General features: G+C 63.0%; 53 protein-coding genes. 28 read left to right on the top strand and 25 right to left on the bottom strand.

From position 1 onward, the window contains the following. The first annotated feature begins 113 nt into the window (after positions 1–113). Positions 114–2,375 carry a YadA family autotransporter adhesin gene (locus VSR68_RS37740; protein ID WP_342944624.1) on the top strand — a complete coding sequence of 754 codons (2,262 nt, stop codon included), beginning with the start codon at positions 114–116 and terminating at the stop codon, positions 2,373–2,375. 150 nt (positions 2,376–2,525) lie between these two features. Here the strand turns inward: VSR68_RS37740 and VSR68_RS37735 are convergent, their stop codons facing one another. Beyond that, positions 2,526–3,833, bottom strand: coding sequence for a DUF3443 domain-containing protein (locus VSR68_RS37735; RefSeq protein ID WP_342944623.1), 1,308 nt, complete (start codon positions 3,831–3,833; stop codon positions 2,526–2,528). Positions 3,834–3,844: 11 nt separating this feature from the next. Then, entirely contained in the window at positions 3,845–4,324 is a 480-nt protein-coding gene (locus VSR68_RS37730; RefSeq protein ID WP_342944622.1) for a DUF2844 domain-containing protein, read from the bottom strand. Positions 4,325–4,800: 476 nt separating this feature from the next. Between VSR68_RS37730 and bamC the strand changes: the two genes are divergently transcribed. Next, the gene (gene bamC, locus VSR68_RS37725; RefSeq protein ID WP_342944621.1) at positions 4,801–6,030 is read left to right on the top strand and encodes an outer membrane protein assembly factor BamC; all 1,230 of its coding nucleotides are present in this window, start codon (positions 4,801–4,803) and stop codon (positions 6,028–6,030) included. Between the two features lie 562 nt (positions 6,031–6,592). Here the strand turns inward: bamC and VSR68_RS37720 are convergent. The 5 genes from VSR68_RS37720 to thiC all read right to left on the bottom strand — a co-directional run bounded on the left by VSR68_RS37720 (position 6,593) and on the right by thiC (position 13,174). Continuing rightward, positions 6,593–7,567 carry a DMT family transporter gene (locus VSR68_RS37720; RefSeq protein ID WP_428983675.1) on the bottom strand — a complete coding sequence of 325 codons (975 nt, stop codon included), beginning with the start codon at positions 7,565–7,567 and terminating at the stop codon, positions 6,593–6,595. 198 nt (positions 7,568–7,765) lie between these two features. Further along, positions 7,766–9,364: an L-lactate permease gene (locus tag VSR68_RS37715; protein ID WP_342944619.1), complete on the bottom strand. Its 1,599-nt coding sequence runs from the start codon at positions 9,362–9,364 to the stop codon at positions 7,766–7,768. Positions 9,365–9,695: 331 nt separating this feature from the next. Continuing rightward, positions 9,696–10,331, bottom strand: coding sequence for a hypothetical protein (locus tag VSR68_RS37710; protein ID WP_342944618.1), 636 nt, complete (start codon positions 10,329–10,331; stop codon positions 9,696–9,698). Positions 10,332–10,691: 360 nt separating this feature from the next. After that, positions 10,692–10,904, bottom strand: coding sequence for a glycine zipper 2TM domain-containing protein (locus VSR68_RS37705; RefSeq protein WP_087735561.1), 213 nt, complete (start codon positions 10,902–10,904; stop codon positions 10,692–10,694). 338 nt (positions 10,905–11,242) lie between these two features. After that, a complete protein-coding gene (gene thiC / locus VSR68_RS37700) occupies positions 11,243–13,174 on the bottom strand; it encodes a phosphomethylpyrimidine synthase ThiC (protein ID WP_342944617.1) in 1,932 nt (643 codons plus the stop codon). Positions 13,175–13,707: 533 nt separating this feature from the next. Here thiC and VSR68_RS37695 point away from each other — a divergent pair. Next, positions 13,708–14,169: a hypothetical protein gene (locus tag VSR68_RS37695; RefSeq protein ID WP_342944616.1), complete on the top strand. Its 462-nt coding sequence runs from the start codon at positions 13,708–13,710 to the stop codon at positions 14,167–14,169. On the opposite strand, the gene VSR68_RS37690 is transcribed toward VSR68_RS37695, so the two are convergent. Further along, positions 14,160–14,435 (bottom strand): hypothetical protein, encoded by a 276-nt coding sequence (locus tag VSR68_RS37690; protein WP_342944615.1) that lies wholly within the window; start codon positions 14,433–14,435, stop codon positions 14,160–14,162. The genes VSR68_RS37695 and VSR68_RS37690 overlap by 10 nt on opposite strands. A gap of 168 nt (positions 14,436–14,603) precedes the next feature. On the opposite strand from VSR68_RS37690, the gene VSR68_RS37685 reads away from it, so the two are divergent. Continuing rightward, the gene (locus tag VSR68_RS37685) at positions 14,604–15,551 is read left to right on the top strand and encodes an EamA family transporter (protein WP_342944614.1); all 948 of its coding nucleotides are present in this window, start codon (positions 14,604–14,606) and stop codon (positions 15,549–15,551) included. Positions 15,552–16,073: 522 nt separating this feature from the next. Next, entirely contained in the window at positions 16,074–16,862 is a 789-nt protein-coding gene (locus VSR68_RS37680; RefSeq protein WP_342944613.1) for a DUF4397 domain-containing protein, read from the top strand. A 127-nt stretch (positions 16,863–16,989) separates the two neighbouring features. Here VSR68_RS37680 and VSR68_RS37675 read toward each other — a convergent pair whose 3' ends face one another. Both VSR68_RS37675 and VSR68_RS37670 read right to left on the bottom strand, forming a co-directional pair. Further along, complete coding sequence (locus tag VSR68_RS37675) at positions 16,990–17,130, bottom strand: entericidin A/B family lipoprotein (RefSeq protein ID WP_087735566.1); 141 nt, start codon at positions 17,128–17,130, stop codon at positions 16,990–16,992. Positions 17,131–17,416: 286 nt separating this feature from the next. Next, positions 17,417–18,916, bottom strand: a complete 1,500-nt coding sequence (locus tag VSR68_RS37670; RefSeq protein ID WP_342944612.1) for a sensor histidine kinase — start codon at positions 18,914–18,916, stop codon at positions 17,417–17,419. A 185-nt stretch (positions 18,917–19,101) separates the two neighbouring features. On the opposite strand from VSR68_RS37670, the gene VSR68_RS37665 reads away from it, so the two are divergent. The 5 genes from VSR68_RS37665 to VSR68_RS37645 all read left to right on the top strand — a co-directional run bounded on the left by VSR68_RS37665 (position 19,102) and on the right by VSR68_RS37645 (position 21,417). After that, the gene (locus VSR68_RS37665) at positions 19,102–19,278 is read left to right on the top strand and encodes a DUF1328 domain-containing protein (RefSeq protein WP_152765980.1); all 177 of its coding nucleotides are present in this window, start codon (positions 19,102–19,104) and stop codon (positions 19,276–19,278) included. A gap of 95 nt (positions 19,279–19,373) precedes the next feature. Continuing rightward, entirely contained in the window at positions 19,374–19,535 is a 162-nt protein-coding gene (locus VSR68_RS37660) for a DUF1328 domain-containing protein (protein ID WP_090872098.1), read from the top strand. Positions 19,536–19,634: 99 nt separating this feature from the next. After that, positions 19,635–20,180 (top strand): ferritin-like domain-containing protein, encoded by a 546-nt coding sequence (locus VSR68_RS37655; protein WP_342944611.1) that lies wholly within the window; start codon positions 19,635–19,637, stop codon positions 20,178–20,180. Positions 20,181–20,318: 138 nt separating this feature from the next. Then, positions 20,319–20,951 carry a response regulator transcription factor gene (locus VSR68_RS37650; RefSeq protein ID WP_342944610.1) on the top strand — a complete coding sequence of 211 codons (633 nt, stop codon included), beginning with the start codon at positions 20,319–20,321 and terminating at the stop codon, positions 20,949–20,951. A gap of 34 nt (positions 20,952–20,985) precedes the next feature. Then, complete coding sequence (locus VSR68_RS37645; protein ID WP_342944609.1) at positions 20,986–21,417, top strand: response regulator; 432 nt, start codon at positions 20,986–20,988, stop codon at positions 21,415–21,417. Between the two features lie 68 nt (positions 21,418–21,485). Here the strand turns inward: VSR68_RS37645 and VSR68_RS37640 are convergent, their stop codons facing one another. The 7 genes from VSR68_RS37640 to VSR68_RS37610 form a co-directional block, all read right to left on the bottom strand. Continuing rightward, entirely contained in the window at positions 21,486–22,700 is a 1,215-nt protein-coding gene (locus VSR68_RS37640; RefSeq protein WP_342944608.1) for an MFS transporter, read from the bottom strand. A 126-nt stretch (positions 22,701–22,826) separates the two neighbouring features. After that, entirely contained in the window at positions 22,827–23,654 is an 828-nt protein-coding gene (locus VSR68_RS37635; RefSeq protein ID WP_342944607.1) for a phosphodiesterase, read from the bottom strand. A gap of 430 nt (positions 23,655–24,084) precedes the next feature. After that, entirely contained in the window at positions 24,085–25,146 is a 1,062-nt protein-coding gene (locus VSR68_RS37630; protein WP_342944606.1) for an ABC transporter ATP-binding protein, read from the bottom strand. Continuing rightward, positions 25,143–26,069, bottom strand: coding sequence for an ABC transporter permease (locus VSR68_RS37625; RefSeq protein ID WP_342944605.1), 927 nt, complete (start codon positions 26,067–26,069; stop codon positions 25,143–25,145). The genes VSR68_RS37630 and VSR68_RS37625 overlap by 4 nt, the downstream gene beginning before the upstream one ends. A gap of 30 nt (positions 26,070–26,099) precedes the next feature. After that, complete coding sequence (locus VSR68_RS37620; protein ID WP_342944604.1) at positions 26,100–26,924, bottom strand: ABC transporter permease; 825 nt, start codon at positions 26,922–26,924, stop codon at positions 26,100–26,102. Continuing rightward, positions 26,921–27,934 (bottom strand): ABC transporter substrate-binding protein, encoded by a 1,014-nt coding sequence (locus tag VSR68_RS37615; protein ID WP_428983677.1) that lies wholly within the window; start codon positions 27,932–27,934, stop codon positions 26,921–26,923. Before VSR68_RS37615 ends, VSR68_RS37620 begins: the two co-directional genes overlap by 4 nt. Before the next feature lie 106 nt (positions 27,935–28,040). Beyond that, positions 28,041–29,114: a LacI family DNA-binding transcriptional regulator gene (locus VSR68_RS37610; protein ID WP_342944603.1), complete on the bottom strand. Its 1,074-nt coding sequence runs from the start codon at positions 29,112–29,114 to the stop codon at positions 28,041–28,043. A gap of 763 nt (positions 29,115–29,877) precedes the next feature. Between VSR68_RS37610 and VSR68_RS37605 the strand changes: the two genes are divergently transcribed. From VSR68_RS37605 to VSR68_RS37565, 9 genes are all read left to right on the top strand, one after another. Beyond that, the gene (locus tag VSR68_RS37605; protein WP_342944602.1) at positions 29,878–31,059 is read left to right on the top strand and encodes an integrase family protein; all 1,182 of its coding nucleotides are present in this window, start codon (positions 29,878–29,880) and stop codon (positions 31,057–31,059) included. Between the two features lie 120 nt (positions 31,060–31,179). Further along, positions 31,180–31,458 (top strand): type II toxin-antitoxin system RelE/ParE family toxin, encoded by a 279-nt coding sequence (locus VSR68_RS37600; RefSeq protein WP_342944601.1) that lies wholly within the window; start codon positions 31,180–31,182, stop codon positions 31,456–31,458. 10 nt (positions 31,459–31,468) lie between these two features. Beyond that, positions 31,469–31,771 (top strand): HigA family addiction module antitoxin, encoded by a 303-nt coding sequence (locus VSR68_RS37595; protein ID WP_342944600.1) that lies wholly within the window; start codon positions 31,469–31,471, stop codon positions 31,769–31,771. Positions 31,772–31,958: 187 nt separating this feature from the next. Further along, positions 31,959–33,182 carry a hypothetical protein gene (locus VSR68_RS37590; RefSeq protein ID WP_342944599.1) on the top strand — a complete coding sequence of 408 codons (1,224 nt, stop codon included), beginning with the start codon at positions 31,959–31,961 and terminating at the stop codon, positions 33,180–33,182. 225 nt (positions 33,183–33,407) lie between these two features. After that, positions 33,408–33,638, top strand: coding sequence for an HP1 family phage holin (locus VSR68_RS37585; protein WP_342944598.1), 231 nt, complete (start codon positions 33,408–33,410; stop codon positions 33,636–33,638). After that, a complete protein-coding gene (locus VSR68_RS37580; RefSeq protein ID WP_342944597.1) occupies positions 33,635–34,090 on the top strand; it encodes a glycoside hydrolase family protein in 456 nt (151 codons plus the stop codon). The genes VSR68_RS37585 and VSR68_RS37580 overlap by 4 nt, the downstream gene beginning before the upstream one ends. Before the next feature lie 48 nt (positions 34,091–34,138). Further along, entirely contained in the window at positions 34,139–34,357 is a 219-nt protein-coding gene (locus VSR68_RS37575; RefSeq protein ID WP_342944596.1) for a hypothetical protein, read from the top strand. 42 nt (positions 34,358–34,399) lie between these two features. Next, positions 34,400–34,855: a hypothetical protein gene (locus tag VSR68_RS37570; protein ID WP_342944595.1), complete on the top strand. Its 456-nt coding sequence runs from the start codon at positions 34,400–34,402 to the stop codon at positions 34,853–34,855. Next, positions 34,852–35,232: a DUF1353 domain-containing protein gene (locus tag VSR68_RS37565; protein WP_342944594.1), complete on the top strand. Its 381-nt coding sequence runs from the start codon at positions 34,852–34,854 to the stop codon at positions 35,230–35,232. Before VSR68_RS37570 ends, VSR68_RS37565 begins: the two co-directional genes overlap by 4 nt. A 159-nt stretch (positions 35,233–35,391) precedes the next feature. Here VSR68_RS37565 and VSR68_RS37560 read toward each other — a convergent pair whose 3' ends face one another. The 4 genes from VSR68_RS37560 to VSR68_RS37545 all read right to left on the bottom strand — a co-directional run bounded on the left by VSR68_RS37560 (position 35,392) and on the right by VSR68_RS37545 (position 41,314). After that, the gene (locus VSR68_RS37560; RefSeq protein ID WP_342944593.1) at positions 35,392–36,450 is read right to left on the bottom strand and encodes an acyltransferase; all 1,059 of its coding nucleotides are present in this window, start codon (positions 36,448–36,450) and stop codon (positions 35,392–35,394) included. Positions 36,451–36,766: 316 nt separating this feature from the next. Beyond that, the gene (locus tag VSR68_RS37555) at positions 36,767–36,913 is read right to left on the bottom strand and encodes a hypothetical protein (protein WP_342944592.1); all 147 of its coding nucleotides are present in this window, start codon (positions 36,911–36,913) and stop codon (positions 36,767–36,769) included. 765 nt (positions 36,914–37,678) lie between these two features. After that, entirely contained in the window at positions 37,679–38,668 is a 990-nt protein-coding gene (locus VSR68_RS37550) for a hypothetical protein (RefSeq protein WP_342944591.1), read from the bottom strand. 192 nt (positions 38,669–38,860) lie between these two features. After that, complete coding sequence (locus VSR68_RS37545; protein WP_342944590.1) at positions 38,861–41,314, bottom strand: type VI secretion system tip protein VgrG; 2,454 nt, start codon at positions 41,312–41,314, stop codon at positions 38,861–38,863. A gap of 553 nt (positions 41,315–41,867) precedes the next feature. Here VSR68_RS37545 and VSR68_RS37540 point away from each other — a divergent pair. From VSR68_RS37540 to VSR68_RS37515, 6 genes are all read left to right on the top strand, one after another. Next, positions 41,868–42,488 (top strand): glutathione S-transferase, encoded by a 621-nt coding sequence (locus tag VSR68_RS37540; RefSeq protein ID WP_342944589.1) that lies wholly within the window; start codon positions 41,868–41,870, stop codon positions 42,486–42,488. Positions 42,489–42,670: 182 nt separating this feature from the next. After that, positions 42,671–42,862 carry a hypothetical protein gene (locus tag VSR68_RS37535; protein WP_087735593.1) on the top strand — a complete coding sequence of 64 codons (192 nt, stop codon included), beginning with the start codon at positions 42,671–42,673 and terminating at the stop codon, positions 42,860–42,862. A 122-nt stretch (positions 42,863–42,984) separates the two neighbouring features. Continuing rightward, complete coding sequence (locus VSR68_RS37530) at positions 42,985–44,388, top strand: FAD-containing oxidoreductase (RefSeq protein WP_342944588.1); 1,404 nt, start codon at positions 42,985–42,987, stop codon at positions 44,386–44,388. Positions 44,389–44,396: 8 nt separating this feature from the next. After that, positions 44,397–44,738, top strand: a complete 342-nt coding sequence (locus VSR68_RS37525) for a cupin domain-containing protein (RefSeq protein WP_342944587.1) — start codon at positions 44,397–44,399, stop codon at positions 44,736–44,738. Positions 44,739–44,951: 213 nt separating this feature from the next. Continuing rightward, entirely contained in the window at positions 44,952–45,743 is a 792-nt protein-coding gene (locus VSR68_RS37520) for a hypothetical protein (protein WP_342944586.1), read from the top strand. Between the two features lie 21 nt (positions 45,744–45,764). Continuing rightward, the gene (locus VSR68_RS37515) at positions 45,765–46,247 is read left to right on the top strand and encodes a metallophosphoesterase family protein (protein WP_342944585.1); all 483 of its coding nucleotides are present in this window, start codon (positions 45,765–45,767) and stop codon (positions 46,245–46,247) included. A 66-nt stretch (positions 46,248–46,313) separates the two neighbouring features. Here the strand turns inward: VSR68_RS37515 and proP are convergent, their stop codons facing one another. From proP to argA, 3 genes are all read right to left on the bottom strand, one after another. Then, positions 46,314–47,783: a glycine betaine/L-proline transporter ProP gene (gene proP, locus VSR68_RS37510; protein ID WP_342944584.1), complete on the bottom strand. Its 1,470-nt coding sequence runs from the start codon at positions 47,781–47,783 to the stop codon at positions 46,314–46,316. A 709-nt stretch (positions 47,784–48,492) separates the two neighbouring features. After that, positions 48,493–48,768, bottom strand: a complete 276-nt coding sequence (locus tag VSR68_RS37505; protein ID WP_090864944.1) for an oxidative damage protection protein — start codon at positions 48,766–48,768, stop codon at positions 48,493–48,495. A 63-nt stretch (positions 48,769–48,831) separates the two neighbouring features. Next, positions 48,832–50,211: an amino-acid N-acetyltransferase gene (gene argA, locus VSR68_RS37500; protein ID WP_342944583.1), complete on the bottom strand. Its 1,380-nt coding sequence runs from the start codon at positions 50,209–50,211 to the stop codon at positions 48,832–48,834. A 23-nt stretch (positions 50,212–50,234) separates the two neighbouring features. Here argA and hrpA point away from each other — a divergent pair, with 23 nt between their 5' ends. Beyond that, positions 50,235–54,599 (top strand): ATP-dependent RNA helicase HrpA, encoded by a 4,365-nt coding sequence (gene hrpA, locus VSR68_RS37495; RefSeq protein WP_342944582.1) that lies wholly within the window; start codon positions 50,235–50,237, stop codon positions 54,597–54,599. A 152-nt stretch (positions 54,600–54,751) separates the two neighbouring features. On the opposite strand, the gene VSR68_RS37490 is transcribed toward hrpA, so the two are convergent. After that, positions 54,752–56,149: a YadA family autotransporter adhesin gene (locus VSR68_RS37490; RefSeq protein ID WP_342944581.1), complete on the bottom strand. Its 1,398-nt coding sequence runs from the start codon at positions 56,147–56,149 to the stop codon at positions 54,752–54,754. A 9-nt stretch (positions 56,150–56,158) separates the two neighbouring features. Between VSR68_RS37490 and VSR68_RS37485 the strand changes: the two genes are divergently transcribed. Further along, on the top strand, positions 56,159–56,413 hold the full coding sequence (locus tag VSR68_RS37485; RefSeq protein ID WP_342944580.1) for a hypothetical protein: 255 nt from the start codon (positions 56,159–56,161) through the stop codon (positions 56,411–56,413). A gap of 566 nt (positions 56,414–56,979) precedes the next feature. Next, a complete protein-coding gene (locus VSR68_RS37480; RefSeq protein WP_342944579.1) occupies positions 56,980–57,324 on the top strand; it encodes a hypothetical protein in 345 nt (114 codons plus the stop codon). The last annotated feature ends 110 nt before the right edge of the window (positions 57,325–57,434 follow it).

Raw genomic sequence — 57,434 nt, 5'->3', positions numbered from 1 at the left:
GTTCGTCGAATACCTTGTCCATATTGATTCGGTATCCGAAGTAATGAAGGCATGAGCAAATCGTTTGATGCTGCATTTTGGGGAGAGGTGGATTATCCGTATCAAGGTTCTAGATGAGCAATGTACAAAGCGTAGTGCGCGATCACCGCGTGCCGGTTTCTTCTTTGTCGATTGGTGCGCGAGGCGGCATTGGCACGATTAGCCGCCATATCGCTCTTTATGATGCAATTGCGCGCCTGGGCTGCTTCGATCGCTGCGGGCGCGCTGGCATGGTCGTCGCGGTGTTGGGGGCGATCGCATGGTCGCCGGCGGCGCGCGCGGCGCCCGTCACCGATTACATCGCCGTCAGCGGCAACGTGATGACGGGCGCGCCGACCACTGTATCGAACGACCTGAATGCAATGGCGATCGGCCCGTCGGCGAGCGCGTCGGGAGACTATGCGCTTGCCGTGGGGGCTGGCGCAGGCGCGGCGCGCGCCGGGTCTACGGCCATCGGTGCGCGCGTAGCGGCGTTGGGTGTGGATACGACGGTGATCGGCTATAGCGCGTCGACGGGTTTCGACGCTGACCGGGCCGTTTCGATCGGCTACATGTCGGCGGCGGATGGCGCGGATTCACTCGCGTTGGGTTCGATGTCAATGGCGCTTGGTCAGCGTTCGACGGCGATCGGCGTTAACGCGCAGGTGGGTGACACAGCCGCCGATGGGATGGCCCTCGGCTCGAACAGTTCGGTCGTCGCAAGCGGTGCCGTGGCGTTAGGCGCGAATTCGAAAGCCGATCGCGCGAATGTCGTCTCCGTCGGCAACGCGACGCTCCAGCGGCAGATCGTCAACGTCGCGGCGGGCACGGCCGATACCGACGCCGTCAACGTCAGCCAACTGCGGGCTGCTGTATCGGCAGGCGTGCCGGACGCGGTCACGTATGACTCGGCGGCCCATGACGCCGTCACGTTGGGCGGCGCAGCAGCGAGCGCGCCCGTCCGGCTCGGCAACGTGGCGAACGGTATCGTCGATGCAAGCAGCCACGACGCGATCAACGGCAGCCAGTTGCATGGCTTGAGCGCGAGCGTGGCGTCGGCGTTGGGCGGCGATGCCGCGGTCGCAACGGACGGAACGATCGTCGCGGCGTCGTATCGCGTCGGTAGCAGCGTGTTTCGCAATGTCGGCGATGCGCTCGGCAATCTCGATGGCCGCGTTGCCAGCAATACGAGTGCAATCAACGATCTCAACGTCGCGCTCGGCAACGTGATGAACAACGGTGTCGAGCCGCGCTATTTCCATGCGAATTCGACGCTTGCGGATTCACTGGCGACGGGCGTCAATTCGATTGCGATCGGCGGTGGCGCGCAGGCCGCGTTCGAGAACTCGGTGGCGCTCGGCGCAAATGCGGTCGCGGATCGGGCCAATTCGGTATCGGTCGGCATGACGGGCGGCGAACGGCAGATCACGCATGTTGCGGCGGGCACGGCCGACACGGATGCGGTCAACGTCGCGCAGTTGAAGCAAGCAGGGCTCGTCGACGCAAACGGCCGCGCAACGAGCGCCGTCGTGTACGACCATGCGGGCGACCAGGTGGACTATGCGAGCGTGACCCTGGGCCAAGGCGTGGCTGGCGGCACGGTCCTTCACAATCTGGCCAACGGCGTTCTGGCCAGCGACGCGGTCAATCTCGGTCAGTTGAACGATGTGGTGAATCAGATCGTCAACGAGCAAACGCAAGGCGCAACGAATCCCTTCGTGAGCGTGAACGGCGACACCAAGACGGAAGCAGCGGCTGCGACGGGCACGCATGCGACGGCCGTGGGAGCGAGCGCTGTCGCAAACGGCGATCAGGCCACCGCGCTCGGCGCCAACGCACAGGCGAGCGGCACGACGGCGACTGCTGTCGGCGCGCAAGCTGTCGCGAACGGCGCGAATGCTTCGGCATTCGGCGCAGGCAGCCAGGCCGTCGCGAATGGGGCGGTTGCCTTGGGCGCCGGTTCCATCGCGGATCGCGCGAACGCCGTGTCCGTGGGCCAGGCAGGCGGCGAACGGCAGATCGTCAATGTCGCGCCGGGCACGCACGGCACTGACGCGGTCAACCTGAACCAGTTGAACGCGGCGATCGATCAGACCCACCAGTCGCTTCACGACCTCGATACGAGCACCCGAAAGGGGATCGCCGCCGCGTCGGCGTTGCAGATCGTCACGCCGTACCTGCCGGGGCGTACGACGCTCAATGCCGGCATCGCGGGCTATCGGGGGCAGGCGGCACTCGGTTTTGGCGTATCGCGCTGGAATGAGAAGGGGACGATCAACTTCAACGCGGGCGTCGCGTCGTCGGGCAGCAACAGCACGATTGTGCGTGCCGGCATTGGCATCGTGCTCGGTAACTGATCCGACTTGTACGGCGGGCGCAGGCGCTGTGGCACCGTCGCGGTTCCGCTGTAGTTCCGCTGTACTCCCGCGGTGGTCGCATTCCGGCAGCGCTTGCGTCGGCCCATAGAGGCGAGCGGCCCGAAGTCGTGCCCACGACATGTCGCCGGCTCAAAACGCGTAGTACGGTCCGTTGCCCGCCGACGTCAGCCTCGACTCGATCGCGGTGTAGATGCGTCGTCCGAAGAAGAATGGTAGTCCCCAATCGAATGCGTTCGATGGGCCGCCCAGGTTGTTGAACGCGTAGTTGTTGGTGGCAAACAGCGTTTGCGCGTTGGCGATGGAAAAATCCGGCGACGCCGTTGCGCCATTGACGCCCGTCAGTGTCGCCGACAGCGATTGCGTCGACGCGGGGCACCACCAGACGCCGCAGCGCGTAAGCGTCGTGCTGGGGAAAAACAGGCCGTTCGAACCGCTATCGATAAAGCTTTGCGAGTACGGTTGTCCGTTCAGAGAGGTGGTCACATAGCCCGTCGTTGTATTGGCCCTCAACACGGTTGCGCCGCCGAGCGTGTTGTTGGCCTGTGTGCCGATGCCAAAGATCATCGATCCGTAGATAGTCGCCGCGCCGCCCGGACCGACCGTCGGCAGGTCGATCACGACGCCGTTATTGTCGAGCGCGAACCGGCTGATCGGGTTGGTTACTTGCTCGTCAAGCGGCTGTGTGCTCGACGCGCACGCGCCGGTCGTATCGCATGCGTAGTACCAGCGCGGCAGAGCCGACGCGATGCAGCCGCCGCCGCAATCGGCGGAGAACAGGCCGATGCCGAGGATGCCGTTCACGCGCAGCGCCGTGGGCGTCATCATTGGCAGGCCGGAGGCTGCGCAGTCGGACGGGACGGTCGGCACGGACGGATCGGCGATCACCTGGATCGACAGGCTCGGCGCGAGCTGGCCTGCCATCCGGACATCGGCCGTTCGTATGGCGCCCCATGTGTAGCCGGTGCCGAACACGCCGCATTCTCCACTGACGCCATTCACCGTACCGGAAGGTGTGGCGGCCGGTACGGCGGGCAATGCGAGACTCGCGGGCAATTTCGAAGCGAGTACGCGCAGCCCTTGCGAACCCGTATCGACCTGCACGTTGTCGATCGTCACGCAGTTCGACGTGCCCGGTGCGCATATCGTCACGCTCGTCGTGAGCATGTTGCGGGTCTGCGTGGATGTCGACGTGACGACGATCGGCTGGACATTGGGTATCGTCGATTGAGGAACGGTTGCGATGGGCGCGCTGGCCGGGACAGGGGCACTCGCCGTCGGCGTGCCGCTGGCGGCGCTGCCCGGCGAAGCGGGCGTCGTCGGCGACGAGTTGCCAGCCGTGTCCGAACTGCCAGAGTCCCCGCCACCGCCGCCGCAACCGGGCAATGCGATGAGTACTCCCACGAGAAGACCAAGCGCGAGAAACCGGTTATTCGTCATCGCGCATGCCTTCAGTGCAGATCGGCGAGCGAAATGCCAGATGGAACAGCAGCCGGCAGCCAGGCGCGACCGACGTAGCTGCGCATCTGACCACCCGACTCGACGATGACTGCCGGTTGCTCGACGCGCGAAGCGTGAAGGTGACTCATCTCGCCGAGTTGCGCGGCCGCTTTCGTGCGGTAGGGGTCCGCGTACCGACCGAGCATCCGCGTGAGATCGGGCATCGTCGGGCCTTGCCATGTGTAGGCGAACACATAGCCGTCGTTGGTCGCATATTCGTTGATGGTCGTGCCGCCGGCATCGACGCTCGAACGTATCTGGACCGCACTGCCTGGCAATACGCGTTGCGTCGAGCCGTCGTCGGCTCGAGGTGCGGACATCGTGCCGCCGAGTTCCGCATGGGCGGGGTCGGCGAGCAATGCGGTAACGCCTGCCGCCAGAACGGCGAATGCGGCGAAGATCGTTGCCCGATGGTTGTCGATACGCGTCATGGTTGTGCTCCCCGAAGGCCCGCGCCCTTTATTGAGATCGTTATTTCAAGATATCACCGGGTTTTTGAGACGCGATTCACGCGCACAAAAGGGTCGCATGCGCATTTCGTCCGGAAGGACACGATCGATACACGTTTAGCCCAAGGAAATCAAAGGCATAGCGCGCCGTCTTAGGCCGTCCCGATTGCGCGGAAAATTGTGGCGGAATGTTAAATTTCGGCGTGAAATGGGCTCTGATGCGCCGGGTTTCCAGGTGATTATGAGATGATGCGGGCGGCTTTTGCGTCGCGGGCCGCAGTGTCCAGGCTCCGCGCGTTTGGGACTTCGGCGGCATGCCGGCGGGGCCCCGCGGAAACGTCGTCGAAAGCGCATCCACGCGAGGCAAACCCCGCTTTTTGCACTTCGCGACGCCGGACCGGTAAAATGATGGGTTAGTCCACGGACTTGCCGTGGCGTAGCGGAAGGATTTTCAGAACATGACAGATCTTCGTCTCACCAAGCGGTTCGCAGCATTGCTGATGGCAGGCGGTCTGGTCGCCGGCTGCGGCACGTCGTCGCCAACCAAAATCGACTACAAGAGCGACTCGAAGTCGAAGGAAGTGTCACTCGCTGTTCCGCCGAACATGATGGAAGAAACGGCAGACCAGCGTTCGCTGCCGCCGCAAAGCGGTCAGACGTCGCTGTCCACGTTGCAGCAGGTGCAAACCGAAGCGCCGTCGACGACGGCTGTCGCGCCTGTCGTCAGTGGCATGCATATCCAGCGCGACGGCACCGAAAGCTGGCTCGTGCTCGACAACAAGACGCCGGATCAGGCGTGGCCGCAAATCCGCCGCTTCTGGCAGGAGCAGGGCTTCCTGCTCGTCGTCGATCAGCGCGACAAGGGCGTGATGGAAACGGACTGGAACGAGACACATCCGTCCATCAACGATGGTCTCATCCGCAGCACGCTGTCGAAGGCGATGGGCAATTCGTACGTCACGGCCGAGCGCAACAAGTACCGCACGCGTCTCGAAGCGGCGCCGAACGGCGGCACGTACGTGTTCGTCAGCCAGAAGGGCCTGCGTGAGGCGCTGAGCGGCGCGAACAACGATACGAGCAAGTGGGAGCCGAAGCCGAACGATCCGGCGCTCGAAACCGAATACCTGAAACGTCTGATGGCGTCGCTCGCCCAGACCGATTCGGGCGCGCGCGTGGCCGGTTCTTCGGCTGCGCCGGCTACGCCGCCGGCTGGCACGCAACTGGCGCCGAACGCCGCGACGAACGGCGCGAAGTCGGCGGCTGCCGCGACGGCTGCGCAAAACGTCTCGCTGTCCGCGCAGACGCCGGTGCGGGATGCGTCGTCGGGCGATACGTCGGCGCAGGCTTCGTCGACGGAACTGACGCTCGGCGAGCCGTACGACCGCGCATGGCTGCGCGTCGGCCTGGCGCTCGATCGCAGCAACTTCACCGTCGACGACCGCGACCGCACGCGTGGCCTGTACTTTGTCCGCTACGTCGATCCGAAGGATTTGTCGTCGGAGGAACAGGGCTTCTGGAGCCAGGTGTTCCACGGCCGCAAGGAGAAGGTCGCCAAGCAATACCGCGTGAACGTGCGCGAGGTGACGCCGAATCAGACGCGCATCGCAGTCGTCGACGACAAGGGCAACATCGACGCGTCGTCGCAAGCGAAGCAGATCATGTCGCTGATGGTCGATCAGTTGCACTGAGCACGAAACACGGTCGCGCTCTTCGCGCGGCCTCGCATCAAGCCCGCATGACGCTCGCCGTCATGCGGGCTTTTTTGTTATCTCGGGTTCGTATCCGGGCGACTGCCTCTGGCGGAAGCAGCAAGGCAGCCAGGCAGCAACCTCATGCCGCGTGAGTACCCGCAAGCCCTGACGTAACGTGACGTTACCCCGTAACGTCTCGCATCTGCGCACGCGCGATACGTTGTCTTTCATCGTTCCCGTCGCCAGATCAACGGCTTGCGCGGCGCAAGACGCCATGTAAGCGCTTGGCACACTAGCTGCTTTTAACAGCCGCGTCCGCATGAAACCGCGGCGCGAAGCCTCGTGCTCTCTGCGTTCGCGGGATGCGCATGCGCGAGCCGCAGAAGCAACGCTCGCGCAAACGCTTGATGAGTGGTTTCGCTGGATAACGACGGGCGCGAGAAAGCGCCCGTCCCGGTGGCCCCGTCGCCTATCCTCGTAGGGCGACGGTTTCGCCCGCGCTCCACGGTCGGAGCGCGGGCTATTTTTCCTGCTGTCGCGTCAAGTCGCGACGAAGAGATCAGCAGCGTTCGCTGACGCTGCGTCCGCCAAAGCCGGGAATGCGTTTGACTACGCCCGTAGCGAGCGCGGTGCCGACAAGGATCACCGCGCAGCCTTCGAGCATGCCGACGGAGACGCGTTCGCCGAGGAACAGCGCACCCCACAGAATGCCGAAGATCGGGATGACGAACGTGACGGTGATCGCGCGGGCGGGGCCGGCGACGGCGATCAAATGGAAGAACAGCATGTACGCGATGCCCGTGCACGCGACGCCCAGCGCGATCACCGAGCCCCACGCCTTGAGCGACGGCGTTGCCGCTGGCCACGAGGCGAGGGCGAGCGGCAGCAGCACGATAGTCGCGCCGATCATCGTGCCCGTCGCGACGGTGAGCGCATCGACGCCTGTCAGGTGCTTTTTCGTGTAGCTGGCCGCGATGCCATAGAGCAGCGTCGCGCCGAGCGCGGCAGCGGCGGCGAGTGCCGTCGTCGTTGGCGATGCGTTCGAGCCGCTTGGCGCGGCGATCTGATCCCACACGAGCGTCAGCACGCCCGCGAAGCCGATCACAAGGCCGACGCTGCGCAGCGCGCTCAGCCGGTCCTTGAGCCACACGAAGGCGACGAGCGCGCCCCACAGCGGCGTCGTCGCGTTGATCACGGAAGTGACGCCCGCCGACAGCGTGATTTCCGCAAAGGCGAACAGGCAGAACGGCGCAGCCGAATTCAGAATGCCGACGACCAGCAGCGGCAGCGCGCGCGTGCGCATCGTCATGGCGGATTCTCGCAGCGGACGCCGCGCGGCCAGCACGATCAGCAGGAACAGCGCGCCGATGCCGACACGCAGCGCCATCAGCGGCGCAACGCCGAAGTCGGTCACGCCGACGCGGATGAACAGAAACGACGCGCCCCATAGCGCGGCGAGAATCAAAAGCTGGAAGACGTTGACTGGCTTCATCGTGAGAGTGTCGCGCGCAGTTGAGTCGCGATGCGTACGCATGCTAACACCGGGCAAGCGCCTGTCGTTTCACGATGGAATGAAATAGCAAGAATCGGCAACCGGGGGGGCGGGAAGGGGACTATGAGGCGAACGAAAAGTGGCAAGAAAAAAGCAGCAAAGGAAAAGCAGCAAGAAAAAAACGGGCGCCTCATACCCAGCGCCCGCTCCCGTTTCTAGTGGCCGAAGCCTCAAGCTCGCTCAATGCGGAATCATCCCTTGCAGCACGTTCTGCTGCAGCCACACCAGAATGCCGAGCACGATCGTGAGCAGGATCGAGTGCTTGAAGGTCTTCGCAAACACGTAGCCCTCCTTGCCTTTGAGATCGGTCGTCGCGACGCCCGTCGAGATGTTCTGCGGCGAGATCATCTTGCCCATTACGCCGCCCGACGAGTTGGTCGCGGCCATCAACACCGGGTTCAGATTCAGCTGATGCGCGGCCACGACCTGCAGGTTGCCGAACAGCGCGTTACCCGACGTATCGCTGCCCGACAGGAACACGGCCACCCAGCCGAGGAACGCCGACACCAGCGGAAAGAACGGCCCCACCGACGCGACGCCCAGACCCAGCGTGTAGTTCATCCCCGAGTAGTTCATCAGGTACGCGAGGCCGACGATTGTCGCAACCGTCAAAATGGCGATGCGCGTCTGCACCCACGTATCGACGATCGCGCGTCCGAAGTCCGCCACCGACAGCCGCACGACCAGGGCCGTGATGATCGCGGCGACGAGAATCGCGGTGCCTGTCGCGAGCGGCTGGAAGTCCCAGATCGCACCATAGGGCGTGTTGTACAGCGTGATATAGACGGCCTTGTCGAGGCCCGGCCACGGCACCTTCACGTCGCCGATCATGAAGATTTTCGCGATCGTCCAGATGATCACGACAGCCGACACGATCAGCCACGGATACCAGCCTTCCGCGCCCGAGACCTTCCCGCGCGTTTCGTTCACGCGATCGACGTTGATCGCGAAGGCCGGGTCCGCGGCGGGACGCCAGACACGCAGGAACGCGATCGTCAGGATCAGCGAAACGAGCGACGACAGCACGTCCGTCAGGCTGTAGTTGATGTAGTTGGACGTGACGAACTGCGTCAGCGCGAAGCTGCCGCCCGATACCAGCAGCACCGGCCACACGCGCAGCATGTTGCGAAAGCCCGCATAGACGCCGATCACGTAGAACGGCAGCAGCAGCGCGAAGAACGGCAACTGGCGGCCGACCATCTTGGCGAGCGCATCGGTGGGCAGGTGCGTGACGGCGCCGAGCACGGTGATCGGCACGCCGAGCGCGCCGAATGCGACGGGCGCGGTGTTGAAGATCAGCGTGAAGGTCAGCGCTTCGAGCGTCGGGAAGCCGAGCAGGATCAGGAGCGAACTCGTGATCGCGATCGGCGTGCCGAAGCCGGAGATGCCTTCGAACAGCGCGCCGAACGAAAAGCCGATCACGACGAGCACGATGCGTCGGTCGTTCGGCAGGTTGTCGATCATCCACATGCGGAAGGCGGCGAAGCGTCCCGAGTACTGCGCGATGTTGTAGAGCAGGATCGCCGTGAAGACGATCCACATCACGGGCCAGCAGGCGAACACGGCGCCCGCCGCGACTGAGTTGAACGCGAGCCCCGCGGGGAACTGCCAGCCGAAGATCGCGATCACGATACCGACGATCAGGCCGGCCAGCGACGCCTGCCACGCCGGCCGCCGCGCCCAGCCGAGCAGCGCAAGCACGACGACGATGGGTAGCACCGCGACGAGAAACGACGGCAGCAGCGAGTTGCCGATGGGGGTCAATAGCTGATGGAACATCACGTCTCCTTCGTTGTTGTTCGATTCGACGCGAAGACTGCGCCTACGCGGCGAAGCGGCAGGGCTGGACGGATGAAGACGGCGACGGGCGCTGGGTGTCGACGAAAAAACGCGCGGGGCGCCGGATCACGCAATTAAACAGGCGTTGCACTGGCACCCGCCAGCATAGATAGCGCTGGCGAATCCAGTCAAGCAGGGAAAACGAAGGAACGCATTGCGGGAATAGATGGGGGCGCTGCTTCGTAGCGGGCCCGCGCAGTGGCTGCGGCGCGGTCGGCTGTGCCGTCGGCGGCGCGCAGTCTGCCATCGGCGCGCGGACCGCGCGCGCCGCTCAGTGCGAATGGCCGTGTCCGCCGCCGCCTCCCCAGTAGTGGCCGCCGCCACCGCCGCCGCCGCCCCAGCCAGCGTGCATGCCGCCCCAGGTGCCGTGACTTCCGTTCCAGGTGCCGTGGCTGCCGCCCCAGGTGCCGTGACTGCCACCCCAGTATCCATGACCGCCCCAATAGCCGTGATGCCCCCAGTAGCCGTAATGACCGTGGCCGCCGCAACATCCTCCCCAGTACGCAAAGCTGAACGAGACCGACGGCCACCAGTAGCCCGGCCAGCCATAACCGTAGTACGGATAGGGATACGGATAGGCATAGGGATACGCGACCGGATAGTACGCAGGCGCGCCATAGGCGGGAGCGGGCGCGACGTCGTAGGCGGGCGGCGCCTCGGGCAACGAGCCGTCGGGCATCGCGAACTGCGCCTGTGCCGGAGGCTGCGATGCGTCGCTAGGGGAAACGGGGATGTCGGACATCGTAGCCGCCGTCGGAACAGCGGAATAGGGCGGATACGCAGGGTAATACCCGTAGCCCGGGTAGTAGCCATACGGCGCGTAGTAGTAGCAACCGGACAGCGCCCCGGACGACACCAGCACTGCAACGGCGCTGCCTACGCGCAACGCTGCATCGAGCGGTTTCATGACGTGCTCCTCGTTATCGCGCGGCATCACAGGCGGCGCGCGCTTTATCTATTGAGATTACGTCAGGGCTACGTGCTGCACGTCACAAAGTGGTAACGGCGTATTTCACCGCAAGCGTGTTGCAGGACATGTCCGGCGCGTACGTGCGCGCCGGACTCTGTCCATCTCCCTTCGGCGTTCGAGCGTCACGCGTACAGCGGATGCGTGGGTTCGAGGCCGTTTGCCCGCATCGCCTTCGATGGCGATTTGTCGTATTCCGGATTGCGTTCGCCGGGGCCATCTGGATCGCGGCAGCGATCGCGATGGCGCGTCAGCTAAACGCTCGAATTCGATTCAATCCTGTTGCCGAGAGAGCGCGCCTCACTTGCCGACCTGGTTGCCGATCACGCCGCCGACGGCCGCGCCACCCAGCGTCGACAGCGCGTTGCCGCCGATCACCGCGCCCGCTGCGCCGCCCACGCCCGCGCCGATCGCGGTATCGCGTTGCCGCCGGGTCATGCCGTCGCATGCCGAAAGACTCGCCACCACGGCTACCAGCGTGGCCAGCGCACCGATTCGATGGAACGTTCTCATGATCGCGACTCCCTTCTCTCTTCTCTCGACGGGACGCGCAAGCTGCGCTCCCGCTCCGTTGATTCGTTGGATTCGATGGTATCGCCGCGTGCCGTTTCTGTTTGTATGGGCTTGTCAGCAAAGTGTCCGTTTCGTAATCAAATGTTTCTCCAAACGTTTTCGCTCGCCGGTGGCGCTTTGCCGTATGGAATTTCCCCCTGCCGCGCTCGCAAAAAACACGCAGCACGCGATCAAAGCGGACGAAAAAAAGCCCGCCGTCGATGAGGCGGGCTCTGCGCTCCACGAACGCCGCGACGCGGTGCCCGACAGATGCTGCGCCGACGGGCAGCGCTGCTTGACTACTGACGCTGATAGATTTCCGCGCCGCTCTTCATGAACTCGACGGCCTTCACTTCCATGCCTTTCTTCAGCGCGTCGCTGTCGCTCATGCCTTCCTTCGCGGCGTAGTCGCGCACGTCCTGCGTGATCTTCATCGAGCAGAAGTGCGGGCCGCACATCGAGCAGAAGTGAGCGACCTTCGCCGAGTCCTTCGGCAACGTCTCGTCGTGGAATTCGCGTGCCTTGTCGGGATCGAGGCCGAGGTTGAACTGGTCTTCCCAGCGGAACTCGAAGCGCGCCTTCGACAGCGCGTTGTCGCGCACCTGCGCGCCCGGATGGCCCTTCGCCAGATCGGCGGCGTGCGCGGCGAGCTTGTACGTGATGATGCCCGTCTTCACGTCGTCCTTGTTCGGCAGGCCGAGGTGCTCCTTCGGCGTCACGTAGCAGAGCATCGCCGTGCCGAACCAGCCGATCATCGCCGCGCCGATGCCCGACGTGATGTGGTCGTAGCCCGGCGCGATGTCCGTCGTCAGCGGTCCGAGCGTGTAGAACGGCGCTTCGTCGCACCAGTCCAGCTGCAGGTCCATGTTCTCCTTGATGAGCTGCATCGGCACATGGCCCGGGCCTTCGATCATCGTCTGCACGTCGTGCTTCCACGCGATCTGCGTCAGCTCGCCGAGCGTCTTCAGCTCGCCGAGCTGCGCTTCGTCGTTCGCATCGTAGATCGAGCCGGGGCGCAGGCCGTCGCCGAGCGAGAAGCTCACGTCGTAGGCCTTCATGATTTCGCAGATGTCTTCGAAGTGCTCGTACAGGAAGCTCTCCTTGTGATGCGCGAGACACCACTTCGCCATGATCGAGCCGCCGCGCGACACGATGCCCGTCATCCGGTTGGCGGTGAGCGGCACGTATTGCAGACGCACGCCCGCATGGATCGTGAAGTAGTCGACGCCCTGTTCGGCCTGCTCGATCAGCGTATCGCGGAAGATTTCCCACGTGAGATCTTCGGCCTTGCCGTTGACCTTTTCGAGCGCCTGGTAGATGGGCACCGTGCCGATCGGGACGGGCGAATTGCGGATGATCCATTCGCGCGTCTCGTGGATGTGCTTGCCCGTCGACAGATCCATCACCGTGTCGCCGCCCCAGCGGATCGCCCACGTCATCTTGTCGACTTCCTCGCCGATCGACGACGTCACGGCCGAGTTGCCGATATTCGCATTGACCTTCACGAGGAAGTTGCGGCCGATGATCATCGGCTCGCTTTCCGGGTGGTTGATGTTCGCGGGGATGATCGCGCGGCCGCGTGCGATCTCGTCGCGCACGAATTCCGGCGTGATCTCCTTCAGCGCGTTCGCGCCGAATGCGGCGGCCCCGAACGCCTGTCCGGGATGCTGACGGCCCATCATCTGCGCGAGCTTCTCGCCGTTCGGGCCGCTCGCCTTCAGGCTCTCCAGATACTCGGCGCGGCGCTGGTTCTCGCGGATCGCGATGTATTCCATTTCCGGCGTGATGATGCCCTGCTTCGCGTAGTGCATCTGCGACACGTTCTTGCCGGGCATCGCGCGGCGCGGCGTGCGGTGCAGGCCGGGAAAGCGCAGTTGCGCCGTGGCGGGATCGGCGGCGCGCTCGCGGCCGTATTCGCTCGACAGGCCGCTCAGCGATTCCGTGTCGCCGCGCGCCTCGATCCAGCGCTGGCGCAGCGCGGGCAGGCCCGCGCGGATGTCGATCTTCGCGTCCGGATCGGTGTACGGGCCCGACGTGTCGTACACGTAGATGGGCGGATTCTTTTCGCCGCCGAAGCCCGTCGGCGTGTCCGATTGCGTGATCTCACGCATCGGCACGCGGATATCGGGTTGCGAGCCGGTCACGTAGACCTTGCGCGAGTTCGGCAGCGGCGCAACGGCGGCCTCGTCGACGTGTGCGTTCGCGGAAATGAATTTCGGGTTGGCGTTCATGCGTGTCTCCATGCAAATGTGGGGCGATACAGCTACGCAGGAGAACGAGACGGAAGGGGAAGTTGGCCGGGTTCGCGCGAGGAGGGTGATACGTCAGGTGAAGCGGCGAGCCCGAACGCTTCCCTGCGCTGGCATTATCCAGATCAGGTTCAAAGGGTATTTCTCACCCACGCCGTACGCCCCCCGTTTTGCTCCCCGGCGACGCACAACGCAGGACCCCCGCGTTAGCAGCGCACACGATAACCTGGCGGGGCGGGGTTTGGCAACACATCTCAAAATTGACGGCGCGTGCAAAAGCGCAAGGCTTTCGATCAGCTGAAAACCGCACCGCGCCTGGCTTTCGCTGTGTTCGCGCCGCTTGTGCGCATCGCGCATCGAGTCAGTCTGTTATCTCATAAGTGCGGGAAAGACCTCATCCCCGGACGAATTTCCATCGCTCATATTCAAGATTGCCCGAAGCGGGCCGTTAGACCGGTTCGAGGCGGGCAATTGATCAGTCTGCCTAACAAAAATCAATTCAAACGGAGAGTGCAATGAAAACATCGAAGCTGGCAGTCGATCTGCTCGGCGTATGCGTCGTCGCGGCAGGGCTGGCCGCGCCGCTGGCGGCCGCTGCGGCGCAGTTTTCCACGGGCGGGACCATCACGTTCACAGGCGTGATCGTTGCGCCGTCGTACGGTATCGCGACTTCTATATCGGAAAATTCTCAAGGATTCCGTACGGATGTGCCGTCGAATAGGAATGCGTCGACGGTCGATGTGAAGTTCACACCGGCGCCTCATACGTCGACGGCTGCGCATGTCTACGTGCTGGTCAACACGGCGTCGGGTGTCACGGCTCCGCGCACGCTGACCACGCGTTTCATCGATAACGCGAAGCGCGCCGCGCCGCAGACAGGCACCCAGTTCGACATGGGCCGGGCGGGCGGCACGCTGTCGATCGCGAGCGGTGCAGCGGGCGAAAGCGCAGTGACGGTGGTGGTGAGCTACGACTGAGCGCGCAGCGCAGCGTGCTCGACAAACGCACGGGCGGCGACGGATGCCGCCCGTGTCGTTTCCATATCGGCCTTTTGGCACGTGGACAAAGCGGAAAAACCGTCGCGCAAGGCGCTCGCGTTTTTTCGATGACCGGTTTCGTCCCGCTTGCAACGAAAGTTACGATTCTCTTGCCGAAGCGTCGTCCGGATACTGCATAATGCACGGCGGCGCGTCAGCTCGCGCCCGTTGGCCGCTGTAGATGCGTTCTGCATCACGAAGGCCATCAATTCGCGCCATTAACATGGTGCTTCCGTTGCCGATCGACGGCTTTCGACTGCCGCTTACCGTTCTACTGCCATGCCCGCCCGCTTTGCCCCTCATGCCGTGTCGCTGACGCGGCGTCTGCCGTCCTGTTCGTGGCTGTTCATCGGGGCTGTGGCGCCATCACCGGCATGGGCGGACTGAACGTGGCGCTGAATCTCCCCGGCCGTTTCCCGTTTCGCCTGCCTCAGTCCCACGGTGGGCAGATCGCGCTCGCGCTCGGCGTCGTCTATATCGTCTGGGGCTCGACCTATCTGGCCGTGCACGTCGCGCTCGGCTCGTTCCCGCCGCTGCTGATGTCGGGGCTGCGCAACTTTTTCGCGGGCGTCGGGCTCTTCATCTTCGCGATGCGGCGCAAGCCCGTCTGGCCGCCGCTCGCGGAAATCCGCAATGCGGGCCTCGTCGGCACGATGCTCGTCGGGCTGTCGAGCGGCATGCTCGCGTACGGGATGCGCACCGTCGGCACGGGCACGGCGGCCGTGATGGTCGCGACCGTGCCGCTCTTCGCGACCGTCATCGCGGCGGTCGCGGGACGCAAGATCGCGAAGGTCGAATGGTTCGCCGTCGGGCTGGGGCTGGTCGGCATCGCGATCCTCAGTCACGGCGACCAGACGGCGGGCTCGGCGGGCGGCAGTCTCGCGATCCTGTGCGGCGCGCTTTTCTGGGCGGGCGGCGCGCATCTCGCGTCGCGCCTGAAGCTGCCGTCCGATCTCTTCCTGTCGACCTCGCTGCAGATCGGCCTTGGCGGCGCGATGTCGACGATGGTCGCGTGGCTCTCCGGCGAGCGGATGATGGACATCCACTTCCTGCCGATGCTTGCGTTCGTGTATCTGATGCTGATCGGCACGATGGCCGCCTACGTCGCGTATGGCTTTCTGATCCGCCATACGAGTCCGATCATCGCGAGCAGTTGCATGTACGTGAACCCCGTCGTCGCGGTGGCGCTGGGCGCGCTGCTGCTCGGCGAGCCCGTGACGCGCTCGACGGTCATCGCGACGGCCGTGATTCTGGCGAGCGTCGGCCTGTCGTTCTGGTTCGACTACCGGCGGCGCGGGACGGCGCGAAGCGGCGCGTCGTAAAGCGGCGCGCGACGTCACCCGACGCGCTTCGACGCCACGCAGTCGTTGCCGTCGAAGCGCCTGCAAACCGTTGCTCGCGCAGAAGGCAAGCGCCCGCCGCAAACGCATCGTGCTGCGGACAAGCGCCTCGGGTAAGACGTGCAACGCACCATGTAAAGTTGCGTCGCGCATGAACCGCACACGCCGGAGCGCGCCACGCCTCCCGCAAAAATTCCAGTCACCTCACACCCACAAAGCGCCAGATCCTTTATTCGCCCGCGCTAAGTAATAGGCGATGCGGCACGGCGATTGCTGTCGATATTCGTCCAATCGATGTCGGCAAGCGAGCCGAAGCGCGCTGTCCGGCCTCCGGGACAAGCGGGCGCGCCGCGAAGGCGAACGCGTCGGCGCGCGGCATCGGCAAACAACGGCACTGCAGCGATTCCAGAAGCGACACGGCAGCGTCGACAACGAATGGCCGCATCGGCGCAGGCGGCAAGCCACGGATCAACGGGTTCAGGCCCAATCAGGGAGAGGTGGCAAATGAAGGTTATCCGGACCATGGCCGCGCTGGCGGGCGCGGCTGCGCTGATGACGGCGTGCGGAGGCAGTTCAAACGACGTCGGCAAGGAAGTCGGCTTGCAGAACCCGTTGATCCATTTCGTGCACGCGATTCCGAGCGGGCCGACCGTCGACTTTCTCGTGAACGGCGGTGCGTTGCAGAAGAGCATCTCGTACAAGAACGTGACGAACTTCGCGAACATCAATACGGGGCAGACGTCGGTTGCCTATGCGCTGACGGGCACGACGACGCCGCTCGCGAGCGGCTCGTTTCCCGATGTCGCGAAAGGCCACGAATACACGGTGATTGCAGTGCCCGGCTCGACGGGGCCGGACATGGGCCTGATCGACGATCCGTTCGACAAGGGGCTGCTGTCGAACAGCGCGCGCGTGCGGGCGTTCAACGCATCGGTGAATGCGAGCAATCTCGACCTGTATCTGGTGCCGTCGAACAACACCGGCATCACGAACGTTAGCCCGTCGATGGCAGGCGTGTCGTTCAAGAACGCGGTGCCGGCAAGCGGGCAGGACTCGATCTACGTATCGGGCGGCTCATACGTGCTGATCGCGGCGCCGGCGGGCACCAAAACCGCGATCTTCCAGTCGAGCGCGTTCGATCTCGCGAACAACGCGGACTGGCTGGTGACGTCCGTGCCCGTCGGCGGTGCCGTAACCCAGTTGCTGCCGAATCAGATTCACCTGCTGGTGGCGCAAGGCGGGAACACGTCGCAACCCGCGCTCGAGCTGACGAACACGTTGAACGGCCAGTAGAGCAACGGACAAGCCTTTAACGAAACGATAGAAGCCGAAAAAAACACGGCGGCTCATGCAAATGAGCCGCCGTTCCGTTTGTTGTGCTGTCGTGCCGTTGCGGCGCCCGCAGCGTAGGGCAGCGCGCTTAATCCGAATGCTTCTCCGCCGAGTTCGTGATCGCGTGGCCACCCTTTGAGATATCCTGGCCTGCGCCGGCGACGGTATTGCAGGCCGCGAGCGTCGCCGTGCCGGCGAGCAACAAGAGTGCGATGAGTCGTCGAGTCATGGGTTCTCTCTCCCTATCAGGTACGCGCACGAACGCGTCGAGGTGCACGCAGGAACGCGTCGGTCGATTCGCGCTTGCCGGACTGCGCCGATGCGACATCCGGCCGTGTCCGGCGTGCGCGCGTTGTTGTCGACCGGGGCATCACACCAGCCGATCCGGTCTGATTCCATGGTAAGAGACGCATGCCCGTGCTGCTGTCAGTCTCGCCACGAATTTCGTGTCGGCGCAATCCTACGCAGCGAAGCGCTGATCACGCGATGACGCGATGCATTAGCAGCGCAGCGCATCAGTGGTCTTCCATGCTGGCCTGTCCCGCTGGGGTATCCGTGCGAGCGGCTTCCTGCGCCGCGCTGACCGCGCTGACCGCGCTGACCGCACTTACATTCGCGACGGGCAGCACGACGCGGATATCGGTGCCGCGCGGATCGCCGCGCCGGATATCGAAGCGCCCGCCGCGCGCGGCCACGCGCTGACGCATGCCCATCAGTCCATGCGTATGCGTCCGCGTCAGGTCCGCGGGCAGGATGCCGATGCCGTTGTCCGCGATATGCAGCGACACTTCGCCGTTGCCCGCCGTCAGGCCGATCGTCACCTGCGTCGCGCGCGCGTATTTGGCCGCGTTGGTCAGCGACTCCTGCGCGACGCGAAAGAGCGCGATCTCGGTCTGCTCGTCGAGCTGGATCTCGTCGGCGGGCAGTTGCAGGTCGAGCAGCCAGCCGTTGCGCTGCGCGGCTTCGTCGCCGAGCGTGCGCAACGCGGTGACGAGCCCGAAGTTCGCGAGCACGGTCGGCCGCATGTCCTCGATGATGCGGCGCTTCAACGCGATGCCCTGATCGAGCGTCGCAAGCGCGCGCGCCAGCTTCTCCGCGAGGACGGGATCGGTGTCCAGCAGCTTGCGCCTTGCCCACGCGACGTCCATCTTGCTCGCCGTGAGGATCGCGCCGAGCTCGTCGTGCAGTTCGCGCGCGAGCTGCGTCTTTTCGTTTTCGCTGACGGCCTGCAGGTGCCAGCCGAGTGCTTCGAGTTGCCGTGTGCGTTCGTTGACGAGCTGATCGAGTTCTTCCTGCTGCGTGATCAACTGCTTTTGCGCGCGCGCCTGACTGTCGATCTGGATGCCGAGATTGCGGAACAGCAGAATGAACAACACGATGTTGAGCGCCGACAGCCCGGCCGCGACGAAGGTCGACACGCGCTGATCGGCGCGGCTCGCATCGAGCGCGCGCTGCGCGCGGCGTTCTTCGTTGTCGCGCAGCAAGGCGAGCGTGCTCGTCACGAGCGACGCATCGACGGCGCCTTCGGCCTTCACACTGCCGCATGCAGAGAGATCGAGCGGACGGGACGCAGCGCGCTGCATCGCGCGCGCGCCGCCGCCGATGCGTTCGTCGATCAGCGCGGCGATCTGCGTGAACGCGGCGAGTTCGGCGCCGTCCGCAGCGCGTTTGAAATAGCTGTCGAGCGAGCCGATGGCGCGGCGGATGTCGATCGCGCTCGCGCAGTAGCTGCGCGCGTCGCTATCGCTGCTGGTCAGAAGAAAGCGGCTCTCGTGCGCGCTCATCTGCGCGAGATGGCGGTCGAGATCGCTTAGCTGCACGGACGCGCTGCGTGCTTCGAGGGCCGCTTCGTATTCCGATGCGATGCGTTGCCGCGCGGTTTCCAGAATGACGAGGCCGCCGCACGTGATGACGATCGCGACCGTCATCGCGATGGCCCAGCTGCGCGTGCGCATCCAGTCCGTCAGCCTTGTCGTGAGTCCCGCTTCGGCTACGCCCGACACCGCCGTCTCCATGAGATCCCGTCATCGACAGTGTAGCGTCGCTGGCGCTTGCGCGTTCCCGTAACAGGCGCGGACCACGCGCCGAAAGCCGATGTCGGTGGATTCCCACATGAAAAACAGCGAGCCTCCGAATGCGGGTACGCAACATGCTCCCTACGATAGGTGTTAGCGATCGTTTATCCAGGGAGGTTGCCATCATGCTGAAGTGGGCGTTGTTCTTCGCCGTGATTGCCGTGATCGCAGGACTGCTCGGCTTTACGGGCATTGCGGCAGGCGCGGCGGCCATCGCGAAGTTCCTGTTCGTGGTGTTCCTGATCCTGTGCGTCGTGTTTCTCGTGCTCGGCTTCATCGTGACGAAAAAGATCGTCGATTAGCGAAGCCCACCCGATGCAACGCAACAGCAAAGAGAAGCACGCACCACTCGTCGGACCGCGATAACAACATCGCTTAAACAGGAAGGAGCGTCGTCATGCTGCACTACGCACTCGTATTCTTCGTGATCGCGATCATCGCCGCCATTTTCGGCTTCACCGGCATTGCCGCCGGCGCCGCCGAAATCGCGAAGATTCTGTTCTACATCTTCCTGGTTGTGTTCGTCGTCACGCTGCTGCTTGGCGTGTTCCGAACGTAGCCCAGGCATCACTTCCCCAGCGCGCACGGGCCGCTGCCGCGCATCGCAGACGGCGGTCCGGTGCACGTTTCCCACGATACCGGAACAAGGAGTCAGTCAATGTCGAAGTCATCGAAAGGCGAGTTCGTGATGGATCTCCAGAAAATTCGCGAGCAGGCCCGCAAGGACATGGACGAAGGTCCCGTCACGCAAAGCTATGGCGCGGACCGCGAGGCCGTGCTCAAGCTGCTGAACGGCGCGCTCGCGACGGAGCTGATCTGCACGCTGCGCTACAAGCGTCACTATTTCATGGCGAAGGGCATCAATTCGGAAGCCGTCGCGCAGGAATTCCTCGAGCATGCGACGCAAGAGCAGGGGCATGCGGACCAGCTCGCCGCGCGCATCGTGCAACTGGGCGGCGAACCCGATTTCGCGCCCGACAGCCTGACGGCGCGCTCGCACTCGGAATACAAGGAAGGCCGCGATTTGACCGACATGATTCGCGAGAACCTGGTCGCGGAACGCATCGCGATCGATACGTATCGCGAGATCATCCGCTATCTCGGCGATGGCGATGTCACGACGCGCCGCATTTTCGAGGAGATTCTCGCCGTCGAGGAAGAGCACGCGGACGACATGGCCGATCTGCTGGCGGGCCGTGGGTAGGGCGAGTGCATCGTGCGGACGCGGCTCGTGCGCCTATGCCGGCGTCGCGCTTGCGTACTTCCACGCGATGCGCTGCATGGGCGACTGAGTCGATAACCACGCAGGCAACTGCGTGCATGGTTGAGCGGACAGCGAACGATGATTCGAGTGTTGATAGCGGACGATCACGCGATCGTCAGAGGCGGGTTCAGACAGTTCGTCGCTGACGAGCCGGACATGTGCGTCGCGGCGGAAGCGTCGACGGGCGACGAGACGATTCGCCTCGTGCGCGAGCAGCCGTTCGACGTCGTGCTGCTCGATATCGCGATGCCCGACAAGAACGGCATCGACACGTTGCGCGTGATCCGGCAGATGCGCCCGGAGCAGGGCGTGCTGATCCTCTCCGGCTATCCTGAGAGCCAGTACGCGATCAACCTGTTGCGCGCGGGCGCGAACGGCTATCTGAACAAGGACTGCGAGCCCGATGAGATCGTGCGCGCGATACGTTCGGTGGCGCGCGGGCATCGCTATCTGTCGGAGACCATCGCCGATACGCTCGCGAACAGTCTCGACCGGCCCTCCGCCGCGCATCCGCACGAACTGCTGTCCGGGCGCGAGTTCCAGATCTTCTGCAAGCTCGCGTCCGGGCAGATTCCGACCGACATCGCCGAAGAACTGAACCTGTCCGTGAAGACGGTCAGCACGTATCGCGCGCGCGTGCTCGACAAGATGCACATGACGAACAATGCGGACATGACCTACTACGCGATCAAGAACGGACTGATCGAATGAAGCTGCGCTGAACCGAGAGCATGGAACGCCACCGATGAACGCCGACTCCGCCACTGCACACGACCAATCCGGCCACGCGCCGCTGCGTGTGCTGCTGATCGAGGATTCGCCGCTGATTCGCCGCAGCATCGTCGAGGCGATCGACGCGTCGGGCGCGATGCAGGTGGCCGCGCATGCCGAATCTGCCGACGAGGCGATTGCGCTGCTGGACGGCGAAGCGTTCGACGCCGTGATCGTCGATCTGCAACTGAAGGGCGGATCGAGCGTGCCCGTGCTCGCGTATATGCAGAAGCAAGGGTTGATCGACTCGACGTTCGCCGCCGTGCTGACCAATCACGCGCTGCCTGCCTATCGCGAGCGATGCGAGCAATACGGCGTGCGGCACTTCTACGACAAGTCGTTCGAGTTCGATCGCGTGATCGATGCGCTGCATGAGTATGCGCAGGCGCGTCTCGATGGGCGATAGCGTGCGCCGTCAGTGTGACGACTGCTGGCGCGACGCAGTAACGGATCGATAGCCAGCGACGGCAGAACTCACTCGGCCGTGCCGGAAGCCGCCATCGGCTCGGGGCGGCCGCGCATGTGATTGAACCCGGCCGCGGCCGTGAACAGCAAGCCGGCGATGCTCACGCCGACCCATCCGAACAGCGGCCACACGAACGCGCCGACCGCCGATCCCGCCGCGCCGCCGATGAAATAGGCGACCATGAAGACCGTGTTGACGCGGCTGCGTGCTTCGGGCTTGAGCGCGTAGATGCGCGACTGGTTCGAGATCTGCGCGGCCTGCACGCCGACGTCGAGCACGATCACGCCGATCACGAGGCCGATGAGGCTCGTGCCCGACAGCGCGAACACGACGAACGAGATTGCCGACAGCACGATCGACAGCGAGACGATCGCGCGCGGTCCGCGCCGGTCGGCGAACTTGCCGGCGAGCGGCGCGGCCATCGCGCCCGCCGCGCCGACGATCCCGAACAGCCCCGCTGCTTGCGGCCCGTAGTGAAACGGCGCGCCCGCCAGCAGCAGCGCGAGCGTCGACCAGAAGAGGCTGAACGCGGCGAAAAGCGCGGCGCCTGTCAGCGACGTTTCGCGCAAGCCGCGCAATTCGACGACGAGATGCCACATCGAGCCGATCAGCTTGACGTAGGGGAGCGTCGAAGTCGGCTTGCTGTGCGGCAGCTTCGAGATGATGACGGCGGCGAGCGCGATCAGCGCGATGATCGAGGCGCCGAATACCGCGCGCCAGCCGAAGTACTGGCCGACGAAACCGGCGGCCGTGCGCGCGAGCAGAATGCCGAGCAGCAGGCCGCTCATCACGGTGCCGACAGCCTGGCCGCGGCCCGAGGGCGGCGCAAGCTCGGCGGAAAACGGCACTGCTTGCTGCGCGATCGTCGCGAGCACACCGATCGCGAGGCTCGCGAACACGAGCACGACGAGATTCGGCGCGGCCGCCGCGAACAGCAACGCGACGCACATACCCGCGATCTGCAGCAGGATCAGTCTGCGCCGGTCGAAGCGGTCGCCGAGCGGCGCGAGCAGCAGCATGCCTGCGGCGTAGCCGAGTTGCGTCACCGACGGCACCACGCCGATCCACGACGCGCTCTGCGGAAACGATTTGCGGAAGTCGTCGAGCAGCGGCTGGTTGTAGTAGATGTTTGCGACGGAGACGCCCGCGATTGTCGCGAGCAGCAGAAGAAGGCCGTGCAGCGAGCGTTGGGACGTGACAGTGTCGGAGGAAGATGTGGACATGTTGCGGCGGCCGGCAAGCCGCCGGCGCGAGAGAGAGTCGAGCGTGCCGATCATACCGGAGCGGGGCGGAATTTGCTGGAGGCGCTCCGCCCGCGAGCCGCTCGCAACACGCTCAGCTCACGCTTCTCAATCGATCAGCGTCCCCTCCGGCTCATAGAACGGGTACGGCCCATCCGCCGCATCGACATACGCATGATGCGTGATCAGCCCGTTCACGCTGTCATAGCGATGCAGCGCGAACGCCGGCGGCTCCATCATGAACGCGGACGGCGCGTCGTCGCGCAGATCGAGCGCGACCTGATGCGCGGGCGCGGGCACGGCCGAAGCGATCGTGCCGCCGAAGCGCACGAACATCGGACGGTGCACGTGTCCGCAGATCACGCGCTCGACGTTCGGGTGACGCGCGACGATGGCCGCGAGCTTGTCCGCTGACGTCGGCTCGAGCCGCAGCGCATCCATATGGCCGATGCCCGTCACGAACGGCGGATGATGCAGTGCGACGATCACGGGCTTGCCGCGCGCCGCGCCGAGCTGTTCTTCGAGCCACGCGAGGCGCGCATCGCACAGCAGCCCCGCGCTCTGGCCCGGCACCAACGAATCGAGCGCGATCAGGCGCAGCGGATCGATATCGAGTGCGTATTGCACGAACTCGCCGCCCGTCTGCAATTCTTCGCGCTCGCTGAACGCATCGCGCAGCGCCTTGCGGTCGTCGTGATTACCGACCAACAGGTAATACGGGATGTCGAGCGTCGCAAGCAGCGACTTCAGATGCGCGTACTGTTCAGGTTCGCCCTGGTCGACGAGATCGCCCGTCATCACGACGGCGTCGGGGCGCGGATCGAGCGCGTTCAGGCGCTCGATGCAGCGCGCCAGGTGCGCGGCCGTATCGACGCGCCGATAGGCGAGCGCGCCGGGGCGTTTGATATGCAGATCGCTGATCTGGGCTAGAAGCATGGAGAATCCTTTAACGGTTTTAGCCAAGGGTACTCAATATTCGGGGACTCCGAGACGCCTTGGTCACGAGAAGGCAACGTCCGCAATGACGTACCTACGGCCACGATATTGCGGCTAACTGTTCCGGTGCGTTGGAAGCAAACCATTGCGATAAAAATTCAACTGTCGCGTGAGTGGTGTACGTACGCTTTTGCGGGCACTTGTTTCTCGTGACTGACGCGCGGGTTAAGGCCCAGGAACGTTGAGAGCCCGTGGGTAGACGTCAAGTGTTGGCGGTGTTAGCCCGCTTTCTTTTGCCTACTTTTCTTTGCGGCGGCAAAGAAAAGTAGGTGCCGCCCCGCACAGGGGCAACGCCCGCGCCGCGAGGCGCATCGCGGATGCCGACGAAAACACAGGCAAACCCAACCACAAGCAAACCAAACCAAAAAACTCACGATAACGCAATCAGCGCATCCTGCGCGATAGAAATACCGACCCGCGTACCGCGCGCCAACTCAACGCGCCCCGGCACATCGACGATCAGCGCATCGGGCGCCGCATCGCGAATCGTCAGACGCGTGCGTTCGCCGAGAAACGCGGAAGCATCGACGGTGCCGCGCAGTTGCGCGCTCTGCGGATCGGCGAGCCACGCATCTTCAGGGCGGAAGAAGACTTCGTCGCCATGGCTCGCGACGTGCGGCGCACGCGTCGCGTGCATCAGCGGCAGCGGGATCGAGCCGCCCGTCGTCGCGAGCACGCCGTCGCGCGCTTCGCCCGACACGCGGTTGATCGTGCCGACGAACTGCGCGACGTTGCGGTTCGCGGGACGGTAGTAGATGTCACGCGGCGTGCCGATCTGCTCGATGCGTCCCGCGCTCATCACGACGATGCGGTCGCCCAGTTCCATCGCTTCCGCCTGATCGTGCGTCACGTACACCGTCGTGATGCGGAGATCGCGCAGCAGCGCATTCATCTCGCTGCGCAGCGTGTCGCGCAGCCTTGCATCGAGCGCCGTAAGCGGTTCGTCGAGCAGCAGCACGCGCGGCTGCGGCGCGAGCGCGCGCGCCAGCGCAACGCGCTGACGCTGGCCGCCCGACAGCTGATCGATCGGCTTGTCCGCGTGATCGGTGAGACGCATCATCGCGAGCAGTTCGTCGACGCGCTGGCGCGCCACGTCCGCGTTGACGCGCTTGATCTTGAGGCCATAGCCGATATTGCCGCGCACGGTCAGATTCGGAAAGAGCGCATAGCTCTGAAACACCATGCCGACCTGGCGCTTTTCGATGGGCAGCGCGGTCACGTCTTCATCGCCGAACGCGACGCGGCCTCCTGCATCCGGCCGTTCGAGTCCGGCGATCATGCGCAGCGTCGTCGTCTTGCCGCAGCCGGACGGGCCGAGCAGCACCAGCGTTTCGCCCGCGCCGATGGAGAGATCGAGCGGTTCGAGCACGCGCGTGCCGCGAAACGTCTTCGCGCAGCGCGTCAGCGTGATGGGAATGGAGTCGAGTTTCATGGCTGGTCCGGTGCGCCCGCTTGCGTATCGATCACGCGCGCGTTCTTCTGCTTCGCCTTCTGCCTGATGCTGCGCTGGCCCGTCGCATCGACGCCGAGCCATTGCATCGCGACGAGCAGCGGCATCGTCATGATGAAAAAGAGAATGGTGTACGCGCTGCCGATCTCGATGCGCAGCGACGCATAGGTGTCGGCGAGACCGACGGGCAGTGTTTTCGTTTCGGGCGTGTGCAGCATCCACGTCAGGTTGAATTCGCCGATCGAGAGCGTCACGACGGCGAGCGCGCCCGCGACGATGCCGGGCCGCGCGTTCGGCAGCACGATCGTCACGAAGCGCTGAAAGAATCCCGCGCCGAGGCTCGCGGCGCCTTCTTCGAGCGTGCGCAACCCCGAGCTCGCGCACACGGCCGCGACGGCGCGCACCATGAACGGCAGCGTGAACACCACATGCCCGACGACGATGAACGCGACGCTCATCCGAAACATCGTGAATCCGCCGTACACGACGAGCAGCGCCAGTGCTGACGCGAGACCCGGCAGTGCAATGGGCAGCACGAGAAACTCTTCGATGATGCGCGAAAGGCGCGTCTCGCTGCGCGCGAGCACATAGCCTGCGGGCACGCCTGTGAGCAGCGTGATAACGAGCGTCGCGAGCGCGACTTCGAGCGACAGGAACACGGACGCGTGATACTGCGTCCACACCTCGCCGAGCCAGCGCAGCGTGAGGCCGCTCGCGATGCCCTGAAAGTAGTTGACCGTCAGCCCCGCGAGTATCGACATCACGACGGGCACGATCAGGAACGCGCACAACAGCAACGTGACGAGCCATTGGCCCGCCGCGAGCCACGCGCGCAGCGAGGGCAGGGCGAACGCGCGCCTGCGGCTCGCAGGCGGCGTATCGGTAGCGTGGGCAACGGTGTTCATGCGAGTGTCTTCATCGGACATGAAAGAGGATCAGGCCGTCGCCGCAACGGCCGAGCCGCTGACGCTGCGCGCCGCATACAGCACGACCCACGTGACGATGCCGAGCACGATCGACAGGCCGGCCGCCGTCACCATGTTCGCGTTCAGCGTGAACTCGGTGTAGATGGTCATCGGCAGCACGTCGATGTCGGTGGCGAGCGTGAATGCGGTGCCGAATGCGCCCATCGCCGTCGCGAAGCACACGGCGCCCGCCGCGATCAGTCCCGGCGACAGCGCGGGCAATACGACATCGCGCATGATCCGCCACGGCGACGCGCCGAGCGAGCGCGCCGCCTCTTCGAGCGACGCATCGAGCTTCGTCGCCGACGCCATCACCGTCACGATCACGCGCGGAATCGAGAAGTACAGATAGCCGAGAAAGAGCCCCGTCATCGAATACGCGAATACCCACTTGTCGCCCGTGAGCTTGAGCGACAGCGCGCCGATCAGCCCCTGGCGTCCCGCCAGCATGATCACCATGAAGCCGACGACGACGCCCGGGAACGCGAGCGGAAACGTCAGCAGCGCGAGCAGCACGCGCCTGGCCGGAAACTCGCGGCGCGCGAGCAGCAGGCCCGAAATCACGGAGAGCGCGAGCGTCGTCGCCGTCACGGCGGCCGACAGGACGACCGTCGCGAACAGGCTCTTCATGTAGCGCGTGTTCGCCAGCATCGCGCCATACGTTTTCAGCAGATGACCGTCGGCGCTCACCTGCACGAGCGCCGTCATCGGCAGCAGCCAGAACGCGATGAACACCGCGAGCGCCGGCGCGATCAACGCGATGCGCCAGCGCAGCGGGAACGTGATGTCGTTCAATGCATCACCTGCAGATATTGCTCGCCGAACGCCTGCTGCTTCTCGGCCATCTTCCCGAAGTCGACGGCACGCGCGCGCGCATAGTCGCTTGCGGGCAGGAACTTCGCGGCGGCATCGGCGCTCATCGCGTTCGCGCGGACGGGGCGCAGATAGGCGCTCGCCCACAGCTTCTGGCCTTCGTCCGACAACACGAAATCGAGCACCTTCTTGCCGTTCGCATCGTGCGGCGCGCCCTTCACAAGGCTCATCACATACGGCACTTCGATCGTGCCTTCTTTCGGGATCACGAACTCGACGTTCGCGTGATCCTTGTACTTCGCGCGATACGCGTCGAAGTCGTAGTCGAGCAGGATGGGGATTTCACCCGACAGCACGCGCGCATAGGCCGTCTGCTTCGGCACGATCGGCTGGTTGGCCTTCAGCTTCGCGAACCAGTCGAGGCCCGGCTTGAAGTTGTCGAAGCTGCCGCCGAGCGCCTGATTGACGGCCACGGCGCCCGCATAGCCGACGAACGCGCTCGACGGATCGAGGTAGCCGATCATCCCCTTGTACTCGGGCTTGAGCAGGTCGGCCCACGAGCGCGGCACGGGCTTGCCCTCGAGCGCGTCCTTGTTGACGAAGAAGCCGAGCGTGCCCGAGTGGATCGCGAACCAGTAGCCTTGCGGGTCTTTCAGATTCGCGGGGATGTCGTTCCAGTGCGCGGGCTTGTACGGCGCGATCACGCCCTTGTCCTTCGCCTGGAACGCCGACGACACGCCCAGATACACGACGTCGGCCACGGGGCTCTTCTGCTCGGCCATCAGCTGCGCGATCGCCTGGCCGGAGTTCTTGTTGTCGAACGGCACGTGGATGCCCGTCTTCTGCTGGATCGCGTTGATCTGGCTCGCCCAGTCGGCCCATTCGGGCGGGCAGTTGTAGCAGATCGCGGTTTCGTCGGCGTGCGCGACGGATGGCGCGGCCAGCGTCAGCACGAACGACGATGCAGCCAGTGCGGCGCGCGCGACGCGCAACGCTGCAGTACCGATGGAGTAACGGCGGTTCACGGCAGGTCTCCCGGAGGTGGAAAGGAAATTGTTTTGAACGCGATGGTGCTTGCGGTGGTGCGGGTATTGGGCGTCACGCGAACGAGCGCGCGTTGCGATTCGGCGATGCGCCCGCCATGTCGGAGATCGCGGCGATCGTCGCGCCTTCACGCAGCGTGTACGGCAAGGTCAGCGACAGCGACGGCGTGCGCAATGCGTCGTCGAAGCCTGAAGGCTGCGTGCCGTCGAGGCGCGCGATCAGCCGGCGCCACGCGGCGCAGCCGATCTCGCGATTCGGCGCACAGACGCTCGCGAGCGGCGGCGACAGCAGTTCGCCCATCGCGAGACCGTCGAAGCCGAGGATCGACATGTCGCCGGGCATCTCGAAGCGCGCGCGGCGCAGGCCGCGCATCACGACCATCGCGAGCAGATCGTTCGAGCAGAAGAGGGCTGTCGGGCGATTCGGGCCCGTCGTCAGATGATTGAGGACGGAGGGCGCGAGCTCGTCCGCGTTGAAATCGATTTCGAGCGCGGGCGCGGGCGTGAGGCCCGCCTGCTGCATCGCCTGCACGTAGCCGAGATGGCGCAGGCGCGCGCGGTCCGACGCGGCGAGCGTGCCCGCGAGCATCAGGATGCGGCGATGGCCGTGCGCGATCAGCATGCGCACGCCGTCATAGGCCGCGAGCCGGTTGTCGACGGACACGGACGGGCGGCGCACCGTATCGTTGTGCATCAGCACGTACAGCATGCGGTCGCGGTCGAGGTCGTCGAGGAGAGGATGCGTGTCGGCGTCCGCGACCGTCAGGATCAACCCTTCGACGCGCTGTTCGCGCAGCGTCTCGATCGCGTGGCGCTCGCGGTCGGCGTCGTACTGCGTCGTCATCAGCATCAGCCGGTAGCCTTGCGCGGACGCAAGCTCGTCGATGCCTTGCAGGCATTCCGCGAAAACGGGGTTGGCGAGCGTCGGCAGCACGACGCCGATCAGGCGCGAGCGTTCGCCGCGCAACTGACGGCCGAGCGGGCTCGGGCGGAAGTTGAGGGCGTCGATGGACTGGCGGACTTTCTCGAGCGTGACGGGGTTGACCGTGTGCGGCGCGTTGATCGCGCGGGAGACGGTCGCGATCGAAAAGCCCGCGTGGGCAGCGACATCCTTGATCGTGGGCGTCATCGTCGTGTTCCCCTTGGTTGGCCTGCTGGCGCAATCCGCGTCGAGCAGCGGGCGCTGTTGTAAACGTTTTCGTCGGCGGATTATCGGGAACGTTTGTGACGGGTCGATGAATGCGCGCGGCGCGCGGAGAACTGGGGTATGCGCCCGTTTGGTCGGGGTGCGGCGCGATGGTAGAATCGCGTCCGCCCTGCCGGGGTGATGAAATTGGTAAACATAGCGGACTTAAAGCATTGAGTGCCCAGCCGGAAACGGCCGGTGCAGAACCCTTCAAATTCGGCGAAACCCCTGACCCGCGCGATGCGCGCTCGAGGCGACGCCGAGCCAAGCCGGTTTTTCTTCCTGCCGACGGCGGGACGGAAGGCGCCGGAAGGTGTAGAGACTAGACGGGGGGCGCCTAAGGCGATGGGCGTGCAATACGCGCATCGCGATGGCGAAGGCATAGTCCAGCGCACGAACGTGGCTGCCGAACGTTGTCGATTGATGTCGATCGCGGTTGAGGCAGACGGCGTCGAAAGACGTAGTGTGACGAAAATCCGCCGCTTAACAGCTTGCCGGTTCGAGTCCGGTCCCCGGCACCACAGCTTCTCCCAACGTTTCCCAGGATCTACCAAAAAGAACCGTAAGTCAAGGAGTTTTCAAGGACTTACGTGATTCATCTGTCGATTATTTCCCACATTCCACCATAGACGCCCAAGAAAAAAGGTGGCATCTTCGGGGGCATATTCCAACCATCTGGGGCGGGTCGATGCCCCCTTGCTGAATTATGCCTCTTACCGACGCCGCTGTGCGCGCGGCAAAACCACGGGAAAAGTCCTACAAACTGACCGACGGCCACGGCATGTATCTCGAGGTCATGCCGAACGGCTCGAAGTACTGGCGCCTGAAGTATCGGATCGACGGGAAGGAGAATCGGCTTGCCTTGGGTGTCTACCCGGCGGTGTCGTTGCTGGCGGCGCGCAAAGCCCGCGATGAAGCGAAAGACCAGCTCCGGGCTGGCCTTGATCCGTCGGCGGAAAAGAAGCGCGTAGCCGAAGCCAGGGTTGTCGAGCAAGAAAAGAAAGCGGCGGAGGCGCGCACTGTCGCTGATGCGGTCAACGAATACAGCGAGAAAGTGTCGCCAAACAAAGAGGGCGGTCGATGGGAGAAATTGCGCCTCGATCGCTTTCTGCGTGAATTTCCGCAGTTAGCCTCCCTTTCCCTCTCCGAATTCAACACGCCGCACGTGGCCCAGTGGCGGGACGCCCGTCTGAAAGGGTACGTCCGTCCTGACGGCACCAAGGCAAAAGCGATCACCGGGGCATCGGTGAATCGTGAGATAAATCTGATCCGCAACGTATTCACGATCGCCCGGGAAGAGTGGCACTGGCTGGGGCATAACCCGTTCAAGGGTCTGCGTATGCCCCCAGATGGGGTGGCACGCACACGCCGTATCGACCCGTGGAAGGAGGTTCGGCCGATCGTCCGGTGGCTCGGTTATCGGACTGGCTATGCCCCCGAGACCAAGCAGCAGGAGGTGGCGCTCGCGTTCCTCATTGCACTCCGCACCGCCATGCGCGCGGGCGAGATCGTGGCACTCGGCAAGGGCAGTCTGGATCTGAGGAAACGTGTCGTCACGATCAAACACAAGATGCAATACCTGACCGGCCGGCCGCGGGAGATCCCGCTGACGCGAGCGGCGGCGCGTCTGCTGAAGGTCGTCGCAGATCGAGAACAATGCTTCACTGTGTCGTCCGCCTCGCTCGACGCGCTGTTCAGGAAGGCCAAAGCGGCGCTGTGCATCGAGGATTTACACTTCCACGACAGTCGGGCCGAGGCTCTTACCCGCCTGTCACGTAAGGTCGACGTGATGACGCTGGCAAAGATTAGCGGCCACAAGGATCTGCGGCTGCTGCAGGAGCACTATTACCGAGAGACGTCCGAGCAGATTGCGGCCCGGCTCCGATAGAACTACTCGATTCGCATGTGCGACTGCAGCACAACAGCAACAATCGCGCCAAGATTTATATCGAAAACCCCAATATAGTCTTGCTTGACGATACTATTGCGGCGCAATACTATCCGGACCATGATCCAATCATTCAGATGCGCCGATACCGCTGCTTTGTTTTCTGGCACGCGCGTTGCTCGGTTTGCGAACATCGAAACCGTCGCGATGCGAAAGCTGGCGATGCTTAATCGGGCGACGACTCTGAACGATCTGCGGGTCCCGCCGAACAATAAGTTGGAGGCTCTCCAGCGAGATCGTGTCGGGCAGCATAGCATTAGGATCAACGACCAGTTTCGCGTCTGCTTCCGCTTCGACTCGGGCAACGCGTTCGACGTCGAGATAGTCGATTATCACTAGGAGGTGACTTATGCCGCGTGAAGTTCCATATCCCCATCCGGGAGCAATCCTGCAGGAGGAGTTTTTGACTCCGATGGGTATCACCGCATATCGTCTCGCGAAGGACATCGGCGTTCAACAGCAACGTATTGGGGAAATTGTCGCCGGTCATCGTGCGATTACGGTCGACACTGGATTGCGTCTTTCCCGTTTCTTCGGTACGAGCGATGAGTTCTGGACCGGGTTGCAGCTTGACTACGAAACGGCGATGCACAAGGCAGAGATCGCTAGGGCACTCGAAGCGATAGAACCTTACGAGCACGAGGAAGCGTGACATCGAAACCGCCTACGGGCGGTTTTTTAATTGGGGCGTTGATTGGAATTCGAATACACACGCAAGCACGGAGAACGACGAACTTATATCGTTCGATGATGCTGACCGCCTGAATCTAGCTATCGGTCGACGACTGGCTAGGAATAGCCACCTCACTGGATCTGAATTCAGGTTCCTTCGCAAGGAGTTGGACCTGTCTCAGCATCGCCTGGCCGACATGCTTGGAACAACAGAGCAAACCGTCGCGCTTTGGGAGCGGCGCGGGAAGATTCACGCCATCGCTAACGGGACGCTCACACTCACGGCGTCAACGACTAACTATGTCTACGCCGACCCGACGACGGGCGCGGTTAGCGTGAATACGACGGGCTATCCTTCTGGCAAGGTTCCGCTCTATTCCATCGTTACGGGCACGACGACGGTTAGCAGCTATACCGATTGCCGTTCCTATCAACCGTCGGCAACGGGGGGAAGTGGCGGGAGTTTTGGCAACCAAAACGCTAACTATGTTTTTGCGGGTCCGTCTTCGGGCGCGGCGGCGGCTCCGTTGTTCCGTCAATTGGTCGGCGCGGATTTTCCGGTTTTTGGCGCGTCGGGCGCTTCGCATTCGGCGGGCGCAGTTCCCGATCCGGGCGCGACCGCTGGCAACACGCGTTTCTTGCGTGAGGATGGCACGTGGCAAGTGCCATCGGGCGCGGGCGGCTCATCTACGCTTTCCGGCCTAACCGATGTGAGCGTTACGGAAGGTGCGGGCATTAACGGCTATTCGCTCACTTGGAACAACACTACGGGCAAATGGGTAGCGACGAACGTTAGCGGCGGCAGTTCTTCTTCAAGCGGATTCGGCACGCCCGACACGCCGCCCGCGTCTTCGGCCTTTACATGGGTCAATCAGGGTTCTTCAACCGTCGCGAACGATAGCTACGGTATGTATATTGTTGAACCGGGCCATACGGGCGACTCGGTTGCATTGCTTGTCAAGGCCAAGCCGTCTACAACGTCGTGGCGTATGGCGGCGCGTCTTAAATTCTTAGGTTCTTGCACGACCTATAACACGGCGGGGCTTTGCCTGTATGACAGCGTAAGCGGGAAGATTTGCCATTTCGGGTTACAGATTACAAGTACGTCGGCGATCGGTTTGCTTGTCCAGTATTTCAATTCGACAACAAGCTATAACACTAATGCCATTGCGGCCGTGACGTGGGCGGAAGTGCCGGATTGGTGGAGTATCCGCACCGACGGGACTAACTACTATTTCGAAGTATCGCAAGACGGCATTAATTGGATGACCTTCGGACAAGTCGCCGTAGGCGCATTTATTACGGCAAATCAAGTTGGGGTGTTTATCAACGCCTCAAACAGCACGAGCATTCCTTACGGCTTGCGCGTCTTTTCCTTTACGGCGGCGTAATCGCCACAACCCAAGACGTGCCGCCCGCTAGGTTACACGGGCGGCGTTTCACCATTGGGGCCACGGGGCTTCTAATGAGTGAAAACGCCATGACTGGCTAAGGCGCTGGGGCGGCAAGTAGAAAACTGGCAGTTCGAACCTGTAATACCTTCCGGCTAGAGCCGCCTTCGGGCGGCTTTTTTATTGGGTCGCCGCGTGCGGCCATTTCTATTTGCGGGGAATCGGATGCGACCTAGCGCTACCGAAGCGGCGAGCTACGCCGGAAGTGCAGTGTCATTGGTTTCATCGCTGACGCTTACCGACATCGGCGTGCTCGTCGGTATAGCTACAGCGATCGCGACGTTCGCGCTCAACGTATTTTTCATGCGCCGCAAGGACGCGCGCGAACAGCGTGAGTCCGATGCGCGCCTGCAAGATATCGAGAGTCACATGCGCAGCGAGAGGGCTGCACAATGAATCTCACCCTTCTCTATGCGGAGCTGCGGCGCGATGAAGCTGTGCGCGATCGCCCGTACCTCGACACGTCGAAGCCTCCGAAACCGACTGTCGGAGTCGGTCACAACCTGAGCGCGTCGCCGTTGCCAGCCGGTTGGACCTATCCGCTTTCGCCGGCGCAGATCACTCAGTTGCTCGTCGATGACGTTGGCGACACGTTGCATCAACTCGATGTGAATTTGCCGTGGTGGCGAAAGCTCGACGAGGTGCGCCAGCGCGTCCTCGCGAACATGTGCTTCAACCTCGGCATTGCCAAGTTGCTGGGCTTCAAGAACGCGCTCGCCGCGACGGAGCGGGGTGCCTACCCGACGGCAGCGGCGGAGATGCAGGATTCGCTTTGGTATGGGCAAGTCGGCGCGCGCGCGGTGCGTCTCTGCGAGGCCATGCAAACAGGAGTGATGCCGGCGACATAGCCGCTGCACCTACAGCAGTTTTGTTTCTTCTTCTCGAAAGGAGCATTCATGAATCAGACCTCTCCCGCAGCAACCGGCACCGCCGGCGCAGCGATCGCAGGCCTCGTCGCTGCCATCGCGTGGGCCAATAACCGCTATGGACTGAGCCTGACTGCGCAGGATCAGGTGTCGATCGCCGGCGGAATCGTCGCCGCAGTCCACTGGCTCGCGACGCAATATGCAGCGCGCAACTCCCCGAAGAACCCCGTAGCACCCGCCCAGCAGTAACTCCCCGCCGCGCTCGCGGCATATCTGAAAGGAAATCCCGAAATGAAAAAGATGCTGCTTGCGGCAGGCCTTGTCGCGTCCGTGCTCTTCGCTGGATGCGCTGGCGTCCAGGTGAATCCGGTTTCGCTGCCCGCGACGCCCGCAGTCCAGTCCGTTCTGACCGCCGCCCAGAAATTCCACAACGCTGTTACGGCGGCATGCAACGTTCTGATGCCGACTATCGAGCCGTTGACGCCGCTGTTCGCGACGCAGCCCGGTTTCGTCGCGTTCAATGCGGATCTCAGCCTCGCGTGTGCGGCTAACTTTGCGATCGACCTGGCCTCGGTCAACAACCTGATCGGCTCTTCGATCTCCGCTGCGCAGGCAGTCGTCCCGAATGTCTCGGCTCTCGACAAGACGCAGCAGGTCGTGGTCGTGGCCGCGCTCGGTGCGTTCAAGGGGGCGCTGCAGAATGCGCTCGCCGCGTACGTGGCTGCTGCGCCGGTGGCGACGCAATGAGCAAGTTCCTCACGTCGCTGGTGATGGAGAACGCCACGGGGCAGGACGATGGGAAGTGGCGTCTCACGTCACCGCTGATCTATGACTCGAATGTCGCTGGTCGGGTGATCGTCGTTCCGACTGGCTTCGTCACGGATCTTGCATCGGTGCCGCGCGTGCCGATCGCGTACATGCTCGCCGGCGGTACGAGCAATGAGGCGAGCGTCGTTCACGACTATCTCTACACCGAGCACCTGGTCGACCGCCAGACAGCCGATGCGGTGCTGCGCGAGGCCTCGGCGGTTACCGGCGTGCCGGCGTGGCGTCGCGCGATCATGTGGGCGGCAGTGCGCGCGTTCGGCGGCTCGCATTGGGACTCGAAGCCCATCGCCGCTTGAAAACAGCCCGCAGTTTACAGGCTACGGGCTGTGTCGATTTTTTCGAACAGTCGGATGCGTCTCGACGCTGGGGCGAAAAAACGCCCGACGGGTTACAAGGCCGTCGGGCGATAGACTCGAATGGCCGCATTCGAGAGGAGATGCGCCGGGACGGTTAGGTTAAGCGGTTGCGACCGGCGCGCGGCGCGGCGTCCAAGCGTGAAAACGGGCGCGAAACGGGTTTTCGACAGCGACATGCAGCAGATACGCGCTGACGAAGGAAATGGCCAGAAACGCGCCAGCAAGCGCTAGACGGGTCGCGGCGGTCGCCGCATGCGGCGCAAGGTAGTCCAGATACGGGCGAAAAATATCATGCGCGAGATAAAGGGCATACGATCCCGCGCCGAGCATTTGAAACGGACGAAGCGTGAAAAGGCGTGCAATCGGGCCGCTATCGCTTGAAAGCGACGCGACCAAAACGGCAAACGCGACGGGCGCGGCAAACGCTGTTGCACGACCAGCGGAACAAATGACGGCAACGGCCAAGGCGAACGCCAGCATTTGAGTTAGCGGGCGCGTAAATGCGACGACCGACGCATGATGCCGATAGTTCGCGACCAGTGCGCCCGCGAAGAATCCCGTTAGGCATCGCGCATAACCGAAGTCAAAAGCGCCGTTAAGGCACGCGCCCCGCGTGATGCATGAATGAACAATGAGAGATTGATAGATCGCGACGGCAAGGCCGATTGCGGACAGCACGGCGAACGCGAGAACGCGCGCGCGACCGCGCAACGCGAGACAAAGCGCGCCGAACAGCACGTACACGTAAAACTCGCTGCTGATTGACCATGTGACGGGCGAGCCGACGAAATGACCGAACATCGGAAAACTTTGCGTTAATGTAAGAATTGCGGCCAGTTCACCAGAAGTCGGCGCGACGTGCTCCCCGCGCAGAGGAGTCGAAACCAAGTTGAGCAAGGCGAAATAAGCGAAGGTCGAAACGATGTAAGCCGGATAAAGGCGTCCGAAGCGTCGGACCATGAAGTTACGCAAGTCCGCGCCGTCGTTGATGTGGTTGGCATAAGCCGCGCAAATGACGAAGCCTGAGAGCACGAAGAACAGGTCAACGGCGAGATAACCGCCGTCCAGTGCGTGCGGCGCGTTGAAATCGCCGCCCATGTGATAGGCGACGACAAGCAATGCTGCCGTGCCCCGTACGCCTTCAAGACTCTTATTCATTTTGCGCCCCGTGTTATTGTGTTTCTAGTCGTCAGACTAATCTGAAACCCCGCGCGTTTACAAGGGAGTTTCGACGCCGATTCGTTGAGTTGTGTAAACCAACGTACATAGAACCCATGCCAGCTAGCCCTACACATTCGGGATGTCGTGTCTTGCTCAGGCAAAGATTCGCGATGCGCGGCGCATACGAAGGCGCGACCCCAGCTAGAAGAAGCGAACCGCGACAAGGCATCGAAAGCGCTGTATAGCGGCGCATGGCACAACGTCCGCGCGGCGTTCCTGCTTCGTCCCATATGGATCGCGTAGGCTCATTTTGTCAGCCGTGCGGGTTGGTTTTCACGGCTATGTCATTGAGCGTTTGACCGATGCGGTCGAAAACTTGTCCAACGGCGTGCGCAGCGGGCACCGCGAACGCCAGAACGATGAGGGCAACGAGAGTTGCAACGAGTGCGTATTGTTTCATTTTGCGGCCCTTCGCAGTCGGATTTACCTATGGTCTGCGAGAAGGTGGCATCTTAGGGGGCATCAAAATTGATCGCTCCGCGCGATGTTCCGCCCAGTAAGGCGGTCAACAAGCTAAACGAGTCCGGTCCCCGGCACCAGATATCCTCCAACAGAGTTCAACGGTTCGCCGCGAAGGCTTGCTAGATAACGCTGGGCGGGGCTTCGTTTGGCGTAGCCTCCAAAGGTCTGCCATGTGAGATGACCCGGAATCAACGGGTGTTAGGGGCACGACTCCAGCGCTTGTCGGATGGATAACAACCCCCTTGGCGGCGCGAAACCTGAAGGACAAAACGGGGCGCTGTCCGACGCCATGATCCTTAGCACGAGGTTGTGAAAAGCGGCAGAAGCTGTATTCTTAGATTACCTCATTCTTTCAAAGCAGAGATGCCTTCCGCTTCTTGAACCGCCCCCTCACATTGGGCATGCATCGTTAATGCGATTCCCGAAATAGCAGCTATTTATTTTGCTTCGATATTGCGGTTATAACGGCAATTGCGAAAATAATACTCCAAACGACCACAAAAATCGGAAGCGGAATTATTAACGTTAATGCAAATGTTTCCTTGCAGTCTTCCCCATAATATCCAAAATCATGTATGCATTCTATAACAGGATAAAATAAATACAATGTTGATGCGAGAAATATTGATATAAATATAATAACAACGATTTTCAATGAAGACGAACGATTTTTGTTGTTTTTTTGCATTTTATTAAATCTCTTTTAAGAAATGGACGTCGCTGATGCAGCGCCGATTTTTATTTTTTCGATGATATCAGCTGAGGCGCCGGAAATCATTAATATCGACTTGATTTCGTCACGTGGATAAGGGCTTCGCTTTTCGACCTCAACGAAAAACCGTTTCTTCGGATCGCTGTCCCGATACCTCTCGATCATTGTTGTGAGGCTCACCCACGTCTTATTAGAAAAGAACGCCGTTTCCATCGTTATCTTTGCCGCTTCATTGGGTGTCGCGCGAATGCTTTTTTGGGGTATAAATGCAAAGCATCCTTCTGAACCGCCGAGCCATTTTGCGTGCAAAGCCCTCGCTCTGGCCACGTAGAAACCTCCAATATGGAACATTACGTTCGCGGCAAGCAATTCATCTTTTCGAGAAGATATTGGTGCTCCATACGGATTGTCGATGCTCACTCTTTCTGCGTGCAGATAACGCTCCTTCTTCCCACGCTGGGATTCGTCTTCCATAAGAAAGTACCCATGGATGTTGGGATCCGCAGCAGACGGAAAATGAATTTGGTCTGTGAAATATCGATTTTTAGCTGAATCGCGTGGCTCGAATGCAATGTTGCGACACCACGTCATTCCAATGGAATTAATCCGTAAATAATACCATGCATCGCGGGTGATATTTATTTGATATTGTGTCGAGCCTTTTTCGCCCTTGGATGAATCGAATAAAATCAACTTCGCGTGATATGTCGGCACTACGACTGCAGGCTGCTGCTCTATGGATTTTCCCCAGCTTGTCACAACGTTGGGATGGCCATATACTTTTTGGATGGTGTAGCCAGAAATATTTGTTGTTATTTTTAACAAAACATATTTTTCTGAGATTAGAACATCTTTTGCACTTTCGTCAGTGTACAAAGTGGTATTCTTTTTGCAGATCAGGTTGAGACGGCGACGCATTGGGCTGGTTATCCAGTCGTCTGCACTGTTCTCGAAATCAATGGCGAACGTTTCTTCGCTCATAAGAAATCCTTAATTTATTTTATTAAAAATAGTATAGAAGATGCGAGATGAAAAATTAGTCCGGGCAATTGCATATTCAGCGTTTCTAAGCGGCGTTGCCCGCACTGATCTACTGAAACTGCGCCGCCCCCCCATGGCGGATCAATTTTTGAAACGTAGATCTGGCGGACTGAGAAGAAATTTAATAATTGATTAAGCGAATATTTTTACATTTTCCGATTGGGCGGTTTGGCTAAGTAAATGTGTTCTCCCCTCGTCATCTGTGACTCCATGTTCCACCGAACCATCAGCTCGCACGATCGCATATTCGATATTTCGAAGTGGCGCCCCTGTCACCTTGTCGAGCAATCTAAAACAATCATCGAACCGATTTTCCGAACCAGGAAGCGCGGGTAAGAGTATGTGTTTTGATTCTTTGCCCTTTTTCTGGACCGAAATTGTCTTGATGAACAAATCGAGCGGGCCACCGAGCGTGATGCTGCCGTCCTTGATCTGAATAAATGCGCCACCGCATTCGAGGATGATTTCCCTGGCGGCGGCCAGATTCATCTTCCCATTGACGCTGGCGGCGCTCACGTCCTTGTCCGCAATGAGCGACATCGGGCCGCCCTGCGCTTGCACCTCGACCGGCCCCATGGCCGCGAAGATTTTTATCCCGAGCTTCTGCGCGAACATCGATACACGCTCACCCGCCGCGACCGTGAAGCGCTTCGCGACACCGATATCGGCGTTCTTCCCGGCCACGGCGTTGATGCTGTCCTGCGCCGCGAGCTGTATCCCCTGGCCCGCCACGACGGCCGCCGATGCCGGGGTACTCATCAGCAGTCCCGGCTTCTTCAGGCCGTCCAGATCGTCCTTCATCTGCTGGTGTGCATCGGTGTCGGATGGCTCGGCCTTGGCGCTGCGCGCCGAATCCGCCAGCGCCTTGGCAAGCTCAAGCGCGCTCTCAAGCTGCGCGACGGTTTCCTGCATGTCGAGCTGCTGGCCGGTCGCGCCGGGGCGGCCGTAGGCCGTGACCATGACGCCCTTGCCAGCACGGATCGCCCCCCATCCCGAAGTCCTTAGCTCATAGCCTTCACCCTGGTATTCGAGCCTGTTATTCACCAGGTAGCCAAGATTCAGCTGGCTCTTGCCCGAGTGTTCGGTGCCCAGCTTGATGCCTTCCTGGCCTGCCCAGTCCTCCATGCGCAGCTTGTTGTTGCTTTGCGTGCGGATTACGTTACGCGACAGCCAGCGCCGGTCGCTGGTGACTAGATCCACCGCCTGGCTGTGGTGATGGAAGCCGGCGATATACGGCTTGTCCGGGTCCCCGTCGCGAAATTCGATCAAGGCTTCCGTACCGTCGAGCGCAGGGAAGTGGAAGCCTGTCTGCAATGCTCCCGCGAACGGCTTCGCCAGCCGCAGCGGCACACTCTCGCCGCCCTTGGGCCATTCCGCGAAGTCCACATCGAATCTGACCGTGTAGTAACCGGCCGATGTGACGTATGCGTATTTGTAGCTGTCGGGCGACGTGACGCGCCCGCTCAGTGAGCCGGAGATTCTGGGCCAGGCTGCTTCGTCCAGTTGCAACCTGAAACGCCGGTCGCACGAAATCGCCCTGTAGCTGTTCGTATAGCGGGTGTCGCGCGCGCCCCGGTGCGTAACCTCAATGATGACCTGACCATCGGGCGCGTCAGGCAACGCTTCATCCATGCGCAGAATCCGTCCCGGTTGAAGTGCGAGCACGTTGCTTTCGCCGTCGTAGACAACCTGCCGGGCAATCGCCGCTTCATGGCGCAATTGCGCTTCCCATCTGACGCCTGTCTGGTCAGAATGATGCATGCCGTAGATATACGCGTGACCGTAGGTGGTCGGGTCTTGTGGCGCAACGTTCGCTTCGTCTTTTAAGCGCTCCCACGCCTGTTCCGGGTTGTAGTCGGCCACGAGAAACGATTGCGGCACCGTCTGCGCGTGTGTCTTCAGCGAGAACACCGACTCCATCGCGGATTCAAGTCCTGCGTTCTCCCGATAAGGAACCTCGAGTTGCGGTTCGTAAATGTAGTGGTCGAGATCGTCACCAAATACGACCTGGTCGCCGTGTTCGGTCTCGGTCATGTAACAGTAAATGCCCGCCTTCTGCATCAGCATCTGTATATAGGCCAGATCGCTCATGCGGTACTGGAAACGGAACAGGTGCTGTGGATACGGGCGACGCAGGCGGAACACGAACTGATGACCCGCGAGGCCATGACGCCGCAGGATCGCCTCGATGATCTGCGGCGTAGTCTGGTGCTGATAGATCTGGCTTGTCGTGACGGCCGCAAGGCGGGCGAGGTGCGACTTCACGACGATCTGATAGCTCGTGTAGTCCTTCGTTGTCTTCAGCTTCGAAAAGCGCTCGATGAACCCGGAGAACTTGCGGGGCATGCCGTCGACTGGGTCAATCGTGAAGACCGCATCGCGGTTCAGATAGTCGTTGCGCGAAAGCTCTTGCGGGTGAGTGAGTACGATGCGCACTTCACTTGGCTCGCCCATCTTCTCGGTTGCTTCGAACGACACGACCGATAGCGCCCTTGCCTGCGCCGCCCCCGCGACTTCAAGAAAGTATGCCTGCCGGCCGGTTAGCCCCTTACGGAGCGGACCATCGCCTTCCAATGCTTCGGCCATTATTTGCGTTCCCTGATTATCCGGGTGTCGGGATGACACCGGAGCCGAGTCCGATTGCAGCGTTTAACTGCCGGATGCGCTATCAGAGAAGTTCGAAAATTTGTTCGGGGGCGCGTTGTCCCACGCATTTCCCCGCCGCGCTCGCGTCTCCCTAACCCACGCTTTGGACCTTACGTTCGACCTACGCGCGTTCGAACTTCAACCCCTGCTTCGCCCAGCCCTTAAGCCCCCGATAAGCCTGAATCCCTACAATCGCGACGATGCAATCCGGAGGCAACAACCGGAGGCAACAACCGGAGACCCCAACTCGCGATAGAGGATGGCGACATGCACAAATGCCACTACCGGTTCCTGTGGCGCACGCCCATGAACGAAGTTCGATGGATTTGCCGTGCGTGCGGGACGCTGATGGTGCGGGGGGAAATCTACGAGCCGCTGTGAACCACCCTGCCGTTCGTAAAGCCTCGCGCCCGTGGCGGACCGACATGGCCAGACGCGAACCATTCGTCTACAGTATGTGGCGCCGCGCCCCAACAACCACGGAGAAAGCAGGATGCTACTGATCGGCATGATGGATTCACCGTACGTCCGACGCGTCGCCATTTCGCTCGCCGTGCTCGGCTTGCCGTTCGAGCACCGCAGCGTGTCGGTGTTCCGGCACTTCGACGAGTTCGCGAAGGTCAATCCCGTGGTCAAGGCGCCGACCTTCATCGCCGACGACGGCACGATGCTGATCGAGTCGTCGCTGATTCTCGACTATCTGGATCATCTGAGCCCGCCGGAAAAACGCCTGATGCCCGCCGAAACAGCCACGCGCGCGCGGGCGCTGGGCTTGATCGGCTTCGCGCTCGCCGCTTGCGAGAAGACGATGCAAAACGTCTACGAAGTGAATCTGCGGCCCGCCGAGCGACAGCATCAGCCGTGGATCGAGCGCGTGCAGAAACAGCTTTTCGCTGCCTACGATCATCTGGAGAAGGCAATCGAGGGCCACAACGCAAACGACTGGCTGTTCGGCGACCGGCTGATGCAGCCGGACATCACGTTGGCCGTCGCGTGGCGGTTCCAGCAGTACATGTTGCCGGGCCTCGTCGATCCGCAACGCTATCCCGCGCTCTCCGCGTTTTCCGCGCGTGCGGAAGCGCTGCCGCAATTCGCCGCCGCGCCGCTCGAATGACCGTTCGCGCGCGGCCGGTCAACGATTTGCCGCGTGTACCCGGATTGTTCTAATCCGGCGACAACTATCTTCGCGTTTCGCTCATTTATCTCTAACTATCGGCTCTCTACAATCCATCCATCGAAACAGGTATGCAGAGCGGCGCCGCGAGCAACACGCGGCGTCATGCGATGGAGAAGGCCATGAGAGCGATCATTGAACGACAGCTTTATCACCCGGCAGTGGTGCTGCCGATGGTGTCGCTCATCCAGATCATGGTGCAGGTGGATTTCAACCTGAGCCAGGCCGGCTTCGTCGTCGCGACTCAGGGCGCGCGCGCCGCGTTGCAACGCTCGCGCGAACTGCTTTGCTCGCTCCATCACTGCGACGCGTGAGCTGCTGCGCTCGCGGGGCAAATACCTCTGACCGGCTTTCAAAGGATTCGCGACCACGCACTTCGAATGACGCGAGGCAGGCGTAAGATGACCGACTCGATACGCGTTTCGGGAGATCCGCCATGCCACAGCACTTCGACGCCGTTGTGATCGGCACGGGACAGGGCGGCTCGCCGCTCGCCGTGCGGCTCGCCAAAAACGGCCGCAAGACAGCCGTGATCGAGCGCGAGAAATTCGGCGGCACTTGCGTGAACGTCGGCTGCACGCCGACGAAGGCGTATGTGGCGAGCGCTCGCGCCGCGCATGTCGCGCGCCATGCGGCCGACTACGGTGTGCGCGTGGCCGGCGAAGTCACCGTCGATCTCGCACGAGTGAAGGCGCGCAAGGACGCGATCATCGGACAGTCGCGCGACGGCGTCGAACATTGGCTGCGCAATACGAAGAACGTCACCGTTTTCAAAGGGCATGCGCGCTTCACCGGCCCGCATGCGCTCGCGATCACCGACCCCGCCAGCGGCAACGCGATCGCCGAACTGCAGGCCGACGACATCTTCATCAATACGGGCACGCGCGCCGTCATTCCGCAGATCGACGGCATCGAGCGCATCCGCTATCACACGAACTCGACGCTGCTCGAACTGACCACGTTGCCGGAGCATCTGGCGATCGTCGGCAGCAGCTATATCGCGCTTGAATTCGCGCAGGTGTTCCGTCGTTTCGGCAGCCGCGTGACGGTGATCGTGCGCGGCGATCGCGTGCTGACGCGCGAGGACGAGGACTTTGCGCGTAACGTGCAGGACGTGCTCGCGCGTGAAGGCGTGGAATTCCGTTTCGGCGGCGAGCCGTCGCGCGTCGAGCCGTTGCACGCGGACGGCGACGGCGTGCGCATCTTCTTCGGCGCCGATGCCGCGCCGCTCGAAGCGTCGCATCTGCTCTTCGCGACAGGCCGCCGCCCGAATACCGATGACCTCGGCCTCGATGCCGCAGGCCTCACCGTCGACGGGCACGGCACGATTGCCGTCGACGGTCAGTTGCGTACCGGCGTGCCGGGCATCTGGGCGATCGGCGACGTCAACGGACGCGGCGCGTTCACGCACACGTCCTATGACGACTACCAGATCGTGTCGGCGAATCTCTTCGATGGCGGCAAGCGCAGCGTCGACGAACGGATCATGGCATATGCCGTGTTCGTCGATCCGCCGCTTGCGCGCGTCGGCAAGTCGGAGAGCGACGTGCGCAAGGAGGGCCGCGACGCGCTGGTCGCGACGATGCCGATGACGCGCGTCGGCCGCGCGCGCGAGAAGGGCGAGACGCAGGGCTTCATGAAAGTGCTCGTCGACAGGCAGTCGAAGCAGATACTCGGCGCGACGATCCTGGGCGTCGACGGCGACGAGGCAATCCACACGTTCATCGACATCATGACGGCGCGCGCGCCGTACACGACGCTGCAATCCGCAATGCACATCCATCCGACGATCAGCGAACTGATCCCGACGCTGCTCGACGGTCTCGCGCCTTTGAAGTGAGGTCGGCCATGCAGCTTCGAACCGGCAATCTGTTCAGCGTCGACAACCGCGAGATCAGGCGCGGCAGCGAAGAGCGGGTCGACGTGCTCGTGACGGGGCAGCGGCTGAACGTGGAGCGGATCGTGTCGATGGGGCACGTGAGCCCCGAAGACTTCTGGTACGACGACTCTCGCGCCGAATGGGTCGTGCTGCTGTCGGGCGCGGCCGTGCTGGAGTTCGAAGAAGACTCGACGCTGCACGACATGCGGCCCGGCGATTACGTGCTGATCGAGCCGCATTGCCGGCATCGCGTCGCGTGGACGCATGCCGAGGAGCGGACTGTTTGGCTCGCGATCTATCACGAGCGGTAAGGGTTCGGCGCGTTTGACGATCATCGACACGCACGCGCTTCATCGCGGATAATCGGCGGCTGCGGTGCAGCCGTTTGTGCGCGCACCGTTTCATCCGCCGGATGCAGTGCCCGCTCTCAACGCGCCGTGGTGTCGGCGGCGCTCCCTACATTGCGCGCGGCAACGTGGCTCACGCCCGACGGTCGCGTCGAATGCCCGATACAGGAACAACAGATGCTGCTCGCGCTCAAGCTCGCACTCGTGCCCGGCTTTCTCGCCGCATTGACGATGGCGGGGCGCGCCTGGGGACCATCGGTTGCCGGTTGGCTGGCGGGACTGCCTGTGGTCGCGGGCCCGATCGTGTTGCTGCTCGCGCTCGAACGCGGGACGGCATTCGCGGCGCAAGCGTCGGCGGCGTCGATTGCGGCGATTGCCGCGTCAGAGGCGTTCAACCTCACGTATGCGTGGACCTGCCGCACGTGTCGTTGGCCTGTTGCGCTTGGCGCCGGGTTGCTTGCGTGGGCCGTCGTCGCTGCATCGCTGGTACGGTTGCCGGCGACGCTTGCGTGGTCGCTCGCGGCGGCGTGCGTTGCGGTCGCCGTGTCGCGGGCAGGGTTGCCGCGCGTCGCGGGTGCGGTGCCCTCAGCGCGTATTGGCGTGGCGGATCTCGTCACGCGCATGATGGCGGGCGCACTGCTGACACTCGCCGTGACGACGCTTTCCGCATCGATGGGCGCCGCGTGGAGCGGCATGCTGTCGGTGTTTCCGTTGCTCGGCATCGTGCTCGCGGTCTCGACGCAACGCGCGCACGGCGTGGGCTGCGTCGCGCTGTTGATGCGCGGCATGGTGATCGGGCGTGCGTCGTTCGCGGCGTTCTTTGCTGTCGTCGCGCTGATGCTGCCGACGCTCGGTGTGCTGCCCGCGTTTGCTTGTGGCGCAGTCATGTCGGTACTCGTGCAGGGCGCGACGAAGCGGCTGATCGCGATGTCGCGCAAGCCGAACGCGCCGCTTGCCGCGCTCGATTGAGCCTGGGTTCAGGAACACGCAATGCCCCAAAGCCTCCGGCCTCCCTCCCGCATCGGCCTGATTTCGGACACACATAATCTCGTGCGTCCCGAAGCATTGGCGCATCTCGCCGGATGCGACGCAATCGTTCATGCCGGCGACATCTGCAATCAGGCTGTGCTCGATGCGCTCGCGCAGATCGCGCCGTTGACCCTCGTGCGCGGCAACAACGACATGGGCGAATGGGCCACGTCGATTCCGTCGCACGCGACGCTCGTCGTGCAGCAAGTGAAGATTCTCGTCGTCCACGATATCGCCGATGTGCCGCGCAATCCGCAGGACGACGATGTACGCGTCGTCGTGACGGGGCACTCGCACAAGCCGCTGATCGCCGAACGCGATGGCGTGCTGTACGTCAATCCCGGCAGCGCGGGGCCACGGCGATTCAAGCTGCCGATCTCGGCCGGGATGCTGACGATCGATGGCGCGCGCGTCGAAGCCACGCTGCACACGCTGACAGCATAAAAAAACGGGTCAGCCGAAGCTGACCCGTTTTGTGTGCATCTGATGTGCGGACGTTGCGGTCAAGCGTCACGCACGCGCCGTCGCGGTTGCCGCATACGCTTCTTCGATCTCGGCGGCTTCGCGTTCGCCGCGCAGCACGGCATGCGCTTCGGCGCGCGTGGCCACGCACGGACCCGAGCCGAGCAGCGGCTTGCGAGCCGTCTCGCGCAACGCGATCACCGACACGATACCGATCAGCGATGCGCCCATCAGATAGTACGCGGGCATCATCAGATTGCCAGTGCGATCGACGAGCCACGCTGCAACGAGCGGCGTCGTACCGCCGAACAGCGACACCGACACATTGAAGCCGATCGCAAGCGCGCCATAACGGATCTTCGTCGGAAAGAGCGCGGGCAGCGACGACGGCATCACGCCCGTGAACGTCGACAGCAGCGCGCCGAGAATCAGCAACCCGCCGAACACCGGCAGCACCGCGCCCGTGCGGATCAGCAGCAGCGCCGGAATCGACAGCAGGAACAGACCCACGCAGCCGAGCAGCATTACCGGCTTGCGGCCGATCCGGTCCGACAGGTGGCCTGCGTAGAGCGTCATCGGCATCATCAGCACCATCACGGCCAGCACGAGGAACAGGCCGTGCGATTCGTTGAAATGCAGCGTCGCCGACAGATAGCTCGGCAGATACGACAGCGCCATATAGTCAGTGACGTTGAAGATCAGCACGAGGCCTACGCACTGCAGAAGCGGCTTCCACTGCTGCGCGAGCAGCTCCATGAACGTCTGCTTCGGACGTGACTTCTCTTCGACTTCACGCGCCTCGGCTTCCTTCTTGAACGCGGGCGTCTCCTCGAGCTTCATCCGGATATACAGGCCCACGAGACCCAGCGGCCCGGCGATAAAGAACGGCACGCGCCAGCCCCACGACAGCAGCGCATCCTGCGACAGCGAGGACGTCAGTACCGCGACCGTGCCCGCGCCGAGGATATAGCCGACCAGCGTGCCGAATTCGAGGAAGCTACCCGCGAAGCCGCGTCGGCGGTCCGTCGAGAATTCGGCGATGAAGGTGGCCGCGCCACCATATTCGCCGCCTGTCGAGAAGCCCTGCACGAGGCGCGCGACGAGCAGCAGCACGGGCGCGAGAATGCCGACCGAGCCATAGCTCGGAATCAGGCCGATCGCGAAGGTGCCGAGCGCCATCATGATCATCGTCATCGCGAGCACGCGCTGGCGTCCGATGCGGTCGCCGAGCGGGCCGAACACCATGCCGCCGATCGGGCGCACGAGAAACGCGGCCGCAAACGTGCCGAAGGTCGCGATCAGCTGCGCGGACGGACTGCTCGACGGGAAGAACACTTTGCCCAACGTGACGGCGATGTAGCTGTACACGCCGAAGTCGAACCATTCCATTGCGTTGCCGAGCGCCATCGCGCCGACGGCACGCTTGAGCAGCGTGTTATCGACGACCGTGATGTCGTCGAGGGTGAGGCTGTTGTATTTGGACTTGTGTCGCCAGAAGCCGTTGCTGGTAGCGGTCAAGGTTAAAACTCCTATGACTGCGGCCGAACGCGTAAGCGCTCCGCCACGGATTGCTGGAAGTACAGTTTCGCGAGCGGCCAAAGGCATCGTGCCTGGCGCGGACCGCGCAAGGGCGCACTGCGCAAACGTGCGGGGCACTCGCGCAGAGAAAATGACGCCCGTGCAGCGCGAAGGTCGTCGCGAAATTGCACTCGTGGGGTTGCTGCTAAACGGTGGTATCCGCGTGGCCTTGCAGGGGGGCAGATACCGGAGGACATTCACGCACGCAATGCGCTCATGCCGCTTGAAAGGCTTGAAACGAAAAAGGCCGGCGAGGCGTCGCTCTGGATCGCGTCAGTTCTCTCTTACGCGACTTGCAACGAAACAACCGACAAGCCTTCTTGTATAAAACAGTTCAATCCGAACCCCGCACGCATGGCTGGGTTATGAACTGAACGTGAATGAAGGGTTAATGCTGTTAGAACGGCACACATGATAGCACGATGAGCGAGGATCGCGCAAACTGCCCATTCGGCGAGGTGGTGGGAGCGCGCGCAATCCGTTGTCGGGCGGAGGATTGCGGGAATTCGGCGGCGGCTGAGGAAGTGGGGCAGGATTAACGGTTTCGTTCAATTTTTGCGAGCGCGCCTGCAAGGCACGAACAGGTACGGACGAAAAAAATCCGCGCCAGAAGCGCGGATTTTTGTACCGTCGGGCTCGCAGCGACCGCTCAGCCTTGCGACGGCGGCACGTAGCCAGAAGCCTGGTCGGCGCCTTCGCCGAAGAAGAACTTCTCCGTCTGCTTCATCAGATACTGGCGCGCGCGCGGATCGGCCATGTTCAGCCGGTTTTCGTTGATCAGCATCGTCTGCTGCTTCAGCCACTGCTGCCACGCTTCCTTAGAAATGCTCTCGTAGATCCGCTTGCCGAGTTCGCCCGGCAGCGGCGGGAAATCGAGACCTTCGGCTTCCTTGCCGAGCTTCGTGCATTGAACCATGCGAGTCATGCTGTGCTTCTCCTGTAATCGATATGGGGACGGCGTCGCGCGATAGGGCGTTATGTTGAGCGTTCAGAGCTGTTTCATCAGCACGAGCGACTTGCGCTGCCAGTTGTAGAGCCGTCGGCGATCTTCGGGCAGATCGTCGACGGTGGCTTTCACGAAGCCTCGCTTGAGGAACCAGTGTTCGGTGCGCGTCGTCAGCACGAAGATGCGCGTGAGGCCGCGTGCCCGCGCGCGCTGCTCGATGCGCTTCAGGAGCCGCTCGCCGTCTCCTGAGCCCTGCGCTTCGGGCGAGACCGTCAGACATGCCATTTCGCCGATGCGCTCCTGCGGGTACGGATACAGCGCCGCGCAGCCGAACAGCACGCCGTCGTGCTCGATCACCGAGAAATGGTCGATGTCGCGCTCGATCTGGTGACGCCCGCGCCGCACGAGCGTGCCGTCCGACTCCAGCGGCTCGATCAGCGTGAGAATGCCGCCGACGTCGTCGGGTGTTGCTTCGCGCAGGCTTTCGAGGTTCTCGTACGAGATCATCGTGCCGACGCCATCGTGCAAGAACAGTTCCAGCAGCAGGCTGCCGTCGAGCGCGTATGGAATGATGTGCGCGCGCGCCACGCCGCCGCGGCAGGCGCGGATCGAGTGCTTCAGATAGAAAGCGGCGTCGCCCGTCACCGCGCCGCTTTCGTGCAGCCGGTAAGCGTCGTCCAGCGACATTTCGCGGACCAGCGTGCCTTCTTCGTCGAGCAGGCCTTCCGTTTCCGTGAGAAACACGATCTTGTCCGCGCGCAGCGCAATCGCGGCCGCCGACGCGACATCTTCCATCGCCAGATTGAACGCCTCGCCCGTCGGCGAGAAGCCGAGCGGCGACAGCAGCACGAGCTTGCGGCTCGCGAGCGAATGACGGATGGACTCGGCATCGATCTTGCGCACGACACCCGTGTGCTGGAAATCGACCCCGTCCAGAATGCCGACCGGGCGCGCCGTCACGAAGTTGCCCGACACTACGCTGATGTGCGCGTGCGCCATCGGCGTGTTCGGCAAGCCCTGGCTGATCGCGGCCTCGATGTCGAGACGCACTTCGCCCGCGGCTTCCTTCGCGGATTCGAGCGCGCGCGCATCGGTGATGCGCATGCCGTGCGAAAACTCGGATTCGACGCCGTGCAGGCTCATCTGCTCTTCGACTTGCGGACGAGACCCGTGCACGAGCACGATCTGGATACCCATTGCCTGCAACAGCGCGATGTCGGAGACGAGCGCGTTGAGCAGCCCCTGATGCACGACTTCGCCGCCAAACCCGACTACGAACGTCTTGTTTCGGAACGCGTGAATATACGGCGCGACCGATCGCATCCAGTCGACGAATTGCGCATGCTGCAACAGGATTTCCGCGTCGCTGGACGAGGCTGGCGAGCTGGCGGGCGAGGGGACGAGGTCGGTTTGGGAATTCATGCCCCGGATTATAATGCGCCCCCATGTCGAATGTACCCAAAAGCTCCGCCGGAGCCGATACGAAAAACGCGGCTGACGCTGCTGCGAAGGACGCCGCAAAGGCGACGCCGCGCGACCGTCACGACGCACCGCGCGACGCACGCGGCGAGGCTTCGCGTCGTGACGTTTCCGTGAATGCCGCGAATGCGCCGCGTTCGGCCGATTCCGCGTCGGGTGACACGGCCAGGAACGATGCAGGCGCCGCTCGCGATCGCGCAAAAAGCAGCGCGCACGGCCAGCCGCGCGCTCAGGGCGGCAAGCACGCCGCCGGCCAGCCGAATGAAAAGCAGCGTGCGGAGCAGCGCGAAAAGCAGCCCGAAAGGTCGCGTGAAAAGCCGCGCACAGGTCCGCGCGAACCGCACAAGCCCGCGCGTGTCATCGAACCGAATCCGATTCCGCCCATCACGTTCCCCGAAGCGTTGCCCGTTTCCGGCAGACGCGACGAAATCGCGCGCGCGATCGCGGGCCATCAGGTCGTGATCGTCAGCGGCGAGACGGGTTCGGGCAAGACGACCCAGTTGCCGAAAATCTGTCTCGCGCTTGGACGCGGGCTCGGCGCGGGCGGCCGCGGACTGATCGGCCACACGCAGCCGCGCCGGATCGCGGCGTCGGCGACGGGCCGGCGCATCGCTGAGGAACTCGGCACGCCGTTCGGCGAGGTGGTCGGCTACAAGGTGCGCTTCACCGACAATCTCGCGCCGGGCGCCTCCGTCAAGCTGATGACGGACGGCATTCTGCTCGCGGAAACACAGACCGATCCGCTGCTGAAGGCGTATGACACGCTGATCATCGACGAGGCGCACGAGCGCAGCCTGAACATCGATTTTCTGCTCGGCTATCTGAAGGAAATTTTGCCGAAGCGTCCCGATCTGAAGCTGATCGTGACGTCGGCGACGATCGATGCCGACCGTTTCGCGCGCCATTTCGGCAGCGAAGAAAAGCCCGCGCCCGTGATCGAAGTGAGCGGACGGCTCTATCCCGTCGAAGTGCGCTATCACCCTGTTGCTGAAGATTCGCCCGCTGTGAAAGCGGCGGAAGGCCACGCGGGCCGCGAGCGCAGCGACCGGCCGGATCGTCCGAGAACGCAGCGCGAGACGGATCGCGATCTGATGGACGCGATCGTCGAAGCCGCCGACGAACTGTGCCGCGAAGGCCCCGGCGACGTGCTCGTGTTCCTGCCCGGAGAGCGCGAGATTCGCGACGCGGCGGAGGCGCTGCGCAAGCACCATCCGCCGCACACGGAAATCCTGCCACTGTTCGCGCGGCTTTCCGCAGCCGAACAGGAGCGCGTGTTCCGTCCGTCGAACGCGCGGCGCATCGTGCTCGCGACGAATGTCGCCGAAACCTCGCTGACGGTGCCCGGCATCCGTTATGTGATCGACACGGGCCTCGCGCGCGTGAAGCGCTACTCGTACCGCAACAAGGTCGAGCAGTTGCAGGTCGAGTCGATCTCGCAGGCGGCCGCGAACCAGCGGGCAGGGCGCTGCGGCCGCGTCGCCGATGGCATCTGCATCCGTCTCTACGACGAAGCCGACTTCGCGGGCCGGCCGCGTTTCACGGACCCCGAGATTCTGCGTTCGTCGCTGGCCGCCGTCATCTTGCGGATGAAGTCGCTGCATCTGACGGCGATCGAAACGTTCCCGTTCATCGAGCCGCCGCCGGGCCGAGCGATCGCCGACGGCTATCAGTTGCTCAACGAGCTGGGCGCCGTCGACGACGACAACGCGCTGACCCCGCTCGGCCGCGAGCTTGGGCGTTTGCCGCTCGATCCGCGCGTCGGCCGGATGATTCTCGGCGCGCGCGACCAGCAGTCGCTGCGCGAAGTGCTGATCATCGCGAGTGCGCTGTCGGTGCAGGACCCGCGCGATCGCCCGATCGACGCGCAGGAGCAGGCGGACCGGGCGCATCGCAAGTTCGCGGACGAGCGCTCGGAGTTCCTGCAGTGGCTCAAGATCTGGGCGTGGTTCGAAGAGGCCGTCGCGCACAAGAAGTCGAACAGGCAGCTAACCGATGCTTGCCGGCAGAACTTCCTGTCGCATCTGCGTCTGCGCGAATGGCGCGACGTGCATTCGCAACTGCTGACGGTGGTGCGCGAGCATGGCTGGCGTCTGAACGAAAGCGACGCGACTTTCGAGCAGATCCACCTCGCGCTGCTGACGGGCCTGCTCGGCAACATCGGCCTGAAAGCCGACGACGAGCCGTACTATCTCGGCGCGCGCGGCATCAAGTTCTATCTGTGGCCGGGCTCGGCGCTCGTGAAGAAGGCGGGCAAGTGGGCGATGGCGGCGGAACTGGTCGAGACGAGCCGGCTGTACGCGCGCTGTATCGCGAAGATCGAGCCGGAATGGGTCGAGCGCGTGGGCGCGCATCTGTTGAAGAAGTCGCTCTCCGAGCCGCATTGGGAAAAGCGCGCCGCGCAGGTGTCGGCGTTCGAGCGCGCGGTGCTGTACGGCTTGCCCGTCTATCACCGGCGGCGCGTGAGCTTCGGCAAGCAGGACCCGGCGCACGCGCGGGAGCTGTTCATTCGCGGCGCGCTCGTCGAAGGCGAGTTCGACACGAAGCTCGCGTTCTTCGCGCACAACCGCAAGCTGCTCGGCGAAATCGAGCAGCTGGAACACAAGTCGCGCCGGCAGGATGTGCTGGTCGACGACGAACTCATCTACGCGTTTTACGATCAGGCGATTCCGAACGGCGTCTATACGGGCGCGGCGTTCGAGCGCTGGTATCGCGACGAATTGAAGAAGAGCGGGCAGCAGGAAGACAAGCTGCGTCTGCTGTATCTGTCGCGCGACGATCTGATGCGTCACGAGGCGGCCGGTGTCACGACCGATCTGTTCCCGAAGCGGATGACGATGTCGGGCGTCGAGATGGCGCTCACGTATCACTTCGAACCGGGTTCGCCGCGCGATGGCGTGACGCTTGCCGTGCCGCTGTTCGCGCTGAACCAGGTGGATGCGCGGCGCGTCGAGTGGCTCGTGCCGGGCATGCTGAAAGAGAAGACACAACTGCTGCTCAAGTCGCTGCCGCAGAAGCTGCGCCGCCACTGCGTGCCGTTGCCGGAGTACGCGGCGGGTTTCGTCGATCGTCATGGCGGCACGCGCTTCGGCACGGGCGGTCTGCTCGATGCGCTGATCGCCGACGTGCGCGAGCAGAAGCAGGTCGCGATGAAGCAGTCGGACTTCAAGCTCGAAACGCTCGCGCCGCATCTGTTCATGAACTTCAAGGTCATCGACGAGCACGGCCGTCAACTCGCGATGGGCCGCAACCTCGCGCAACTGCGCGCGGAACTCGGCGGCCAGGCGCAACAGCATTTTCAGAAGATCGCGGCGAGCGCGGCAGGGGCGGCGCTCGCCAATGCGGCTTCGGGCGGCGGCGCGCCTGCGCGCGGCGCGACGGGCGACGGCTCGCGTGGCACGAACAGCGGTGCCGCGCGAAGCGCTTCGAGCGCGCCGCACACGCCGTCGACGGCCGAATCCGCCGCGGCATCCGCGACTGCGCTCTACGAAAACCTGACGACGTGGAATTTCGGCAAGCTGCCCGAACTGCTCGAAATCCGCCGAGGCGGGCAGACGCTGTTCGGCTATCCGGCGCTCGTCGATCGCGGCACGCATTGCGACGTGGAAGTGTTCGACTCGCCCGACGAGGCCGCGCGCATCCATCGCGCGGGGCTGCGGCGGCTCTTCGCGTTGCAGTTGCGCGAGCCGATCAAGTACCTCGAAAAGAACCTGCCGGGCTTGCGCGAAATGGCGATGCAGTTCATGCCGCGCGGCACGCAGGAAGAGCTGCGCGATCAGTTGATCGACACGGCGCTCGATCGTGCGTGTCTGCAAGATCCGCTGCCCGACGACGACGCGAGCTTCCACGCGCGCAAGGACGAAGGCCGCAGCCGGCTGACGCTGCTCGCGCAGGAGATCGCGCGCCTCGGCGGACTGATTCTTGGCGAGTACACGGCTGTCGTCAAAAAGCTGGCGCAGGCGAAGCCGTTCGCCGCGCCGTATGCGGACATGCAGAACCAGCTCGATGCGCTGATCGGCAAGCGTTTTATCGTCGATACGCCGTACACGCAGCTGAGCCATTTCCCGCGCTATCTGAAGGGCATCGCGCTGCGCATCGACAAGCTGAAAGCCGATCCGGCGCGCGACGCGCGTCAGTCCGCGGAATTGCAGCCGCTCGCGCAGCATTACCAGCGCGCGCTCGCGCAGCGCGGCGGCGTGCCCGATGCGCGGCTCGCCGAATTCCGCTGGCTGCTCGAAGAGTTGCGCGTGTCGCTCTTCGCGCAGGAACTGCGCACGCCGATGCCGGTTTCCGTCAAGCGGCTCTACAAGGTGTGGGAATCGATGCAGCGGTGACGGCGTCCGGCGCTTTTCGTTCAGTGCGCCGGACGGTGTGCAACGGGGCGTTCGTCGCGCGGCGCGGCGTCGCGATTGCGGACGAAAATCATGAGGGCAAAATCACACCCTGTGATTTTCGTCGTTTGCTCCCGTGTCAGGCGACACGCGTCTTACCAGTGCATCCCCGCGCCGATCGACGCGCCGACTTCTCCGCGCGAGCTTGCTGTGCCCTGGAGCTTGTACACCCACTTGCCCGTGTCCGACAGTTGCGACACGCCGACGGCCATCGCCGACTGTCCGCCGTAGGTGCCCGCTGCGAGCGCGACCATGCCATGACCCGGCAGCACCGCTTGCGGCAGGCCTGCCATCGCGATCGCCGCGGCTGCGCCGCCGTAGCCGTCCTTGCGGACCGAGCGCACCTGGTCGTCGGTATAGCTTTTTGCCTGGCCGACTGCGCTGCTCACGCTCTGGTTCAACTGGTTGACGTTGACGGCATCCGTGCCCTGGACGCCCGCCGCGACGTTCGTGATTTGCCGCTCCTGTCCAGCCGCGCCGACGGACACGGTATTCGCGCGATCGGCGACCGAGCCTTGTCCGAGCGCGACCGAATTGTCCGCGCTCGCGTTCGCGCCGGCGCCCAGCGCCACCGCGTTCGCGGCGCTTGCCTGCGCGTTGGCGCCTGCGGCGATCGAGTGCGTGCCGCTGGCCACTGCTGGCTCGGTGGCAGGCGAGCCCTCGGAACTGAACATCGGATTCGACGTGTTCACCGTGATGTTGCCGACGGCGCTGTCGAGCAGCGCCGAAAGCTGACCGAGATTGACGGCATCGTGGGCATCGACGGCATCCGCAACGTTGTGGAGGCGGGTGCCGCCGTTCGCCGGATCGCCTTTCAGCGTGACGCTGTCGCGGTCGATCGTGCCGTCCGGGTTGCGGTCGTACATCACCGCGCCGTCAGCACGCTTTGTCGCAGCGCCCGATTCGTCGTCGAGCCGGCTCCTGACCACATCCAACTCTCCGTCGAACCTGTTCGCGACCGCCTTCAGTTGCGCGACATTGACGGCGTCCTGGTCTGCGCGTCCCGGCGCCACGGTACTGATCGTGCGGTTGCCGACGTTGACTTCGCCAGAAGACGATTGCGGCGCAGTCAACCCGAAAGCCGTATAGCCGATCTGCGTGCCGAACAGAGTGACCGAGCCCGAGCCCAGCGCGATGCTGTTGCTGAAGGTGGCCATCGAATTCGCGCCGAGCGCGAGTGACTGGAATGCGTTCGCCTGGGCGGTGTCGCCCAGCGCGGTTGACGCACCCGCCATTGCGCGCGCATGCGAGCCGATCGCCGTCGCATTGTTGCCGGATGCCGTCGAGGTGTCGCCGGCGGCAACCGCATCCACACCGCCGGAATATGCGGTATTGCCGAGCGCGATGCCTGTCGTGTCGACGGCGACCGAACCACTGCCAGCCAACACCTGGGCGTTCGCGTTTGCCGCTGCGGTCGACAGCACCAGGCACGCGAGCATCAGTTGCGCGCGTCGCGGCACGCATTTCGCAGGCTGGTTTTCGACTTCGTTCAAGACGGCGCGATGGTGCGTGAAGTGAGTTTGCACCATTTCAATCGTTATTTTCATGCCTCAAAACTCCGGATAGAGCAGAACAGCAATCACGCGGAAACGGCCGGCGGCTGGACAAACATCTGTTGTGGCAAGACCCGCTTTGCTGGAATGGAAAAGATGCTTGCGATGGCGCGGACCCGTTCAGCCCGCGCTGGCTGGCGCGCATCCGTTTTGCTGGGAAGCGTCAAAACGGGCATTGCGTTCACGGATTTTTGTGGCGAGTGACGGGGCGTCGATATGAGGTAATTCTTAATTAATAACGATCTGAATTTTCGGTTCGCAATGAGTGAAATGGGCGTGCGCCGTGAAAAGGTGGCGCTTTCCAGCGGGTGCAAGCCCCGCCCGGCAACCGCTCCAGCCGGAAGCAACCGGAGCAGCTATGGAGGCAACGAAGTGGCTGAAGCCTTCGGTGATGCGTGTCACGAATTGGTGACAGCGCGAGTGTGCAGGCCGTAACGCGAGTGAACGCCGAGCAAACCTCGAAAATGTCGATGCGCAGGCCGACCCGAACACCCTATCGGGGAAGGCTGATACGACTGGATGGATGAGCGAAGCAGTGCCGCCAGTCGCTGCGCCGGGGTAGTGGCGACAGCATGTACACAAGGAAAGCGTACGCAACACGGGAAGTCCCTTGGCGTGGTCAGGGATGACCAACCGGACGCCCGTGAGGGACAGGCCGGGCGCCTTGGGATGACGGAGAGGCCCGTACTACCGCTGAAGCCGGTGTAATGCTGGTGGAGGGAAGGGGCCTCAGTTCAAGACAGACGCAATACGTAGTGAGGACGTGGAGATTGGGCAACCTATCAACTCCGATTCGTGTTCAGAAGCTGCAGATGGCGTTACACGCGAAAGCGAAGGCAGAAGCCGGGTATCGCTTCTACGCGCTGTACGACAAGATCTATCGCGAGGATGTGCTGGCGCATGCGTACGCCCAGTGCCGCTCGAACAGGGGCGCGCCGGGTGTCGATCGGCAGGACTTCGCGGAGGTCGAGGTGTATGGGGTGCAGAAGTGGCTCGGTGAACTGGCGCTTGCGCTCAGGCAGGAGACCTACCGGCCGGACCCTATCAGAAGAGTGTTTATCCCGAAGGCCAATGGCAAGCTGAGGCCACTGGGCATCTCGACGGCGATCTCATAATGCACCTCTCACAGTTGAATGTTGGACTGCTACGGTTGAAGATGCCCTGAATTGCGGATCCAGTTCTGAAGCTGATGCTCTTTCGTGGCGTCCAGGGTGATCCACCACGC

Source organism: Paraburkholderia phymatum, from assembly GCF_038900715.1.
GTDB classification, from domain to species: domain Bacteria; phylum Pseudomonadota; class Gammaproteobacteria; order Burkholderiales; family Burkholderiaceae; genus Paraburkholderia; species Paraburkholderia phymatum_A.
This window is presented reverse-complemented; position numbering and strand designations above follow the sequence as displayed.

Coding starts and splice junctions, on each gene's coding strand:
- VSR68_RS37485 (WP_342944580.1), top strand. CDS start 56,159: ATGGTGCGTGAAGTGAGTTTGCACCATTTCAATCGTTATTTTCATGCC.
- VSR68_RS37705 (WP_087735561.1), bottom strand. CDS start 10,904: ATGAGAACGTTCCATCGAATCGGTGCGCTGGCCACGCTGGTAGCCGTG.
- VSR68_RS37695 (WP_342944616.1), top strand. CDS start 13,708: ATGAAAACATCGAAGCTGGCAGTCGATCTGCTCGGCGTATGCGTCGTC.
- VSR68_RS37665 (WP_152765980.1), top strand. CDS start 19,102: ATGCTGAAGTGGGCGTTGTTCTTCGCCGTGATTGCCGTGATCGCAGGA.
- VSR68_RS37505 (WP_090864944.1), bottom strand. CDS start 48,768: ATGACTCGCATGGTTCAATGCACGAAGCTCGGCAAGGAAGCCGAAGGT.
- VSR68_RS37645 (WP_342944609.1), top strand. CDS start 20,986: ATGAACGCCGACTCCGCCACTGCACACGACCAATCCGGCCACGCGCCG.
- VSR68_RS37580 (WP_342944597.1), top strand. CDS start 33,635: ATGAATCTCACCCTTCTCTATGCGGAGCTGCGGCGCGATGAAGCTGTG.
- VSR68_RS37610 (WP_342944603.1), bottom strand. CDS start 29,114: ATGACGCCCACGATCAAGGATGTCGCTGCCCACGCGGGCTTTTCGATC.
- VSR68_RS37560 (WP_342944593.1), bottom strand. CDS start 36,450: ATGAATAAGAGTCTTGAAGGCGTACGGGGCACGGCAGCATTGCTTGTC.
- VSR68_RS37740 (WP_342944624.1), top strand. CDS start 114: ATGAGCAATGTACAAAGCGTAGTGCGCGATCACCGCGTGCCGGTTTCT.
- VSR68_RS37525 (WP_342944587.1), top strand. CDS start 44,397: ATGCAGCTTCGAACCGGCAATCTGTTCAGCGTCGACAACCGCGAGATC.
- VSR68_RS37660 (WP_090872098.1), top strand. CDS start 19,374: ATGCTGCACTACGCACTCGTATTCTTCGTGATCGCGATCATCGCCGCC.
- VSR68_RS37555 (WP_342944592.1), bottom strand. CDS start 36,913: ATGAAACAATACGCACTCGTTGCAACTCTCGTTGCCCTCATCGTTCTG.
- VSR68_RS37680 (WP_342944613.1), top strand. CDS start 16,074: ATGAAGGTTATCCGGACCATGGCCGCGCTGGCGGGCGCGGCTGCGCTG.
- VSR68_RS37515 (WP_342944585.1), top strand. CDS start 45,765: ATGCCCCAAAGCCTCCGGCCTCCCTCCCGCATCGGCCTGATTTCGGAC.
- VSR68_RS37575 (WP_342944596.1), top strand. CDS start 34,139: ATGAATCAGACCTCTCCCGCAGCAACCGGCACCGCCGGCGCAGCGATC.
- hrpA (WP_342944582.1), top strand. CDS start 50,235: ATGTCGAATGTACCCAAAAGCTCCGCCGGAGCCGATACGAAAAACGCG.
- VSR68_RS37570 (WP_342944595.1), top strand. CDS start 34,400: ATGAAAAAGATGCTGCTTGCGGCAGGCCTTGTCGCGTCCGTGCTCTTC.
- VSR68_RS37640 (WP_342944608.1), bottom strand. CDS start 22,700: ATGTCCACATCTTCCTCCGACACTGTCACGTCCCAACGCTCGCTGCAC.
- VSR68_RS37735 (WP_342944623.1), bottom strand. CDS start 3,833: ATGACGAATAACCGGTTTCTCGCGCTTGGTCTTCTCGTGGGAGTACTC.
- VSR68_RS37655 (WP_342944611.1), top strand. CDS start 19,635: ATGTCGAAGTCATCGAAAGGCGAGTTCGTGATGGATCTCCAGAAAATT.
- VSR68_RS37535 (WP_087735593.1), top strand. CDS start 42,671: ATGAGAGCGATCATTGAACGACAGCTTTATCACCCGGCAGTGGTGCTG.
- bamC (WP_342944621.1), top strand. CDS start 4,801: ATGACAGATCTTCGTCTCACCAAGCGGTTCGCAGCATTGCTGATGGCA.
- VSR68_RS37730 (WP_342944622.1), bottom strand. CDS start 4,324: ATGACGCGTATCGACAACCATCGGGCAACGATCTTCGCCGCATTCGCC.
- VSR68_RS37685 (WP_342944614.1), top strand. CDS start 14,604: ATGGGCGGACTGAACGTGGCGCTGAATCTCCCCGGCCGTTTCCCGTTT.
- VSR68_RS37720 (WP_428983675.1), bottom strand. CDS start 7,567: ATGCGTACGCATCGCGACTCAACTGCGCGCGACACTCTCACGATGAAG.
- VSR68_RS37600 (WP_342944601.1), top strand. CDS start 31,180: ATGATCCAATCATTCAGATGCGCCGATACCGCTGCTTTGTTTTCTGGC.
- VSR68_RS37585 (WP_342944598.1), top strand. CDS start 33,408: ATGCGACCTAGCGCTACCGAAGCGGCGAGCTACGCCGGAAGTGCAGTG.
- VSR68_RS37710 (WP_342944618.1), bottom strand. CDS start 10,331: ATGAAACCGCTCGATGCAGCGTTGCGCGTAGGCAGCGCCGTTGCAGTG.
- thiC (WP_342944617.1), bottom strand. CDS start 13,174: ATGAACGCCAACCCGAAATTCATTTCCGCGAACGCACACGTCGACGAG.
- VSR68_RS37530 (WP_342944588.1), top strand. CDS start 42,985: ATGCCACAGCACTTCGACGCCGTTGTGATCGGCACGGGACAGGGCGGC.
- VSR68_RS37715 (WP_342944619.1), bottom strand. CDS start 9,364: ATGTTCCATCAGCTATTGACCCCCATCGGCAACTCGCTGCTGCCGTCG.
- VSR68_RS37545 (WP_342944590.1), bottom strand. CDS start 41,314: ATGGCCGAAGCATTGGAAGGCGATGGTCCGCTCCGTAAGGGGCTAACC.
- VSR68_RS37625 (WP_342944605.1), bottom strand. CDS start 26,069: ATGAACACCGTTGCCCACGCTACCGATACGCCGCCTGCGAGCCGCAGG.
- VSR68_RS37540 (WP_342944589.1), top strand. CDS start 41,868: ATGCTACTGATCGGCATGATGGATTCACCGTACGTCCGACGCGTCGCC.
- VSR68_RS37690 (WP_342944615.1), bottom strand. CDS start 14,435: ATGGCCTTCGTGATGCAGAACGCATCTACAGCGGCCAACGGGCGCGAG.
- VSR68_RS37605 (WP_342944602.1), top strand. CDS start 29,878: ATGCCTCTTACCGACGCCGCTGTGCGCGCGGCAAAACCACGGGAAAAG.
- argA (WP_342944583.1), bottom strand. CDS start 50,211: ATGAATTCCCAAACCGACCTCGTCCCCTCGCCCGCCAGCTCGCCAGCC.
- VSR68_RS37635 (WP_342944607.1), bottom strand. CDS start 23,654: ATGCTTCTAGCCCAGATCAGCGATCTGCATATCAAACGCCCCGGCGCG.
- VSR68_RS37595 (WP_342944600.1), top strand. CDS start 31,469: ATGCCGCGTGAAGTTCCATATCCCCATCCGGGAGCAATCCTGCAGGAG.
- VSR68_RS37670 (WP_342944612.1), bottom strand. CDS start 18,916: ATGGAGACGGCGGTGTCGGGCGTAGCCGAAGCGGGACTCACGACAAGG.
- VSR68_RS37630 (WP_342944606.1), bottom strand. CDS start 25,146: ATGAAACTCGACTCCATTCCCATCACGCTGACGCGCTGCGCGAAGACG.
- VSR68_RS37520 (WP_342944586.1), top strand. CDS start 44,952: ATGCTGCTCGCGCTCAAGCTCGCACTCGTGCCCGGCTTTCTCGCCGCA.
- VSR68_RS37550 (WP_342944591.1), bottom strand. CDS start 38,668: ATGAGCGAAGAAACGTTCGCCATTGATTTCGAGAACAGTGCAGACGAC.
- VSR68_RS37675 (WP_087735566.1), bottom strand. CDS start 17,130: ATGACTCGACGACTCATCGCACTCTTGTTGCTCGCCGGCACGGCGACG.
- VSR68_RS37565 (WP_342944594.1), top strand. CDS start 34,852: ATGAGCAAGTTCCTCACGTCGCTGGTGATGGAGAACGCCACGGGGCAG.
- VSR68_RS37650 (WP_342944610.1), top strand. CDS start 20,319: ATGATTCGAGTGTTGATAGCGGACGATCACGCGATCGTCAGAGGCGGG.